31 protein-coding genes (2 of these 31 running past the window's edge) are annotated in these 57671 nt (G+C 63.2%); 7 read left to right on the top strand and 24 right to left on the bottom strand.

The window, feature by feature from the left end:
- On the bottom strand, positions 1-1083 hold the beginning of the coding sequence (locus ACUIAG_RS08895; protein ID WP_445339720.1) for an FtsK/SpoIIIE domain-containing protein. Its footprint begins 2013 nt before the window's first position; the window shows 1083 of its 3096 coding nt (coding positions 1-1083); its start codon is at positions 1081-1083; its stop codon lies beyond the left edge, outside the window.
- Between the two features lie 438 nt (positions 1084-1521).
- On the opposite strand from ACUIAG_RS08895, the gene ACUIAG_RS08890 reads away from it, so the two are divergent.
- The gene (locus tag ACUIAG_RS08890; protein WP_445339719.1) at positions 1522-1719 is read left to right on the top strand and encodes a hypothetical protein; all 198 of its coding nucleotides are present in this window, start codon (positions 1522-1524) and stop codon (positions 1717-1719) included.
- An 843-nt stretch (positions 1720-2562) separates the two neighbouring features.
- Here ACUIAG_RS08890 and ACUIAG_RS08885 read toward each other — a convergent pair.
- The 10 genes from ACUIAG_RS08885 to ACUIAG_RS08840 all read right to left on the bottom strand — a co-directional run bounded on the left by ACUIAG_RS08885 (position 2563) and on the right by ACUIAG_RS08840 (position 23931).
- The gene (locus ACUIAG_RS08885) at positions 2563-7956 is read right to left on the bottom strand and encodes an Ig-like domain-containing protein (RefSeq protein WP_445339718.1); all 5394 of its coding nucleotides are present in this window, start codon (positions 7954-7956) and stop codon (positions 2563-2565) included.
- Positions 7892-8335 carry a hypothetical protein gene (locus tag ACUIAG_RS08880; RefSeq protein WP_313837411.1) on the bottom strand — a complete coding sequence of 148 codons (444 nt, stop codon included), beginning with the start codon at positions 8333-8335 and terminating at the stop codon, positions 7892-7894. Before ACUIAG_RS08880 ends, ACUIAG_RS08885 begins: the two co-directional genes overlap by 65 nt.
- A complete protein-coding gene (locus tag ACUIAG_RS08875) occupies positions 8332-10065 on the bottom strand; it encodes a serine/threonine protein kinase (RefSeq protein WP_445339717.1) in 1734 nt (577 codons plus the stop codon). The genes ACUIAG_RS08880 and ACUIAG_RS08875 overlap by 4 nt, the downstream gene beginning before the upstream one ends.
- A 462-nt stretch (positions 10066-10527) precedes the next feature.
- Positions 10528-10821, bottom strand: coding sequence for a WXG100 family type VII secretion target (locus tag ACUIAG_RS08870; RefSeq protein ID WP_313837415.1), 294 nt, complete (start codon positions 10819-10821; stop codon positions 10528-10530).
- Positions 10822-11543: 722 nt separating this feature from the next.
- A complete protein-coding gene (dapA, locus tag ACUIAG_RS08865; RefSeq protein ID WP_445339716.1) occupies positions 11544-12449 on the bottom strand; it encodes a 4-hydroxy-tetrahydrodipicolinate synthase in 906 nt (301 codons plus the stop codon).
- 40 nt (positions 12450-12489) lie between these two features.
- Positions 12490-13227, bottom strand: a complete 738-nt coding sequence (gene dapB / locus ACUIAG_RS08860; RefSeq protein ID WP_445339715.1) for a 4-hydroxy-tetrahydrodipicolinate reductase — start codon at positions 13225-13227, stop codon at positions 12490-12492.
- 26 nt (positions 13228-13253) lie between these two features.
- Complete coding sequence (locus ACUIAG_RS08855; RefSeq protein WP_445339714.1) at positions 13254-14564, bottom strand: MFS transporter; 1311 nt, start codon at positions 14562-14564, stop codon at positions 13254-13256.
- Positions 14551-15291 carry a GNAT family N-acetyltransferase gene (locus ACUIAG_RS08850; protein ID WP_445339713.1) on the bottom strand — a complete coding sequence of 247 codons (741 nt, stop codon included), beginning with the start codon at positions 15289-15291 and terminating at the stop codon, positions 14551-14553. Before ACUIAG_RS08850 ends, ACUIAG_RS08855 begins: the two co-directional genes overlap by 14 nt.
- Before the next feature lie 127 nt (positions 15292-15418).
- Complete coding sequence (locus ACUIAG_RS08845; RefSeq protein ID WP_445339712.1) at positions 15419-19498, bottom strand: UvrD-helicase domain-containing protein; 4080 nt, start codon at positions 19496-19498, stop codon at positions 15419-15421.
- Complete coding sequence (locus ACUIAG_RS08840) at positions 19456-23931, bottom strand: PD-(D/E)XK nuclease family protein (protein WP_445339711.1); 4476 nt, start codon at positions 23929-23931, stop codon at positions 19456-19458. The genes ACUIAG_RS08845 and ACUIAG_RS08840 overlap by 43 nt, the downstream gene beginning before the upstream one ends.
- A 154-nt stretch (positions 23932-24085) precedes the next feature.
- On the opposite strand from ACUIAG_RS08840, the gene ACUIAG_RS08835 reads away from it, so the two are divergent.
- From ACUIAG_RS08835 to ACUIAG_RS08815, 5 genes are all read left to right on the top strand, one after another.
- Complete coding sequence (locus tag ACUIAG_RS08835) at positions 24086-25639, top strand: serine/threonine protein kinase (RefSeq protein WP_445339710.1); 1554 nt, start codon at positions 24086-24088, stop codon at positions 25637-25639.
- Between the two features lie 165 nt (positions 25640-25804).
- A complete protein-coding gene (locus ACUIAG_RS08830; protein ID WP_445339709.1) occupies positions 25805-31246 on the top strand; it encodes an Ig-like domain-containing protein in 5442 nt (1813 codons plus the stop codon).
- Complete coding sequence (locus tag ACUIAG_RS08825; protein ID WP_445339708.1) at positions 31239-32771, top strand: AAA family ATPase; 1533 nt, start codon at positions 31239-31241, stop codon at positions 32769-32771. The genes ACUIAG_RS08830 and ACUIAG_RS08825 overlap by 8 nt, the downstream gene beginning before the upstream one ends.
- 3 nt (positions 32772-32774) lie before the next feature.
- Entirely contained in the window at positions 32775-34022 is a 1248-nt protein-coding gene (locus ACUIAG_RS08820; protein ID WP_445339707.1) for a DUF58 domain-containing protein, read from the top strand.
- Positions 34019-36430, top strand: coding sequence for a DUF3488 and transglutaminase-like domain-containing protein (locus tag ACUIAG_RS08815; protein WP_445339706.1), 2412 nt, complete (start codon positions 34019-34021; stop codon positions 36428-36430). The genes ACUIAG_RS08820 and ACUIAG_RS08815 overlap by 4 nt, the downstream gene beginning before the upstream one ends.
- Before the next feature lie 172 nt (positions 36431-36602).
- Here ACUIAG_RS08815 and ACUIAG_RS08810 read toward each other — a convergent pair whose 3' ends face one another.
- From ACUIAG_RS08810 to ACUIAG_RS08795, 4 genes are all read right to left on the bottom strand, one after another.
- Positions 36603-40763 carry a DNA-directed RNA polymerase subunit beta' gene (locus ACUIAG_RS08810; RefSeq protein ID WP_445339705.1) on the bottom strand — a complete coding sequence of 1387 codons (4161 nt, stop codon included), beginning with the start codon at positions 40761-40763 and terminating at the stop codon, positions 36603-36605.
- An 88-nt stretch (positions 40764-40851) separates the two neighbouring features.
- Positions 40852-44418 carry a DNA-directed RNA polymerase subunit beta gene (gene rpoB / locus ACUIAG_RS08805; protein ID WP_198201057.1) on the bottom strand — a complete coding sequence of 1189 codons (3567 nt, stop codon included), beginning with the start codon at positions 44416-44418 and terminating at the stop codon, positions 40852-40854.
- Between the two features lie 194 nt (positions 44419-44612).
- Positions 44613-45278, bottom strand: a complete 666-nt coding sequence (locus ACUIAG_RS08800) for a hypothetical protein (RefSeq protein WP_445339704.1) — start codon at positions 45276-45278, stop codon at positions 44613-44615.
- 30 nt (positions 45279-45308) lie between these two features.
- On the bottom strand, positions 45309-46301 hold the full coding sequence (locus ACUIAG_RS08795) for an A/G-specific adenine glycosylase (RefSeq protein WP_445340403.1): 993 nt from the start codon (positions 46299-46301) through the stop codon (positions 45309-45311).
- A gap of 111 nt (positions 46302-46412) precedes the next feature.
- Here ACUIAG_RS08795 and ACUIAG_RS08790 point away from each other — a divergent pair, with 111 nt between their 5' ends.
- Entirely contained in the window at positions 46413-47066 is a 654-nt protein-coding gene (locus ACUIAG_RS08790; RefSeq protein WP_081709278.1) for a tRNA (cytidine(34)-2'-O)-methyltransferase, read from the top strand.
- A 15-nt stretch (positions 47067-47081) separates the two neighbouring features.
- On the opposite strand, the gene ACUIAG_RS08785 is transcribed toward ACUIAG_RS08790, so the two are convergent.
- The 9 genes from ACUIAG_RS08785 to ACUIAG_RS08745 all read right to left on the bottom strand — a co-directional run.
- Entirely contained in the window at positions 47082-48446 is a 1365-nt protein-coding gene (locus ACUIAG_RS08785; protein ID WP_101432004.1) for a PFL family protein, read from the bottom strand.
- Between the two features lie 10 nt (positions 48447-48456).
- Positions 48457-48729 carry an ACT domain-containing protein gene (locus ACUIAG_RS08780; RefSeq protein ID WP_445339703.1) on the bottom strand — a complete coding sequence of 91 codons (273 nt, stop codon included), beginning with the start codon at positions 48727-48729 and terminating at the stop codon, positions 48457-48459.
- Positions 48730-48844: 115 nt separating this feature from the next.
- Positions 48845-50107 carry a galactokinase gene (galK, locus tag ACUIAG_RS08775; protein ID WP_445339702.1) on the bottom strand — a complete coding sequence of 421 codons (1263 nt, stop codon included), beginning with the start codon at positions 50105-50107 and terminating at the stop codon, positions 48845-48847.
- On the bottom strand, positions 50104-51387 hold the full coding sequence (galT, locus tag ACUIAG_RS08770) for a galactose-1-phosphate uridylyltransferase (protein ID WP_445339701.1): 1284 nt from the start codon (positions 51385-51387) through the stop codon (positions 50104-50106). Before galT ends, galK begins: the two co-directional genes overlap by 4 nt.
- An 82-nt stretch (positions 51388-51469) precedes the next feature.
- Complete coding sequence (locus ACUIAG_RS08765) at positions 51470-52327, bottom strand: DeoR/GlpR family DNA-binding transcription regulator (RefSeq protein ID WP_306221788.1); 858 nt, start codon at positions 52325-52327, stop codon at positions 51470-51472.
- Positions 52328-52546: 219 nt separating this feature from the next.
- Entirely contained in the window at positions 52547-53290 is a 744-nt protein-coding gene (locus tag ACUIAG_RS08760; RefSeq protein ID WP_445339700.1) for a polyprenol monophosphomannose synthase, read from the bottom strand.
- Positions 53291-53298: 8 nt separating this feature from the next.
- Entirely contained in the window at positions 53299-54669 is a 1371-nt protein-coding gene (locus tag ACUIAG_RS08755; protein WP_445340402.1) for an NADH:flavin oxidoreductase/NADH oxidase, read from the bottom strand.
- 136 nt (positions 54670-54805) lie between these two features.
- On the bottom strand, positions 54806-57073 hold the full coding sequence (locus ACUIAG_RS08750) for a transglycosylase domain-containing protein (protein WP_445339699.1): 2268 nt from the start codon (positions 57071-57073) through the stop codon (positions 54806-54808).
- Between the two features lie 41 nt (positions 57074-57114).
- Positions 57115-57671 carry the 3' portion of a Crp/Fnr family transcriptional regulator gene (locus ACUIAG_RS08745; protein WP_101431997.1) on the bottom strand. It continues 163 nt past the right edge of the window, so only the last 557 of its 720 coding nucleotides appear in the window; its start codon lies off the right edge, out of view; it ends in the stop codon at positions 57115-57117.

Genomic DNA, 57671 nt, shown 5'->3' with positions numbered 1-57671 from the left:
CTGGCTCTCGCTGTCGTCCGTCATGCGCAGGGCTATACGAAGGTTGGTGTTGGCCCTGATTTCCGGCGAGACCACACCTCCTGGACGCTGAGTCGCCAGCAGAAGGTGGATGCCCAATGACCTGCCCCTTTGCGCAATGTTCACCAGGCCGGTGACAAAGTCGGGAAGCTCCCTGGCCAGGGAAGCGAACTCGTCGATAATGATCAGCAGACGGGGAATCTCCGTCAGATCAGGGCGGAGCTCCCGGAAGTCCATGTAATCGTCAAGGTCCTTGGCACCGGCAAGCGCCAGAAGATGTTCGCGGTAGTTCAGTTCCGCGCCAAGCGAGACCAGAGCCCTGGTAACCAAATGGTTGTCCAGATCCGTGACCATTCCGACCGTGTGGGGGAGCTTGACGCAGTCCTTGAACGCCGCACCACCCTTGTAATCGACGAGCACGAAGTTCAGCGATTCCGGCCTATTCGCCACGGCCAGCGAAGCCACCAGGGACTGGAGCAGCTCCGACTTGCCCGAGCCGGTTGTACCGGCTATCAACCCATGGGGCCCGTCCTTGGCGATGTCAAGGCCGAAGGGGCCGTCGACCGATTCACCGATCGTGCAGAAGGTCGAGCGGGGTTGCAGGGCCCATCGGGCTTCGATCTCTTCAGGAGTCGGCGTCAGCTTCAGCAGGTCCAGGAGTCTGCTCTGCGAGGGAATGGCTGACTGGCTCTCATCAGGGCTGCCGTCCTCCAAAGGCGCGAGGGACAGCGAAAGGGCATCAAGCCATTGCTGTGTGACCAGGTCGGGCATGATGTCATTGACATCATCAGAGACATTGCTGCGGATCTTCAGCTGGCCAGCCTCCCCTGTCACCACGGTCTGGCATTCCTCAGGCAGGAGCCTCTCATCGATCTCCACGCACAGCATGTACATGCCGACAAGGGGCCCTTCCTTGAGGAGTCTGATGGTGCCAGGCATGGATCTGAGCACATGTGCATGCTCCATCACCACAACCACCGATGGCCCAGCCCACTTCTGCATGGACTGGGAATGCATCAGCTCCTTGCGATCGTCCAGCATGGCGATGAGTTCCGAAATCCTCATCGCTATGTCTTCGATGCCGGTAGCCAATGTGCGTACTGCATTCTGCCCTTGCTGCGGAACCAGCTGCGGGAGCCATTGGGCGAAGGACCAATCAATCTGCGCTGGTATGGGAGCAGGCCGACCCCCTTCTTGTTGCTTTCTGGACCTGGGCGAAAGCAGATATATCGACAAGTCCCGGTCTGAGTGCAGAGCTGCCATTTGAGCGACAATCCACTGCACTGTCGGGAAGATGACTGCTTGCTCACCTGTGCACCCCAGGCAGCCGGCGGCCGGCAAATTCACAACGACAGGGAAATGATGGAGCTGCCATGTCTTGACACGCTCGAATTCAAGGTTATCGGGCATTTCCATGGATACATGCGACTTGACATCTCCCGTGCCTATGCGCAATCCAAGCCATGAGTCGTCCGTGGCCCTTCTGTTCCATAGCTGTGCACTATGACTGGCGCAAAGATCAAGCAAGGCTGTAGGATCAGGATATTCGGCCCGAACATCACTGACTTCCTCTTCAAGCGCATGCTTGGCCTGCTCCTTGATGCGGTCCCGGCTCTGCTCGTAACGTTTGACCTGCGCCTTGTATTTCTTCCTCATGCCGTTATTGCCGGAGAAATACGAAGCTATCATCATCACCGGTGACATGATGCCAAAAGCCAGATAAGAATAATTCTTCAGAATGACCGCCATGCCCACGGACATGGCAAATGGTAACAAGGTCGACAAAATCGGTATAGGGGCCTTGTCAGGACGGGTCGGGGAGCCGGGAAGCGTATATCGTCTGTTTCGTACTTCATTCCTGATCTTCGGCGGCCGGGTATACAGCCAGTGCCCCGGGCTGTCTTCCTTATCGACTGGCACGGAATCCGGATGCCCCTTGGTCACGCTGATGATACATTCGGGAAGCACAAGCTCCTGTCCATAGTCCAGCTCGGTCGGTTCTATCAGCTCATGCCCGTCCAGCCAGACATCGGAGTGCAATTGCCGCTTGGGCTTTCGCAGGAAGCCGGCTTTCACCACTGCACCTTCGCGTATGTTTGGCACCACCGTCAAATGGCCATCCGGATGAACGTCAAGAAGAAAATCAGCGCTGATCGACACTTTTTCAGGATCCATCAGGGAACTTATCCTCAAGATACCTGGAAGTACGTCATATATAGCACCTGCATTGAACCCACTGAGAAAGCGCAGCTGAACCGCTGCTGGGTCATCAACCGAGCGAACCCGCGGGTCGATAATCGTCGCCCCCTCACACAGCAAGGAAATCCATGATCCTTCATGCAGACCTACCTGGTCAATACTCAGACGCGGGTCCACCCGGCGCCCGTCGATACCGACATCGACCTTCCTGCCTGTTGCTCCCTCTGTGAATCCGGCCAGAGAGGGAAGCAGGTCAGCCAACGACGAGTCTCCCGGCACATCAAAGTAGGCCGTAAACCGAGACTGCGACTGAGCATCATGAATATTGACAAGGCCTTTCATGGCTCACAGCTCCTGCCTGCCAAATGGATTGCGCCTATAGGCCATTGCCGCATGGTGCCTGACAATCAGAGCCGCAAGGACGATGGCCGCCAGTGCCATAAGGATTCCGAGGCAGATGACCAGCACAAAAAGCAACCCGTTCTCACGTATGTATTGCCACCAGTCCGAAGCGACGACCACATCCTGATAGGTAATCAAGGATGTGTTGCCCGCCGCATCTTCGGTCCTGACTGTCACCGTGTGCCTATGAGCATCCGCCGGCAGATTAATGGACTGCGCGCCTCTGAGGAGCTCATCGCCAGACCACCGCCCCTGTGTCCTGCCATCCACATCAATCCGGGCGGAGTGTACTTTCATGTTATCCTTGGCATCTATGCCCACACCATGCCGTTGCCCGTAGTACACTCTGTTGGAGGCAATGCCCAGAGCTGAGACTGTTGGAGCTTGCGAATCCACTGCGAAGTTCACCGAGGCATCCCCCTTGCGCTTCGCATCCTTGTGCTGCATGGTATTCTCTGACAGATTCCCTGCTCGATCAGTGGATGTGAGCATCAGGCGGTAGTAGCCGTCGCCCTTAAATAACCTGGCAGGAATTTCATAGGTTCGTTTGCTCCATCCGCTGTCGCTATCGTCGACAATCCGATAATCGGATCCGGGAACAGCATGGATGCTTCCGTCCTTGGCCAACCTGATGGCTGACTTACCCAAATCAATGCCGCTGACATTCAGCTCGGTGACTTCGATAGGCACCGCCTTCTTCAAATATGCACCCCTGACCGAGGACGTTCCCGCTGAAAACAGGTAGGTCGAGCCGAACCTGTTAACCGAGAAGGTCTTGCTCACAGATGTGGAATTACCGGCCATGTCTTCGCTTGTTGCAGTCAGCGTGTACACATCGTCGTTTGCTACCTTGCGCTTGAAATCAGGAATATCGACCGTTCGGGTGTTATCTTCCTCATGCTCGTTCGGGTCCAAGTCTGCGGATTTGACCTTGCCCCGCCTGTCCCCGACAAGCGCATAGGTCGTTCGGCTCTGATCCATATTCGTGTCAGCGACCTGTATTCGTGGCGCCACCGTGCCCGCATAGGCTGTCTTGTCCTCCACTTTTTCGATATGAAGATCGGGCTTGGTCATATCGATGACGAATTCCGGCTCCTTCACCGCCTCCGCAGTGTTTCCGGCCAGATCAGTGGCATTGGCCTCGAGCGTGTAATGGTACTCACCCTTGAACGATACCTGCTGGACCAGGGTGTACTCCTTGGGGTCTCCTGCATACGACCATCCATCACCCGAAGATGCCGGAACCTCATGGCCGGCGTCGTCCTTGGCCGATGTTGTTACCGTCGATTCCCCCCTGCTGAAATTACGCTCCACCAACTCGATGGTGGCCACCCGGGGGGCCTTATAGTACATGCCATTTTTAGAGTCATTGTTGTCGAATTTCAGAGAGAGCACCGGCCTGGTTGTATCGATGACGAATTCGTCATGGAATGCAACCGCTTGGTGCTCGCCCGGGTCGGTCAACGAGGCATCGACGGTCCAATCTCCATCGCTCTCACAGACCAGCTTTGCCAGATAAGTGTGCTTATCGCCGCTTGGGTTGGAAAAATCCTTGGCGGCAAGCCGGGCCTTGCGACCATCAACACTTGATTCGACGATGATGCGCCCGCCGTCCTTCGCACTTATGAAATCAAAGTTCGACTCGTCAACAACAACGGTGGCCACCCTATTGGCCTTGTAATACTTGCCGTTTCTGACATCATTGTTGTCATAGGTCACAGTGATCTTCGGACCGGCAAGATCGAGGGCAGCCCCCGTATATCCCTGGGTATCGTTGACTATGTCGCTTCGATCGCCGCCATATGAATTCAGCGCATGAGTCGATGAGGGGTTGCCGGCTAAATCCTTGACGGCTATCGATGTGGTATCAAACCTGAGACGCTGACTGTCGGCGTTCATGTCGAAAGCAATGACCTCATCAGATTCGAATCGCAAGGTGGATTCAGGGGTCTGCGCATCCTTAGGGGCCAGCCAGGGGTCATACCCAAGCATAGGAGTCGCCTCATCCCCCTGGTAGTCCGTAAAGGACGCACTCTTCTCATCCACACCGGAAACCTCGTCTTTAACACCGTCCAGGGACACATGCAGGGGCGATGTAGGGAATATCCATTGCCAATGATGGGGGGTGGTCGCCGATAAGTGAAGACTGCCCAGCTGGGGACCTGTATAGTCAATGACGAATTTACGCTGGGCGGTAGCGAACCGGCTGCTGTCGCACTGCAGGCCGGCATAGGAAAGCGTCAACTCATAAACCCCCTCATGGGGACTCTTCTGGTTGGCGGAAGAACGGGGAACCCGATATCCTCGGAACACCCAGGTGTCCGGACTCGCTGAGTCAGGAACCCAGGCATCAGGTTCGAACGACACTGCAGGGAATGCTGTCGGAGCGGCCGGGCTGACGGAGCCATGGAAGAAATTCTTATTGCTCTCGTCGCCGACAGACTGATATAGTGGGAACCACCTGTCTTTCACTTTGAAGTCGACAAGCGCTTCGCCTCTGAAGTAGTATGCAGGATTTGTAGAAGCGGGATTGGACTCGGCCTGTCTAAGTATTATCTCGGCCGTCCTCTGATTCTGAGGGTTGTCGATCACCAGGGCATCGTAGGCTTCATTGAAACCTCCGGCATCAGGATACTTGTTGACCAACTTGTCAAGGCTGATTTTCAGCACATTCCGCGCCCGGTCACCATCACCGCTATTGACCGGATGCTCTGCCCAATCAGCAACAGTCAGCACGATTTTCGACAGATCGTATAAACCTTCGTCTTTCAAATCGATCTTGACCCAGCCGGATTCATCCACCGGTACGGTCATGTTCCTTGCAGCAGAATCGCCTATGGCATTGCCCTGCAAATCGGTTGGAGCAGGCATGGAAATCTGGATCGTGCCATGACAGGTGCCCGCAGCGCAATCCCCGGCAATACCTGATGCTCCCTCCTGGGAGGCTCCCGGGACTTCATCAGCACCCCTCTGCTCCTTTGGCAGGAGATCCTGAACCCTGAACCGGATATGATTTTCACCCGGACTGGTCACAATGGTCTTATGGGAACCCTTGACAGGGAATCTACGGATTATCTTCAATCCGTCACCACGCGGACCCTCAAATCCATCTGCCACAGGAGCGCTGGTATCTATACCAAACTGAGTCCTTGAGGAAGTGAACCAAGCAGGCATAATATCCGCATTGAGCACAAAGGTGTATTTACCGTTGGTCGGATAGGACCCGCTGGCTCCATTGATCTGCTCGACACTGTCGGCACAGGCCAGACTCCACGTCCAGTTTTCGTCGCGATCCTCGGTTATGTTGGGTTCCTCCACCTTGCAGGCCGTCTTGGCCTCGTTGGGCCCATTTGGCATATCATCGCGCCAATACTTCAATACGCCGACATTTCTGCGGGGATCACTGGCCAGCTTACGGAAGTAGTAGGCCAAATACTGGTCTTTGGTCTGCACGGCCAAGCGGACATCTGAATTGAAATAATACCTGTCCAGTCCACTGCCAGAGGGGGCAGGAGGCACAGCGCCTGGCTTCTGGGGGGCGTCGGAGGAACGACTCGCAACCGCAATCCTGGGCTCCCCGAGTGTTTCATAGCTGACATCAATCAGAAGTTTTCCAATCATTGCATCCGTGTTAGGAGCCTGGGAGCGATCCGTCTGTCCGCTTTTAAGTGGGAAGAAGTCATCTTCATTGCCAGCTTTATCAACGACTTTGGCCTTTATGACGCTGAAATCGTAATATCCGGAGGATCGGAAATCCACATCATAGTATTCGCCCTGTTCGTCAGAACCTGTGGAGATGGAGTAATCACAGCCGCCATCTTCCCGAACACCAGTGTCAGCAGAGCACTGCTTCAATGGAACCGGAGTCCGGGAATTACCTTGACTGTCGACACCGTCATAACGGCTCCCTTCCAGTATGAGCCTTGCCAAGCCGGAAGCAGAGGAATCACTGCGACCATCATTCCTGATTCGCGGCGGGTAGACTTGGTTGCCACTCGGATCGACGATTGGTCTTGATGGAAGAATATCCTTGGCCCTCAGCCTGATGACGCGATCCCTGAAGGCCATGACTCCGTCGGAAACGGGGAAATCAACATCTCCAGGGTGTGATTCAAGACCGTGGGACAAATAGCTGGCTGAGGTCAGCATAGGCTTTTCAGTGTCATAAATGAATGAAAGGTAGTTGTGATCCTGCCCGGTATCCGTTGGATGCAGATAGCGGGCGAGCTCCTCTTGGGGGCGGGCCTCATAACGGGCATTGGAATTGTATGGCAGCCTGTTCATATCAGCTACACATGATTGATTGAGCACCTTCCAGACCCCTGAGTGATCCCCATGGCCCTTGTCGATTTTGGCATCTCTTTGCGAGTATGAGGTGTGGCGCCCACAAGAGAAGCTAGCAGGAGGAAGATGATTGGGGTCATCGGCCTGGTTATGCTGAGGAATCCGACTTATGGTCATGGGAGCAAAATCGGCATTGGAATTGGCCCTTTTGTAGTTGTTGAAGGCAATGTTGACTATACGGTCCAGCCACGGGTCGCGTGACGAAAGAGATACTGTGTCAACTTTGCTGAAATAGCCAGAAAGCGGGTCGGCCGTCGGAGCTCCGGATACCCATAGTCTGAGGCTTCTGTCAGATGTTGAATCCACAATTATAGAATCGGGGTGTTGAGCAAAATCGATATCCTTACCTTCGCTATCGACGGCAGCCATATCTATAGAACTGAGCGTTTCTGAAAAGTCTCCACTGAGGCTCTCGGCCTTCCCGCCTTCATTGTCCGAGGTTAATGTATAGCTGAATTTCAGCCGACACTCGTCCAACGAATATTCCTGACCTTCGTGGGAGCTACCTCCGCCATCGGTGTATCTAAGCGTGTAGGTCCGGGTGGGCTGTTGTCCGGGATCGTCGCTTTGCAGGACTGGACATGGTCCGCTGCCGGAGAGGCCGATGCCTTCGATTGCCAGCGAGCCATCTTTTGAGGATTGCCAATCGACACCGTCCGCCGAACGCGGAGTAATGGTCAAGGTAACAGAACGCGGCCCTGCGGCAATCCATGTTTTTCCGTCTGTAAGGTCATCTTCGGACTTCATCTGCCGATAAGTCATCGACACGGTTATGCGGTCCTTGGCACTCTTCTTCTCTGCCGCAAAGGCACGGGTGGGGAGCAATAGCTGCCATACGAGCAAGGTGAGACAGAACAGAACTAAAAAACTCATAATGCAGCAAAAGACCTTTATCGCCTTAGTTCTTTTTGCGGACTCCACCATGGTTTCAAAACCTTTCTGCAAGCGTGGTTTGGGCCTCATCATCGCGAGCGCTGGTTTCAGCATGCCCATGGCCGATCAGAGAGGTCTGCTGCTCATCATCATCAACCTCTGATGATTGAGCGCTCACTTGCCCGGATTCCGATGAAGCATCGGTCGAATGCACCACGAATTCGACCGGACGCTCGCGGGAGGAGGCGAAATCCTGACTGTTCCCAACTCCTGGGTTGAAACTCAGATCGCCAGTCTGCAGTTGTGAGCCGGCCATTGCCCATGTGCCTGCCCTGGCTGTGCGCATCTGTTCAATTTCAGTAGCCGCGCTGCGGCCAGTAAGGACATCCCGCACCTGGCGTATATGCAGGACCCTATAGAGCACAATCGCGGCAACCACCAGAACCAGGGCAACCGCCAGAAATACCAGAGCCAGCATTCTCCAGGACCAGGTGCTCATTGCTTATCCCCCTTGATATCCACAAAGGCGTTGTCTATATCGGCATGCACCCGTTTTGAGGATTCATTGGCCTCGTTTTTTCTCTCATCAAGCAACGCAGTCGTAGGGGTTACCGAGGCGGCCAAGGAGATAGACCGATCCGCCAAGGCGTTCATCTGATCCTTGCCGATGCCATCCGCCCTGAACTTCCTTGGAAAGATCTGCAAGGCGTCCAGCGTCAGATTGGCGGCTTCCAATCGAATAACATCATTGCTTTCGTGGCGGGAAGCATCCAGCAATTGTTGCAAACGCCTTGCATACGGCTTGTATTTGCCGGCATCCGATCCCTCATTGATGAGTGGAACGATTTGCGTGTTGAAATCTGCCATGCCTGCGTAGATATCCGCGAGTTCAGCCTTCTTGTAGTCCTTGCTCTTAGCTGCCTCGTGCATCCAAGGAGAGGCCGCTCTGATGCGTTCCATCCTCATTGATTCCTGATCCGTCATAGCGGAACCTGAGGCTGTTTTGGCTTCTTCAGGCACCTTGAAGTAGTACCAATACAGCTTTCCTGTTTCATAACACAATCTCGACCAGTCCTCGGAATGTTTACGCAGAGAATTGCTGTGCTCTGTGATTACAGCATTGAAAGTGCGCTCCTCTTGTGAGTCGAATGCACCGTCTGCCGTATACAAACTGATCAACCCTATATACGGGTCGACAGAATCCGGTTTGATGGAGGCAGCATGGACAAAGTCGTTTTCGGCCCTAGCACTGACCGTTGTCTGAGCGGCTTGGTTCATCCAATAACTGAAGTCGCCATTGCGCGTTCTATACACCATGCCCAGCGAACATGCCGAAAGACCAAAACAGACCGCTGAAGCAATTATGACAGCGATGAACGCGCGCCATTTCTTGGTGAGCGCTTGACGATGAACCTCATCAACCTCTTTGTAATGTCTCAATGCATAAGCCATCTGAGCACTGTTTTGGAATCTTGCCCCAGGGTTTGTCTGAGTCGCGACAGATATGATCTCTTCAAGGCCAGCAGACAGGGAGGGAACAATGTCCTGGATAGGTTTGAATGATCCGGAACGCGGGTGCACACCTGTCAGCAGGTTGTATAGTGTCGCACCCAAAGCATAAATATCGGTACGCTGATCCACGCGACCTGTTTCGCTGAATTGCTCGGGAGCACCATAACCTTGCGTGCCCAACTGCCTGTCATCCCCGATCAGTGAGGACCGGTCGTCATCAGCTCCCATTTCAATGGCAATGCCAAAATCTATTAGTTTGATGGCTCCATTTGGGGTTACCATCACGTTCGATGGCTTCATATCCCGGTAAATGACCGGAGGCTTCCGGCTGTGCAGGTAGTTAAGTGCATCGCATAGCTGGATGCCCCAATCAACTACGCGGTCTTCAGGCTGCGGCCCCTCGTTTTTAAGGATATCCGCGAGCGTCCGGCCCTCCACATAGTCCATGACGACATACAGCGTGCCATGCTCATCGATCAGATCTACAATCCGAGGAATAGCCGGATGGTCCAAGCGCTTGATCATATTGGCTTCAACGGTGATGCTCTTGATAATCATGTCCCGCTTCACGGGATCGGTTACCCGTCTGATCTCCTTAACAGCCCATTGCTTGTTCAATGATGTATCCAGTGCAAGATAGACGGTGGACATTCCGCCCCTGCCTATCTGCGTCAAGATACGATATCTCCCGCCGATTACCGTATTCTCAGCAGCCACATCTCTCTCCAGCCATTGTGCATGTTTCGAGTCATCAATCGACTTCGTAAAAGAAACTGCATTGTTTAGGAATCAGATACGATCCCAATCCCGGCATTAATACGGAATCAAGCCCACACTCAATCCTTAACAATGTTTCTGATTCCTGCGGAGGACGCGTGCACGCGAGCACCTCAGTCTTGCAATCCAGGCTCGCTTATAACGATGACAAATACACATCCGACAGGCTGATTCTCGTAGCACAGCAACGAGCCATTGGAGAGAGACAGTTGCGGTTCCTTCTGATCATGACTGGCCAGAAAGAGCCGCAATAAGCCTAGACAACTCCATAAACTTCGATCGCGTGTCTTAAAGACAAGATAGCCAAAGTGTACCTATACACGTCTTGAGCAACAACTATGCCCCACCTGTCATCACACCCGTAGGCATCAAAGGCGCGTATTCCCCTCGCAGACAGAAGACCTATTGCAAAGAACTGGCTAGCTGGCTATCCAGATCAGTCAGTGACTGCTTGGTCTTGTTCAGGAAGTCCTCCATGCCGTCCAGACCATCGACGGTCTGGGTGGCTCCTTTGGTGAATTCCTCATAAGACTGCTGGAAAGCGCCGGAGGCACGGTCCGTGACGAATCCGCTTGCGACGAGGGCATCAATCTTGCTCTTCAGGGCGTTCAATTCGGAGACGAGAGTATCGTGCCCACTCTTCAAATCGTTGACAGCGCCGTCCAAATCACCATAAGTAACCGATACATTTGCCATAGCATTCCCTCCTATGCACGAATCAGCTGATACATACCTCCAAAAACAATCAGCTTCCTCAACCAACAAGAAAAGTTTAACACGGACCGGGCATTTCACCTAATCAAGGAGGCTGTATAATCCACAAAATTGCGAATAGGTTATTGTTTTTTATGACACGACCACCTTCCGGAGCCCCACCAATATCAATACCATATCTGCGGGCTATCGCCATGTCCGCATTTTACGCAGAGGGGCCACATCGTCCGTGTACCTGTACGAGCAGGAGGCCTCTTCACGCCCGGTGGCGCCAAGGCAAGCACCTACGCCATGATGCCCATGAACTCTTCTTGAGGGAGAAGCAGGCCCTCGATCTGGGGGTGGGGTGAGGATGGCGAGCGCCCTCTACAGTGCATACACCAAGGGCATCATCCACCGCGATGTCAACAGGAGAGAGCCCGGGAGACAAATCGAGGCAGGATCTCTGTATGGTCACCCTCCAACCCATCCGCCCTGCCACCGACAGTTCATCCTCAATGACAGCCAAGCCGGGCACGTCTGGAATCCGCGGAAATCAGCGTAGATGATCAGAATCCAGTGGCGGACCCTGGATGTCAGGGAGACCAGGGCCACAAACCAGCGGGAGGATTAAGCCAACAACCAGCGACGGTTTGCCCCCACCCGCTGCACCCAGTGTACATAGCTGGAGAAGGGGCAATAGCGCCATTGCTCTCAGGAGTAATTCAGATCAGTCCGGCAGCCTTCATGCACTTTCGGGCAAGAGCCACCTGATCCTCATCAGGACCCAGATTGGGCAGCCTCATGGCGGTCTGATCCAGTCTTCCGGCCGCCTTCAGAGCAGCCTTGGCCATGACGGCCTGCTGACCCTGGCCATTCAGAGCCTGGACCAGCGGATCCAGACGTGCAGCCAAATTCCTTGCGCCATCCAGGTCACCGGCATCGAATTCATCGGCCAGGCGCTTCATAGGCCCGGAGGCTACATGGGCGATCACAGAAATGATGCCGACCGCGCCCATGGCCAGGAAGGGCAGATAGAGGCCATCGTCACCTGAATACCAGGTCAGGCCGGTCTCCTGGCGCTTGCGGGGCATGGATGCCAGATCGCCCGTGGCATCCTTGACGGCTGTTACCCCGTCCAGCTCGGCCAGCCGCCGGTAGGTGTCCAGCTCGACGTGCAGTCCGGTCCGTCCAGGCACATCGTAGAGAATAATCGGTCGCTGAGCCGACTGGCAGACCGAACGGAAGTGGGCCACCACCCCATCCTGGGAGGGCCGCGAATAGTAGGGCATGACCACCAGCAGGGCATCGGCCCCGGCCTCCTGGGTCATCTCCACCATCCGTACCGTGTGCGCGGTGTCGTTGGATCCCGCTCCGGAGATGACAGGCACTTCGACGGCATCCTTGACGACCCTGACCAGGTTGACCTTCTCCTCCATGTGGGTGACGGGAGACTCACCTGTTGTGCCGTTGACCAGGATGCCGTCGGCCCCATCAGCCACCAGGGTCCGGGCCAGATTGGCGGCAGCCTCGTAATCAACGGATCCGTCTTTATTCATAGGCGTGATCATGGCGGGGATCACCCGGCCAAATGGGGCAGGAGGAAGCAGATGGGCACCGGTCTCAGTCATGTCTTCACGCTACTTGCAGAAGGGGACGCTCTTGCGGATATCAGAACAGATAGTGATCCAGGCCCACGGTCAGTCCGGGAATGCTCCCGGCACGGCGCACGGCCAGGAGGACTCCGGGCATGAAGGAGACACGCTCGAAGCTGTCTGCGCGGATGGTCAGCTGCTCGCCGGGGTTGCCCATGAGGATCTCCTCGTGCGCGTTCAGGCCCCGCAGCCGGACGGCGTGGACATGGACACCGTCAACCACCCGGCCCCTGGAAGCATCAGCCTGCTGGGTCGCGTCGGGCATGGGACCCATGCCAGCCTGGCGACGGGCTTCGGCGATGGCGGCAGCGGTTCCCAGAGCCGTGCCGGAAGGCGCGTCGACCTTGTCAGGATGGTGCATCTCGACCACCTCGGCCGACTCGAAGTAGCGGGCCGCCATGGCTGCGAACCGGTCGGCAAGCACTGCGGAGATGGCGAAGTTGGGGGCGATGAAGACGCTGAGCCCGGCATGCCCGTCCAGGGCCTGCCTGACCTGGTCCAGGCGCTCCTTGGTCCAGCCGGTGGTGCCGATGACGGCGTGGACCCCCTGCCCTATCAGGGTCAGGGTGTTGCCCAGGACGGCATCGGGGCTGGTGAAGTCGACCGCCACATCCGTATTGCTCGGATTGATGGACGACGGATCGTCATCCGGCCCCAGCAGCAGGGCCGTCTGCATATCCTGCGCGCCCTTCAGAGCACGCACCACCTCGGTTCCCATGCGTCCGCCTGCGCCCAACACCGATACGCGGATCATCGGCTGCCTCCTTCTTCACTGTTCATTCACTGTGCATTTTCGGTCTTTTCCACGACCATACCCCTCCTGCGGCTCCTGGCCCAGCCCAGCAGCGCCAAGGGGACAGCGCAGCAGGTTACCACCGCCGGAATGGTCATGCCGCCGTGAGGCCCGAACTGATCCAGGGCGACTCCGGCCAGAGTTGATCCCAGGGAGGTGCCGATGGATCCGCCTGTGGACAGCCAGGAGAGCCCCTCGGTCAGGGCCCGGGCATCCACGTTCTCGCGCACGATCAGGTTGCCGGTGGCGAAGATGGGCGAGACGCACAGGCCGGTCAGCACCTCGGCCAGACCCAGTAGGACCAGGTTGTCCATGACCAGGCGGAAGACCACGTAGCCCAGGGTCAGCAGCACCAGGAAGGTCGTCAGATAGCGCCAGCGGGATCCTTTGAGCTTGACCGAGCCGAAGATCAGCGCCCCGCACAGGGAACCCAGGGCGAACAGGGCCAGCTGCAGGCCCACAGCACCCTCGCGACCCATGGACTTGGTCAGGGCGGTCACCGAGACGTCCACCGCCGAAAAGCTCATATTGAAAACGACGAAGATCACGACCAACAGGAGGATGCCCGGGTAGACCAGAGCCGAGCGCGATCCCTGTTGGCCGTCAGTGTCACTCGGCAGCACGTCCCCGTGAGCATCAACCGGGGAATGATCCGCCGCAGACTGATCGACGGTCTCCATGCGAACGACGGCCGGCGGCTCGGTGGAGCGCATGGCGAAGAAGGTCAGTCCGCCGACCAGCAGGGCCAGAGCGGGCAGGTAGAGCTGGGAAACCGGGCTGACCGAGGTGGCCAGGTAGGCGGAGAGGATGGGTCCCAGGATGAAGACGCACTCGTCCAAGCCTGACTCCAGGGCATAGGCGGTGTTGAGCAGATTGGTCTTGTCGTCGCGCAGCACCCAGGCCCAGCGGGTGCGCACCAGGGCTCCGAAGGCGAACTGGGTCAGGCCCATCAGAGCCGCCAGCACGAAGAGCACTCCCAAGGGAACCCGGCGCATGGCCCCCACCGCAAATCCCAGTATGGCCAGAGCCTGCACGATCAGGGCGGTCACTCCAACCCGACGCTGGCCGAACCGGTCGAACAGACGGGCGTAGAAGGGGGTGACCAGGGCCGCGCAGAGCGTGTAGACGGCGCTCATCAGCCCGGCCGAGGTCCAGTTGTCATAGATGTTGTTCAAGGCCAGTACGATGCCCAGACCCATCATGCCCAGGGGCAGGCGGGCCAGGACGGCCGACAGGCAGAAACCGGCGGCGCCCGGGTAGGTGAACAGGCGCAGGAAGGGGGATTTAGCGGCCGCCATGATCACCGTCCTTGCCCAGCTGGTCGCTCACGCGGGCGCCGTAGATGAAGATGTCGTCAATACCCTCGAAGAACTGCGGATCGTCGGAGGGGTCGCGACCGGCGAAGGCCGCATGGTCCCGGCCCTTGAGCTCGGCCAGCCGCTCCATGCCCTGATGGTCGTAGAAGCCCACGTCGCAGGAGGAGTCCGTGTGCAGGTAGAAGCGCTCAATGCCCGCCTGGTCCAGATGCTCCAGGGTGTCACGCCACAGGGCGCCGCCCACGCCTCGTCCCCGGGCACGGCTGGAGACCAGGAAGAGCCTCAGCTCAGCCTGGGGCGGGACCGCCAGGCCGCACTGCTCCTCCAGCCTGACCTCGGTCAGCTGCCACTGGCGGGCCCGGTCCAGGGTCTGGGCGCCCAAGGTTGTGGCAGACAGCTGTTGGTCCACTCGCTCCAGCTCCTCTTGGGCCTGGGGGAAGCACAGTTCGCCACGCCCCTCAGCCAGCAGGGTCACCCCCAGAAAGTCCTGTCCACCGACGGCTATCCGGGCCCTGGTGGCACCCACCAGATAGTGCAGGATGAAGTGGGCGGCGCTCAGCCGGGACACAGTCCCCTCGGGATCCTCCTGCACCTTCCAAGTAGCGTCGAAAGTCCCCACCAGGTCGGGCATATCCGCCCAGACCATGGGTCTGATCTCCACGCTCCCCCTCCTGCGGGAGGCCTGGTCGCGATTACTGGACGTAGTCATCTGTCTCATTGCTCCATTCGGGCGTGCCCGGCCCAACGACGGCACTTGGCCGTCTGCCGATCGCCTGCTGTTCATGATTGCTGATGCGCGGCACCCATCGCCTTATCCGGCGGGGTCTGCCGCAGACTCAGTCCTCGTCCGACTGCTCGGGTATGCCCTCGGCCAGGGAAGCGAGAATTTCTTCTTCGGTCCTGGCACGGGCCCTGATGAGTCGATCCTGGGGCCGGTCTTCGCTTACATAGTAAAGGCAGGCATCGATGGTCGACAGGCCGATACCCTCCAAGCGTGACAGGAGCAGCCTGTAGAAGTCCAGCTGGACCAGACGGCGGTTGGTCGACTCCTCTCCGCGCGGCCGGGCTCCGGTCTTCCAGTCCACGATGGTGTAGCGCCGATCCGTGCGTTCAGGATCCAGTCCGCCGGCAAAGACCGCATCCAGCTTGCCCTTGACGATAGAGCCAGCCAACACCGCCACGATGGGCCGTTCCACCCAGACAGGGGTGCGCTTGGCCCAGTCGGACTCAGCCAGCCGCTGCTCCCAGGTCAGCAGACGGGCCTGCACGGGATCGGCCTGGGGATCCAGAGACCCCTGCTCCTGGTCAAGCTCGGCCAGCATACGGGCCCGCTCGGTCATGGCCCCAGGACCCAGCGGACCATTGAGCAGATTCGGCGCTTCCGCCTGATCGGGCAGGTCCACCAGTCCTTGAGGGTCGGAAATTTCGGGCAGGATGAAGCGCCTGGCCCAGTCGTGGAAGCGGGTGCCCGCCTCAGCCTGCGGGGAAGCCACCTGAGGTATGGGTCTGACCAGCCCCTGCCAGTAATCCCTCTCCATCCTGGGATCGCCCCCTGCCGAACCGGCCTGGATGGCAGTGACGCTGCGAGCCCCATGCCCCAGGATCCGTCGACCGGTGCGCCGCAGCAGATCCAGGTCCGTGAGCAGCTGGTCATCGGCGACACCCAGACGACCCGTGCTGACCTGCAGGACGCGGACCGCATTGGCGTAGAGCCCGTCATCGCCCTCCTCATCAACTGCGGGGTCGCCGGGTTGCCCGGCGCGCACCCAGGCGGCCGAGCGATCCAGGGCTTGGCGTGTACGCGCATTCAGCATCGGAGGCCAGAGCGCCTGGTCACGCTGGCCGTCGCGGGCAGCGACCTGGTCCACCTCTTCCAGGGCACGGTCGACGATGGCCTGGCGATAGGACTGGGCGTGCTCACCGACAAAGAGCCCCAAGGGCGGCGTTGGCTGGCCCTCCTGAGCATCCTCTGCCTGCTCCAGCTTGACCGCATCGGGCTCTTCCTGGAAAAGCTCCGCCAGCTCGGTCCAGAAGTTGGAGGCCTTATCCGGGTCTGGAGCTGGCGTGTTCAGGGCCGCAGACTCCGCCTGGGAATCCTGGCTGAAGGTCAGCAGCAGGTCATGCCGGGCCCTGGTCGCCGCCACATAGATCAGCCGCCGCTCGTCGTCCAGCAACCGACGGCCGTACTGCTCGCGCTGGGAGGGGGCCATGGCATCGGCATGGACCGGGCGGGCCTGGTCATCCAGCCCGCTCTCCCGAGACAGGCCCATGGCCTCCTCCTCCAGGCCCGCAAGGTCCAGCCGACCCAGCAGGTCTTCAGGGTCAGCTCCCAGGGGGGCGTCGTGAGGAAAGCGGGGCAGAATCATGGCATCAGCCCGCACCGGCACCGGCACGGACTCGGGATCGACCAGCCAGGTACGGGCCGTGCAGTTGTACTGGTAGACCGGGCCATCCGGGGATTGGACCACCGGCTGATCCGAGGCGGGCTTGACCGTGAGCCGGTCGCCCTGGCTGCTGGGGAAGGCTCCACGCTTGAGCCCGACCACCGCCACAGCATCCCACTCCAGTCCCTTGGCCTGGTGGACGGTCATCAGGGTCACGTCGGCCTGCCGGTCGTCCCCATCAGCGGGCATTTCGGGGCTCTGGTCCAGGGAGGACAGCCAGGAGACGAACCCGCGCAGGCTGGGCCCCAGGCCCTGGGGCAGCTCGGACAGGTAGACATCAACCTGGTCCAGCAGAGCCTGGATGCCCATCTTGGCCTGGCTGGGCTCCAGAGGATGTTCAGGATTGGCCAGGGAGCGGGCCAGCACCAGGTCCACGTCCAGATCCAGAGCACGGACAGCGGCGATGACCACCTGACGCAGGGGGGCTGAGGACTCGGCCTGGACCTGGCAGATGACCCGGGCGGCCTCGGTGGCCAGGGCCCGCCCTCTGGCAGAGAGCCCGGAACTCTTCAAGAGGTCTGGCAGGTCGTCGCGCAGGAGCAAATCCACCAGGAAAACGTCGTTGGGAACCTGGTCACGGTAACGGTGCAGATCCTCGCGACGGCGGCGCGGATCAGGGTCGGACTCGACCAGGCCGGCCCTAACCAGGGCCCGGTACTGGCTGTCCTCATTGACCTTGGCGGCCAGGGAGGCCAGAGCGCTCAGGTCGGCCGCGTCCATGCCGAACCGGGCCGAGGCAAGCAGACGCATCAGGGAATCGCTGTCGGTGTGGTCGCAGATCAGGGAGAGCAGGGCTCTAAGGTCCATGACCTCGGGCCGGTCGAAGAGGGAGGAGTACCCGACGACCTGGCAGCTCAGCCCTGCAGCCTCCAGGGCCTGGCGGTACCTGGGCAGGGCGGCCTTGGAACGGAAGAGAACAGCCACGTGCGGTGCGTCGCCTCGGTTGCCATAGAGTTCGCGCGCCCTGAGGGCGAACCTGACCACGCCATCAATCTCCTGACCGCCGGTGCTGTAGCCCAAGAGGCCCACGGTACCCGGGTCGGCGTCCTCACGTGGGCGGAGCCTGGCCACGTCCACCTCGCGCAGTTCAGCTTCGGACCGGCTCTCCTGGCCCCGATGGCGCAGGGGGACGGTCAGCTGGTTGGCGGCCTTGAGCACCCAGCTGGAGTTGCGGAAGGTGCGCGACAGGGTCAGCGGGTCCTGGTCCTGCGAGCGCCCAAAGGCGGTCACGCCAGACAGAGGGCCGCCGCCGGAGGCGGGCCGATCGGCCAGCATGCCGAACTGGGCCTGGAAGGTGCGGAAGGCCCCGGGACTGGCCCCGCGCCAGGCATAGATGGACTGGAAGGGGTCGCCCACGGCGGTCACGGCCGACATGCCGGGAGCCTGTTCCTCCCTCCCCCGGCCCTCCTGCCGATTCTGCGGATGGAAGATGGCCGCCAGCAGCAGGGCCTGGGTGGTGGAGGTGTCCTGGTATTCGTCCAGAAAAACGTGGCTGTAGCGGCGCCGCAGCTGGGCGCTGATGGAGGGGAAGCGCTCGACCAGCTGGAAGGCGGCCAGGGTGAAATCGCCGAACTCGGCCATGTTGGCCTGCCGCTTGGCCCTCTGGTAGTCCTGGACCAGGGTCAGCAGCTTCTCGCGTGTCAGAACCGCCCGTCGCATGGCATCCACCCGGTAGAGGCGAATGCTCTGCCGCTTGTCTTGGAAGGCCTTGATTTTGCCTTGATAGTGCTCGTCGGTCTCCTTCTTGCTGCGCTTGGGCGGCGTCCCGCTGGGTTTGGTCTCGGCGGCCGGCACGGGCTGGTCGCCGATGAGCTGGTCCGCTCGATCCACAAAGGCGCGGTCCCAGGCGCGGATCCGCTCCACCGCCTGATCGAAATCAGGACAGTCGCTGCTGATCATGGAGGTGGTCACCGCCCCGGTCAGGGCCAGGACCCGGTTGACGGTGGTCGAGAAGGTCGCAGAGCCCAGGTCGTCGGAGTCGCCCTCCTGCGCCGAGGAACCAGCGGGAAAGATCAGATCCAGATGGTCGGCGACCACCTGGGAGGCCAGCTGGTAGGCCCCTGCTGAACTCAGGGGACGCGTGTCCTGGTCCATGCCCACCAACAGGCCATACTGGCGCACGATGGACTGGAAGAAGGCATCATAGGTGGACACGGTCGGCTTGAGGAAGTTGCGTTCGGGATCCACGGTCGAGGCGCCTCTACCCTGGTCGCGTCGGATGACCGCAGCCCCCACCCTGGACTGGAGTTCGGATGCGGCCTTGCGGGTGAAGGTCAGCCCCAGGATCTGCTCGGAGGGCACTCCCCGGCGGATCAGGGCGATGATCCGGCTGGTCATGGTCATGGTCTTGCCCGAGCCGGCGCCGGCCACCACCAGAAGATCCTCATTGACATCCGCATCGACGATGGCGGACTGTTCGGCAGTCTGCTTCATTCCTGATCCTCCAGTAGGTTGGGCGCCACCAGTTGCCATGCCTGGCATTCCTGGCCATTGCCGGCCCGATGGCAACGGGCCGGGTCGAAGACCGCATCATCCAGGCCAGCCGCCAGTTTGACCCCGGCAGCGAAGAAGACCCTGGCTATCATGGTCAGCCCCCATACAGCCTGGGAGGAGACCCTGGCGGCTCGGACCATGGCCCACAGGTCCGCATCCACCCCGGGCGGCACCTGATCAGGCAGGTCCGCAGGCTCGGCCTTGGACTTGAGCGGGGAGGGCATGCCGGTTCTGGGCTGAGCGACAGTGACCAGCCTGTCACCCTCGAACAGGGGCGGCTGATAGGCCATCTCCTCCCGGCGCAGGCCCGTTTGCGCATCCTTGGGCGGGGCTTGCAGCTGCAGGAGCAAGGACTGGCTCAGCCTCATACTTTCGGTCCTCTCCAGGTCGGGGGCCTGCGACAGGCTCCAGGCCGCCCCAACCTCCGGGCTGCTGCCGGGCGTGGGCGGGAAGGCCAGTCCCAGCTGATAGCAGACCAGCTGCAGGTCGTTGAAGAGCTGCCCCTGGGTATAGGGGACCCTGCCGGTCTTGTAGTCCACCAGCCGCAGACGGATGCCCTCGGGCAGGGACCTGACCTCCAGGCGGTCGATGCGGCCGGTCAGCCTGACCGTCGTCCTGGCATCCAGGGCTGCTGGGAAGCCGTCGACCAGGCCTGACATCAGGGCGAAGAGCCCGTCGGCATCCAGAGGCCTGTCAGGGAAGGTGGCTTTCCAAAGAGGGACCAGGTCCTCTACGGACAGGCTGACGTCGAAGGAACGCTCGCTCTGGACCCCCAGCAGGTCGCCGACCGGGACCGGGCTCTTGCCCTCCAGGCCGTATTCGGAATCCGAGGAGCGGACGAAATAAGAGGCCAGGTTGTCCAGGATGGACCCCACCCTGCTGCTGCGACCGCGCTGGTCATAGAGTTCGTCAGGATCCCGCAGGCGCTGTTCCTGGGGAGCCAGATCCTGGTAGATGTCCAGAAGCGCATCCCGCACCTGCTGCTGGCGGGCATCCAGATCGCCCTGGCCAGGGCGATCCAGACCCTGGGCCGTGCCCTCGCTGGCCACCTTGTGAATCAGGGAGCCGAACTCCGTAGGCACCCTGGATGGGGAAGGGCCGGAGAACTGATCGCCCAGGGCCCACTCCAGCGGACAGTTCCAGATGGCATCGACCGCTGAGGGCGAAAGGAGAACCACCTGGCGGTCGGACCGGCGTTCATGGCGATGGTCACGGTCGTGGGTCCGATCCGGTCGCTCAGCCTGCCCGGCGGCAACAGGTGCGGGTCGAGAAGCACGGTCCCTTTCAGCAACCGATGCGACGCCTGAGGCGGCGGCCTGTGCAGTATGAACTTCTTCCTCCGAGGCCGGCTCAGCAGCGCCATCCTGGCCATAGTCATAGAGGAAAGGCCAATGCCGGGGATCGGCAGAATCCTGGCCCTGATCGGCCAGCAGCCGCAAGGTCTGCACGGCATCGTCCACGCGGTACCGGTCAATCCGGCCCTCCGGAAGCAGCGCCTGGACAGCCAGGATGGACCGGGCGGCCGCCGTCAGGCCCCTAGCAGACACCTCCAGCCCTCCGTAGCGCTCACTGCCGCCTGAACCAGCGCCGACCATGCTGAACTCGGCCTGGCTCATATCTGCAGTGCGCGGATAACGTTCAGGCAGATAGCCGTAGAGGAAGTCCGAAGGAACCAGGTCATCGTTCCAGACCGCGCTGATGCGCACCTGGGTCCGGGCCCGAGTCAGCGCCTCCAGGAAGCCCTTCTTCTCGGCATAGAGGATGGAGCGCAGGGCAGGATCATGGCTGAGCGTGTCCGCCAGGGGGTCGCCGATGCGGTCGTGCAGAACCAGGTCGGCCAGCTCCTCGGCTCCGAACATGGTGTCGCGGGGAATCAGATTGGGCCAGACCCCGTCCTGGACGGCGGGCAGCCAGACCAAGGGCCAGTCAGTGGCCAGGGCGGCGGCGCCGGCGGGTGTGGTCAGGGTGACGGCGTGCTCGATGGGCCCGATCCGCGCCAGTGAGTCGGCCTCGATCTGCATGGTGCGCACCTGGTCCATGAAGGCCTCGACCGTGGGGAAACGACGGGAGCCGGCCGCGTATTGGAAGAGCCGCATGAGCGCGTCCAGACGGTCATTGGCCTCCTCACCCTCCTGGGTGGCCATCAGGGCCCGCCGCTGCCAGTCGTCGGCCAGGTCCAGGCTCCGCCAGGCCTCCCAGAGCACGTATTGGGGCTGACGGTCCTCCAGGGCGCTGATGCGTGTGGCCGTCAGGCGCAGAACCTGCAGGGCCTTGTCCAGGACCTGAACGTCAGGATCCTCACGGCGACCTCCTGCGATGGCGGTCATGGCCTCCAGAATGATCCCTGAGGATCGGTCATCCGGGTCCAGAACCAGCAGGGTCTCCAGGGCCTGAACAGACAAAATAGCTGGCCGTTGAACATCCTGGTCGCCCAGATCCACCGGCTGGTCGGGGGCCGAGGAAGTGGAGAAGGGGCCGGACCCGCCCCCTGGCTCGACGTAATCGTGCCTGGTCAACAGGGAATCGTCGACGCTGATGCCGGATGAACGGTCCCGCTGGGCACGCCGCTCGGCCAGATCCTTGGCCCAGGCCTGCCAGGCCTGTCCCAGGAGGGGCAGGTCGTCCAAGGAGCCTGATGAGTCCGGATCGCTCCCCTGCTGGCCGGACAAGGGGGCCAATGCGGCCATGGTCTCCATGATGGACTCCAGGCGTTCCATCCTGACGGGACGCTCTTGACGAGCGGCGGTGGCGGGAACCCGGAAGAGCGGGCCAGCCATCAGGGTGCGCAGGCGCGAACGGATCCAGGCTGCCACCTGGGCGGGATCGTCCGGGGCGCTTCCGGCGGTGCCAGGGTCCAGCACCGATTGGGCCAGCTCGACCAGGGCGAAGAGCCCCTGGATGGCGGGCTCCTGGCTGAGCGGACGGGTCACCGAGGAGAAGCGCACCGGCACGCCCTGAACGCGCAGCTTGCGGCCCAGGTTGCGCAGGGTCATGTTGTCGTGGGCGATGACGGCCATGTCGTTCCAGTCACGATCGTTGGCCAGAAACTCATGCTTGATCTGCCAAACCAGGTCATCGTCCTCCTGGTCGGGGGTGTGGAAGAGCCTGGTCTGCACGCTGCCGTCGCAGATAAGGCTGTCGCCGGCGGCCAGGGGCGCCACCGGGCCGGCTCCGGGCCAGGCGGGCAGCTTGCCGGGTCTGTCGGGCAGAGGGGTGTCGCTCTCCTCAACCCCGGCGATGCCCAGGCTGACCCTGGCAGCCACCAGATCGGCGTAGGAGCCCTGGACGCTTTCGGCGTGCTCTGCGGCCGCTTCAGGAACCACCATCCTCCGGGGTTTCAGGGTCACGGTGGCAGCGCCCAGACAGGCGAAGTCCTGGGCCAGAAGAGGGGCGGCGGCGCCGGGCATGGGCTTGGACAGGGCCTTTAGGCGAGTGGCCAGAAACTCAGGATAGGAGCCGCGGAAGGACTGGACCGACTGGTCGGGATTGCCCACCAGAAGGAGTCGGCAGCCAGCCTGGTTCAAGCCCTGCAACAGGCCCATCCCGGCCAGGGTGATGTCCTGCCAGTCGTCCACGACCAGCAGGTCAGGCAGGTCGTCATCAGCCAGCCCGCCTAGGCTGCGGGAGGCTTCGACCATAAGCATGGAGGGATCCAGACGGAATTCGTCCGGGTAGCTCTCGGTAATGCTCTGGCGATATTCATCTTCCAGGGCGAAAGCCAGCCGCCACTGCAAGCCCAGCCGGTCGCGACGGTCAGGGTCCATGGGCTGTACGGCCAAGGCATCCAGAAGCTGGTCCCGGTCACCCCTGTCCAGGCCTAATTCCGTCATGCGGGCGAACATGTCCCGCAGCTGGGCGATGAACCTGTCGGCGACCCCTACGACCCGTCCTTGACCGTCGCCAACCAGGACGGCCGACCAGCCTGCCCCGTTGCGGAAGTAGCGTTCCAGGAGTCGGCAGACCGCACAGTCATCCCCGGCCTGCACATGCTCCAGGTGGACGGTCATGACCTGCCTGAGCAGGGCATCCTCCTCAGCGCCGTTGAGCAGTCTGGGCAGGAGCGGATCGTGGCCCCCCTGGGCCAGCCGGGACCGTGTCAGCAGACGGAAGGCCAGGGCCTGCAGGGTGCCCACAGGCCGGGTGCGGTCGGACCTGCCCCGCTCAAGAATGACCTGGCGGCTGACCTGGTCGGCCGCGGTCCTACCTGATACGGCCATGCTGGCACCGTCGCCGAACTGCTCCATGCCAGCCAGCAGGGCCCGGGTGGCCAGCCTGGTCTTGCCGCTGCGGGGGGGACCAGCCACCACCAGGGCCCGGGTGGGCCGACCCTCCTCGTTCCGGAGCCGATCGCCGATAAGGGCGCGGACCGGTTCCATGGCCTCTTGCGGATCCACCGGTGGCTGCTTGCTCATAGCTACAAGAATAGGGGTCGGCATGGTCCATCTGCAGGCCCGGAACCCACTGGTCCTGAACCGTCCGCAGGAGGCTCAAAGGAAGCCTGATCGGGAGCGGCGTGCTGTTATCGTGGATTACAGTTCTCAGGCAGTCCCCAGGAGGTGATGTCCCTTGCAGCAGAATGGTTCCCAGGCCCGGCGCCCGGGTGCGGTTCCAGCCATGGACCAGGCGCCGACGCTGCCCGGGCTGCGGCTCCTGCGACCCCTGGACCTGGGAGGCACCGCCGCCGTCTACCTGTACGAGCAGGAGGGGCTCAACCGACCTGTGGCGGTCAAGGCGGCCCTCCAAGGCAGCATGGACCAGCAGACCCATCAGCTCTTTCTGCGCGAGGCCAAGACCCTGGCCAAGCTCTCCACCCATCCCTGCATCCTGAGCATCCACCAGGCCCTGGTCAGCGATGACGGACGGGATTGCCTGGTGCTCGAATACGCTCCGGGCGGCAGCTGCAAGACCATCATGCTCAAGGGGGGCATGGACCAGGAAGGCGTGCTGGACCTGGGAGTGCGCATGGCTTCGGCCCTCTGCTGCGCCCATGAACGCGGGATCCTGCACCGGGACGTCAAACCCAGCAACTTTCTGATCACCGACCAGGGCCTGCCCGTCCTGGCCGACTTCGGCATCTCCTCGGGCATCTATGGAGGCGAACGGGCCGGTGGGCTTTCCATACCCTGGGCGGCCCCGGAGGTCCTGGCCAACCGCTCGGGAGGGTCCGAGGCCAGCGACATCTACTCCCTGGGCGCCTCGCTCTTCGGCATGCTGGCCGGCCGCTCCCCCTACGAATACGCCTACCGGGCCCGGGATGAGGATCACCTGGCACAGCTGATCCTGACAGCGGAAACCCCGGTTCTGCACATGGGTGAGGCCTCCCCTATGCTGGCTGCGGTTCTGGAGAAGGCCATGGCCCATGACCGGGACGACCGCTACTACTCGGCGCTGGAGTTCGGCCGCGCCCTGCAGGAGGTCCAGCAGCAGCTCTACGGCCATGCGACGCCCTTCATCGGCGAGGGAATCGCCCCCTATCCGCAGGGAGATGCACGCTCGCACGCCCATACCGGTGCCATGGCAGGCCGGACAAAAAGCAAGGAGTCCGTTCACTCCTGGACCGGGACTGGGGTCAGCTCAAAATCGTGCCTGCAACAAGACAGGGAGGCCGTCACTGACCATGAAGGCAGCCAGGTTAGGCGGTTTCCCGGCCGCCGCCGTGTGATTCTTCTGGCTCTGATCCTCGCTGCCGTCCTGGCCGTTGCCCTGGTCTGGGCCTTGGTTGTCGGCCTGCCGAACGGATCCGAGCGAGGTTCACAGCCGGCTGCAGGTTCCTCCCAGGTCCAATCCCAGCAGGCACAGTCCCCGGACCCGACGGATTCGAGCGACCCTCATGACCTGCAGGAGGGCTCAGTTCCCTCGCCCACCCAGGGTCAGGGCCGCTACCAGGGCACCACGGCAGTTTTCGCTTGGGCCAATCCCGACCCCAAACCTGGAGACAGCTATGTTTGGCATCCCCTGGACCAGAGCGGCACCGAAGATCGTGGCCGCAGCGTACAGACCCGACAGCCGACCGCCCGCATCGACGATCCGCAGGGGGGCCAGACCTGCATCAGCGTCACCCTGGTGCGGGCCGACCGGAGCATGTCCCAGGAACCGACCATCATCTGCGCCGTTCAGTGAACCCTCGGTGGATGAATTTTCACATTCGACCACCCCGACTTTCACAGACCGCCAAGACCCTGCAAACCAGCTAAAATCAGTCCTCAGAGAGAGCATTGACGGCGGTCCGGGACGAGTTAAGAAGCCAAGCCTGTGTGGCAGGACAGGAAAGGAACCCAGGGGATTATGGACTTGCAGGGACGATTCCTGCGGATGCGCCGGGCCGGGCTGCGCCTGCGGCATGCTCTGGCCGTCCGCGCCAGGAACCCTGCCGCCATCCTGGCCGTCACGCTGACGGCGCTGGTCCTGCTCGTCCTGGGCGTCTTATTCGTGCATGGGGTGGACCGCCGTGCAGTTCAGGTGGATGACGGCAGCATCTGGATCACCTCCCAGAACGAGCGCAAGGTAGCCCGGTTCAAGCCCGACATCGGAGAGGCGGACGTGGCCCTGTCGACGGGCACCGACCGCTTCGACCTGGCCCAGAGCGGATACGCGGTCATCCTGGGCCGGGAGGGAGGCATGGCTCCCATAGCGGCCTCCACCGCCACCCTGGGGGACACCACCCGGTCGGATGCCAGGGTTCAACGGATGGTCAACGGGCCCACTCTGGCCCTCTTCCAAGCACGGACCGGCAGAATCTGGGTGGGCAGGGCCGCTTCGCCGGGAGATCTGGACCCTCAGCGCCGAGATCCTGTGCTGACCCTAGGCTCCGGGGCCGCCGTCACTGTGGATGCCTCCGGGGCCGTCTACGCCTACCGGCCCTCGGACGGGGTCGTGTCAAGGATCGACGGACCGGACTCCCGGGCCCACCGTGAGCTGGACTCTCTGACGGACCACACTCCCGTCCGGGCCACTGCATTCAGCGTCATCAACGGAAGACCCGTCCTCTTGGCAGGCGACCGGCTCTACTGGCCCAAGGGATCCATCCGGATACCGCACCGGGGAGAACTGCAGCTCCAGTCCACTCCAGTGGATATGGACCGCCAGGGACCCTGGGTGGGCCTGACCGATCAGGAAAGCGTCCACCTGGTCGATCTGGATCACCCCCGGAATCAGGTTGAGACTCTAGGCACCGGCGGCAGCGGCCAACCCGCCCAGCCGGTATCCTCGGGCGGATGCCTTTGGACGGCCTGGGCCTCCTCGGGGAACAATTTCCTGCGGCTGTGCGCAACAGGGACAGCCGTACCGCGGGTCCGGTCACCGCAGCCGCGCCCCTCCACCCTGGAGGCCATCAGTCCCACCTCGGATCTGGTCTTCCGGGCCAACCACCGGAGGGTCATCCTCAACGACGTGCTGACTGGCGATGTCTGGAATCCTCGATCCTCCACCAAGGTGATTCGGCCGCAGTGGCAGACCATGGAGGTCAAGCACGCGGACAGGACCGATCAGCGTCAGGAATCGGCCGACAATCGCCAGCGGTTCGCGGCCACCTGTCGATCAGGATCCCAACCCATCCAGGCCGAGGACGACAGTCTGGGCATCCGGGCCGGTTCCAGAGCCCTGCTGGACCCCCTGCGCAACGATCGCCAGACGGACTGCTCGGTTCTGCGAATCGAGGATGCGCGCAGCTCGCAAGGCAACCTTCGCCTGACTCCGGTCATGAACGGCCGCTTCCTGCAGGTGGATGCCAGCGACGCACCTGTGGGACGGGCCCGAATCAACTACTCCATCACCGACGGACGCGGCCAGGTCTCCTCGGCTGGCATCGACCTCAGCATCGCCCCTGCCAAGATGGACCGAGGCGACCAGGCACCGGTCCAGAACGACACCCCTCCCGAATACGAAGTGGAGCAGGGCGCCACTACCACTGTCAACGCCCTGGCCGGCTTCGAGGATCCTGATGGGGATCCGCTGACCCTGGCCGGCGCCGAGTCCGTCAATTCGGATCGGATATCCCTGTCCACCAGGGCTGACGGACAGCTGACCATGAGCGCCGGGTCGGCCACCTCCGGTCGGCTGGCTGTCAAAGTCACTGTTTCGGACGGAGTCATGAGCGGTCAGGGACTGATCTACTTCACCGTCAAACCCGTCAATACCCTGGCACCACTGGTCGATCCGGTCATTCGCCAGGCCACTGCCGGCCGAGAGGCCACCGTGGACCTGAGCAGGAGCGTACACGCCAATGCCGCTCAGCCGCTCCGCCTGGTCCGGGTCGACAAACCCGATGGAATCCAGGTGGAGGTCAACGCCGAAAGCCTTTCCTTCACCGCCACCGCCGCCAACCCGGGCACCTATTATGTGCCCTATCGGGTGGCCCAGGGTGACCGGGAGACCCAGGGGCTGGTCAGGCTGGAGGTAGAACACGGCCAAGGCGGATCCGCGCTGCCGGTTCCTGTCAACGACGTAGCCCTGCTGGGGGCCGACCAGACCGCCATCGTCGATCCGCTTGACAACGACCTGGATCCCATGGGCGGAGTGCTGGCCCTGACCGATGTGCGCGTGGATCCGGACTCCGGCATCAAGGTCGGCATCGTGGACCACCGCCGGGTCTACCTGTCTGCCAGAAAAATCCCCACACGGCCGCTGAGCATCGCCTACACAGTTGCCAACGCCGATGGTACGGCTCAGGGGACCATCGTTCTGCAGCCCCCCTCCCTGAGCAGGGCGGCCTCGGCGCCTAAGGCCCCGAATCTGACGGTTGGGGTCCGCTCATCGGGCCTGGTCACGGTTTCGGTCATGGACAAGGTCGCTCACGCTGACGGGACCAGCGTCACCCTGGACCAGCAGCTGACTACGGATCAGCGGACCTTTGCAGGCTTGGCCTTCGTATCCGGGGACACGGTCAGATATCAGGCCAGCGAGCGCACCGGGGACTTCCCGGCCGCCTATACGGTCAGGGACGATCTGGGCAACGCGGCCTCGGGCACCATCACCTTCCGGGTGCATGCCTCCGACCCGGCCAGCAAACCCGCGCCTACACCCAAGGATTTGCGGGCCCAGGTGGCTGCCGGGACCAAGGTGCGCATCCCCGTCCCATTGACCGGCATCGACCAGGATGGAGACTGCGACACCCTGTCCGGCTTGGGCAACCAGGCGCCCAGGCTGGGCAGGATCGTCAAAGCCGGGGCCGACTACCTGATCTATGAGGCCTATCCCGACTCGCACGGCACCGACGAGTTCACCTACGCCGTGGAGGACTGGGTGGGGCAGCGTGCCCAGGCGCGCGTACGCATCGGGGTCTTCCCTGACTCGTCGGTGACCGGGGTCTTCGCCCGGGACGACAAGGTCAGGCTGCGGCCTGGGACCGTGGCCGATGTGCCGGTTCTGCTCAACGACATCTCCGGGGATGATGACTCCTTGAGTCTGGACCCCCACCTGGAGCGCCAGGGCCTGGACCAGGCCAGCGTGGAAAACGGCATGATCCGGCTGACCGCCCCCTCACAGCCGGGCACCTCCTACCTGGTCTACCGGGCACGCAACCGGGCGGGACTGAGCGACCAGGCCACCCTGACCGTGGTCTCGGATCCTCAAGCCCCCATCCAGCCGCCCATAGCCCAGGATTACCAGGTGGCTCCCGAGGACACGGTGGACAAGCGCAGCGTGGAGGTCAATCTGGACGACTCCATCAGCAATCCATCCGGCACCCTCGATGACCTGCGCCTTGGGATTCATCCTGGAGCCAGGGCCCACGCCAGGACCGCAGGCGAAGCCGGCTCCACCAAGCTGGTCATCGATCTGACCAACCAGGCCAGGGCTGTGCCCTACACCGTCACCAACACCCGGTACAAGATCACCTCAATGGCCTTTGTGAAGGTCCCCGCCTATGGGGTATTCCCCCCTGTCCTGAGGCCTCGGGCTCCGGCCCTCAAAGTGCGGGCTGGCCAGAGCATCACCATCGACATCGCCGATCAGGTCAGGGTGGGTGCAGGCAAGACCGCACGGATCACCTCCCGGCAGTCCGTTTCGGCCACCAAGTCCGACGGATCCGACCCCTATGTGGACGAGCACACCCTGAGATTCACCGCCGCCAAGGACTATGCCGGTCCAGCCTCACTGACCTTTGCCGTCCGTGACGGGGATCCGGGCGGTCAGGCCATCGTCAACGAGTCGGTGCTGACCCTGCCCATCACCGTGGTGGGCGGCAGAGCAGCCCCGCCGGTCCTCTCGGCACCGGTCATCGATCTGGTGGCCGGGGAGCCGGCACAGACCATATCCCTGCCTGCCATGACCCGTTGGCCCCAGGGAAGCGACCCGGCAGACAGCACCTTCTCCTCCGGGGATCCCCAGGGGCCGATCCATGCCAGGCTGAGCCCTCGGGGCCAACTGAACGTGTCCGCTGACAAGACCGCAACGCCTGGCACCAAGGCAACCCTGCCGGTGACCATTACCAGTTCATCCGGCGATGTACATACGGCCCTGGCCTTCCGTATCGTCGCCACCACCCGGCCCCTGGCTTCGGTTCCCTCACGCCAGGTGGGGCTCAAAGCCGGGCAGAGCCTGGAGCTGAACCTGTTCGACGGCGCCCTCAACCCCTTCCCCGACACTCCGCTGCGCTTGGTCGGCCTGGTCAGCGATGACGCCTCACGACTGACAGCCAGCAACCTGGGCGACGGGCGGATCGCCATCAAGGCCGATCGTGACATCGGCGCCTCCACCAACACCATTCTGGCCACGGTCGAGGATGGCAGCCGGGATCCGGGACGCCGGGTGAGCGCCACCATCACCGTGGGCATCATCGACCGCCCGCAGGCCCCCAGAATGCTGGCGGGCGCCGCCCAGGCCGGCGACGGAACGGTTCGCCTGGCCTGGGAGCCGGGCGCAGCCAACGGCAGTCCAGTGGACGAGTACCGGGTCTCCTACACCTCATCGGCAGGCTCGGGACAACGCTCCTGCGGCAATGCCGTCACCTGCCGGGTCGACGGGCTGGCCAACGGCCATGACTACTCCTTCACTGTCCAAGCACACAACCAGGTGGGCTGGTCCCCTGCCTCCTCGCCGGCGGCAGCCAGACCGGACGCGCTTCCCGGAGGCGTGCAGGCGCTGACCGTGGACGGGGGCAGCAAGGAAACTCTGACCGTCACCTGGCGCCCGCCAGAGAATCATGGCTCGCCCATCCAGGGCTATACGGTCCACGGCGAGGGTTCCGGCTGCGGTTCGCCACGATGGCGCGCGGCCACCGCCACCAAGGCGGTCTTCGATGTCAGCCATGACGAGGCAGGAGCCACCTGCACGGTGAGCGTGACTCCGGCCAATATGGCCGGATCCGGACCTGTGGCCTCAGCCTCTGGAGCCACCTGGTCGCATCCGGATTCCCCTGCATTCCAGACTCTGGAGTACCAGGGCAAGGACCAGGTCAAGCTGGTCCTTGCCCCCGGGGGCGAACACGGCCGGTCCTGCGCAGACATCCAGGTGAGCATCGATGGCCTCGACTCCGACAAGGCCTCCTGGACCCTGCCCTGCAACCAGCCGGAGGTCAGTGAAGTCATCACCCTGCCTGCTGGATCCGCCAAGCCAGGTGACACGCTGACCTTCCGGGCAGTCGCTCGCATCCGCGGGATGGGGTCCGAAGGCCATTCGCCTGCCGCCACCAAGGAGCTGACCCTGCCCAAGGAGACCGACAAGCCAAGAGACAAGACCCTTACCCGTCAGAGGTCCCCTCAGCAGACAAGGATGAATGACCATGGATGAACGAAACGCACAGGAACCCATCCAGCAGGACGGCACCATCCCGGATGACGCGACCAGGAGAAGTACCCCCAAAGCCGTCCGCGAGGAGGGCAGCGAGAGCCGACGGATCCCTGCCGACCGACTGGATGTACTCAAGCGGCAGCGCCAAGCCCTCATGGCCGGTCTGGGCCAGCAGGAATCCACTCCTGCGGTGAGCGATGACCGGACCCGGCCCGGTCGCATCCCTGTGTCTGCCAGACAAAGAACAAGCCGGGAGTCCGGAGCGGAATCCAGCCCATCTGACCGCACCATGATTGAAGACGGGACCATCCCCGGCCGCCAGCCGGTCCGTGACCTGTTCGCCCGGCCCTCATCAGCTCCTGCAAGGCCTGACCTTGTCGATGTCACTGATCAGTCCCGTCACCCCCAGCTGGAGAAGGCCTCGGCCCCCACGCACGCAGTCAGGACCGACGAACCCGGGGAGATGGAAGAGACAGAACGGGACAGGCGGTCTTCCACCGAAGCAGCGGATCGGGCAGCAGGCACCAGGCAGCAGAGGCGATCAGTCCAGACCGCAGGCAGCAGCCAGGCCGCCGTGGATGTGCCGACCTTCGCCAGCCTCTTCCGCTCCATCGTGGACAACGTCGGCCAGGCGGTGCTGGGCAAGGAGGAGACCATCGCCCTGTGCGTCACTGCCCTGATCGCGGGAGGCCATGTGCTCCTGGAAGACAATCCAGGCACCGGCAAGACCCAGCTGTCACGCGCCCTGGCTGCCTCCATCGCCGTGGACTGCAAGCGAATCCAGTTCACCCCCGACCTGCTGCCCTCTGATCTGCTGGGCGTGACCTTCTATGACCAGTCTCAAGGACGATTCTCCTTCCGGCCCGGGCCGGTCTTCGCCTCCCTGGTTCTGGCCGACGAGATCAACAGGGCCTCCCCCAAGACCCAATCGGCCCTGCTGGAGGTCATGGAGGAAGGCCAGGTGACCGTGGATGGCCGTACCTACCGCCTCCCCCGGCCATTCATGGTTATGGCCACCCAGAATCCCATCGAGCAGCTGGGCACCTATGCCCTGCCCGAGGCGCAGATGGACCGCTTTCTGATCCGCACCTCGCTTGGGGCGCCTGGGCACGATGCCAGCATGCGCATCCTTCAAGAGGCCGACATCCGCGACCGGGCAGGCCTGGTGGAACCGGTGGTCGACGCCGCCCAGGTGGAGGCCATGGCCGCCTGCGCCTCCAAGGTCTTCTGCGATTCCTCCATCATGGAATACGTCATCCACATCATCGAAGCCACACGGCACAGCCCCGCCATCCGGGTCGGCTCCTCCATCAGAGGCGGGCTGGCTCTGGTCCGTTGCGCCAGGATCCGGGCCTGTGCACAGGGCCGCGACTACGTGATCCCCGATGATGTCAAGGACCTGGTCGACCCCATCCTGGCCCACCGGCTGGTCCTGACCGCCCAGAGCAGGCTGGCGGACATGGATGAACACCAGGCGCTGGCCGAAGCCCTGGCCAAGGTCCCCGTCCCCACAGGAGAGCAGTGAGCCATGACCGCCTTCGCCAGCCGACCTGCCCCGAAAGCAAGACCGGCATCCTCGACGGGATCTAGACAGAGCCTGCGATCCCGGGCCGCCGGCCTATGGCAGTCGATCACCGCCCTGGGCCGGGCCATGGCTCTGGCCGCACTCCTGTGCGCTTTGGCCTTCGTCCCTACAGGCTGGCGTGAACTGCTGGCGGGCGCTCTGCTGGGCGCGGGCATGCTGCTGTTTGGGCTGCTGACGAGCCTGGGCAACCTGTCCTGCAACGCTGAAACGAGTCTGAACCAAGGCCATCTGGAGGTGGGTGGCCAGGCCGAGCTGGTCCTGGTTCTGACCAACCCAGGCAGCCGTTCCACCCGTCGCGGCCGAATCGGTCTGGCTCTAGACCAAGGAACGGTCATTGCGCCCCTGCCAGCCCTGTCCCCCGGCCAGAGTCACCAGATCCGCTTGAAGCTGGAAGCCAGGTCCCGTGGCGTGATTGACCTGGGCCCGGTGACCATGGAGGCCGGCGATCCGCTGGGGCTCATCCGTCGCCGCCGAATTCTGACCGGCGCCCGAAAACTCTATATCCATCCCCGCACGGTGGCCCTGCAGCCCCTCGAAGCCGGACTGGAACGCGACCTGGAGGGGAATCCTGGTTCTGGCATTGTCGACGACGATCTGGAATTTCATGCCCTGCGCCCCCACGTTCCGGGCGATGACATAAAACGGGTCCACTGGTTGTCCACTGCCCGGGCCGGCACCCTGATGGTCCGCCAGTACGAGCCCACCCTGCGCACCAGGACCGAACTGATCCTGGACGGCCAGGCCGCCTCCTACCGGAACGCGGATGAGTTCGAACTGGCGGTCGAAATCTATGCTTCCCTGGGCTGCCGATGCCTGCTTGACGGCCGTCGGCTGCAAGCGTTGGCTCCGGAACCGGACGATCCTGATGCCCATGGAACCACCCTGCCTACGGAGGATCCCCGAAGCTTTCTGGATGCCTGCAGCGCCATCCGCCCCCGTCAGGACAGCTACGACAAGCCCGACCTGGCCGAGGCTCCCGAGCGGACCAGTCTGACCATTTTGGTGACCGGTTCGCTGGGCGACCGCCAACCCTCAGCCCTGATGGACGGATCGGCCCAAAGCGCATCCCCGGTCATGCTGCTCGCTGCTGACTTGGGCGCCCATCCAAGCCTGCAGACGCAGCCGGGGTTGGTCAACGCTGTTTTGGGCAACAGGAAGGACCTTCCCATCCTCTTGGAGACCCAGCCATGAGCACATCAGCATCGTGGATGGACCAAGCCCAGAGGGAGCCTATCCGCCTGATCGACCGGGCTGGTCTGCAGTCCACTGTCGACCCGACCAGGCGCCGCTCCCCCATGATTCTGGTCGCCGCATTGGCTCCACTCGATCTGCTGGCCGGACTGCAGCTGCTGCCGGTCTATGGCAGCCTGCCCTTCTGGCTGACAGTGGGAGCCGCAGCATGTCTGGCCGGACTGTTGATCGCCATGCTCCCCCGCCGTGGCATTGCCACAGCCCTCCTGCAGCCTCTGCTGCTGATCGCAGCCCAGTTCCTGCTGGGCCCCATCCTCGCTCTGAACGGGACCACCCTGGCCCATGTCCTGCCCACCTGGGCAACCCTGGCACAAGGTTGGTCCGCCACCTTCGGCGCTTTCAAGACCCTGGCAGCCATCGATCCCCCACTCGGCCAGGAAGCAGGCGGACTGATGGCTCTGTGGACGCTGATGCTCTGGACCTGCTATCTGGCCGTGCTGCTGGCCCGCCATGGCCTGGGTCGCAACCTGGGACGGCCCGCGCACCCCGTGGCCGTCCTGACAGCCACGCTGCCCATCCTGGCCGCCATGGCTGTGTCAGCAGCCCTAGGCACCAGCAGGGGCCTCTACCCGGCATTGACGGGTGGCATCCTCTGGCTGCTCCTGCTGATCTGGTGCGCCAGCGGGCTGGGGCTGATCCGTCTGCAAGGGCTCGCATCCACTCTTCTGGCCTTGGCATTGACAGCTGGACTGATTTTCTCCGCTGGACTGCTGCCCGCCCCGACCCGGCTGGTCATTCGTGACCACTATCAGCCGCCCATGGACCCCTACCAGTTCACCAGCCCCTTGAGCGACTACCGGGCGTACATCAAACGCCACCGCGACGATACCCTGGTCACGGTCCGCAACCTGCCCGCTGGCACCCCGGTCCGTATGGCCGTCATGGACCGTTATGACGGCAAGGTCTGGAATCTGTCCGACTCCTCGGGCGCAGGAGCAGCCGACTACCGGCGCATCGGCGCCAAGATCCGCACGGAAAGGCAGCAGGAGCAGGCCCAAGACAGCGGACAGGCCGGACAGCCTTTTACCGCGACCTTCCTGATCCGGGAGGGGTTCGACCATGCCTGGTTGCCCTCCGCCGGACAAGTCGACGGCATCGATACGGATCAGGGCCTGCAACGCAAGGACCTCTACTTCAACAAGGCCACAGACACCGCACTGACCGATCAGCCCCTGCAGAAGGGGACCAGCTATTCGGTGCACGGCGTGGCCGAAGGCCGACCTGCAACCCGTCGTATAGCTGACAGCGATCCGGGAGATGCGCAGGTGCCTACCCTGGCGGATGCACCTGAGAGCCTGCCCAAGGCGGCTGCTTCCATGACCTCCATGCAGGTGCGCGGCGGCGCCAGGGCCCTGGCCATTGAGGAACGGCTGTACCGGGAGGGATGGTTCTCCCACGGTCTGGCAGGAGACTACCCGTCGCCCTCCGGCCATGGCGACTATCGGATCAATCAGCTCCTGCAAGGCCAGGCCATGGTGGGCGACAGCGAGCAATACGCCTCAGCCATGGCCCTCCTGGCCCGGCAGATGGGTCTGCCATCCCGGGTGGTCTTGGGATTCCTGCCCAAGAACCGTGACGGCTCCATCAGCCAGGCACGGACGAAGACCCAAGCGGACGGGAGCACCAGAATCGACTTCACCGGACGCGATGCCCAGGCCTGGGTGGAGGTCAGTCTGAAAGGACTGGGGTGGGTCCCCTTCTACCCCACGCCACCGGAGACCAAGATCCCGGACAAGTCCTTGGACTCCACGCCACCCAATCCGCGCACCCTGGTCCGCCAGCCGCCGCCCCCGCTGTTCGATCCTCCCCGCGACGACCGGGCCACCCAGGGTCGAACTACCGTCGGCGGACAGGAAGCATCGCGACAATCTTCACCCTCCTTCTGGAAACGGTACGGACCTTTGATAGCCAGAGTGACGCTCTGGACCATGCCGCTCTGGCTGCCGGCTCTCCTGGTTCTGGCCCTGCTGGCTGTCAAGGCTTGGCTACGCCGACGGGCCCGGTCGACCGGCGACCCGAAGACACGCATCCGCGCCGGCTGGCGACAGATCGGCAACCTGGGCAGACAGACCGGCCTGCCCCTGGAGGGCACCCGTAGCGAGCAGGCAGCTCTGATCGCCCAGACCCTGCTGGCTGACCCCCCAGGGTCCTCGTCGACTGGTCTGCGCCGGGATCTGGATCGACTGCGCAACATGGCCGATCAGGCCTCGTTCGACCGGCACCCTTCAGACGAGCAGGAGGCCGTAGACTGCTGGCAGCTGGTGGACAAGCTGCGATCCGCCATCCTGGCATCCCTGCCACGAACCCGACGCTGGCGGACCCTGCTTTCACCTAGGCACCTGCGCTGACCTATCTGCCACTATCTGCCGGCAACCTAGACCGCGAGAAAAACAAGATGAGGGCCCGTGCGATCATAGCGATCGCACGGGCCCTCATCCTTTATCACATATCCGGCAGCCGAATCCGCCAGGCCGGGTCATCCGGCCCAAGCGGATCTGCGGCTATCGGTTGTTCAGACTCTCACTGGTTGGAGTGCTGGTCCTCCGAGGAGGAGAAGGTGGCCGAACCAGGCTGCTGGGACGGCTTCTGATCGGAGTCACTGCCATCGGCGGCATCCGAAGATCCGGCGCCCGCGGCAGCCGTCTGATCGCCGGCCTCAGCTGACGGATCCTGCACGTTGGGAGTGTCCAGATGGCTCTGGCCGCCCTGGTCGTTGAGGAAGTCGTCAGGGTTGAAGTCGTCGCCCAGCTTCAGATCCCCGAAGTCGATGTTGGAGAAGTCCACATCGTTCAGGTCGGCGTCGCTCAGATCCACGTCGCCGCCACCCAGGCCGAAGTTGGGGTAGATGGTGTCGCGGATGGCCTTGTCGGGCTCCACAGTGGCGTTGCGGTACCTGGCCAGGCCGGTGCCGGCAGGGATCAGCTTGCCGATGATCACGTTCTCCTTGAGGCCCTTGAGGTCGTCGACCTTCTGGTTCAGAGCGGCCTCGGTGAGCACGCGGGTCGTCTCCTGGAAGGAGGCGGCCGACAGCCAGGAGTCGGTGGCCAGGGAGGCCTTGGTGATGCCCATGAGCTCGGGGCGTCCAGCAGCCGGCTTGCCTCCGGCCTTGACGGCCTTCATGTTGGCAGCCTTGAACTTGGCCTGGTCAACCAGCTCGCCGGGCAGCAGATCGGTGTCGCCCGAGTCGATGACCGTGACGCGGCGGAGCATCTGGTGGACGATGACCTCGATGTGCTTGTCGTGGATGTCCACGCCCTGGGAGCGGTAGACCGTGTGCACCTCGTTGACGATGTTCACCTGGGCGGCGCGCGGGCCGAGGATGCGCAGGATCTTCTTGGGATCCACGGAGCCCTCGATCAGCTGGGTGCCGGCCTCGACGTGCTGTCCGTCCTTGACCATCATGGGCGCACGGCGGGTGACCGGGTAGGTCAGCGCCTCCACGGAGGTGTCATCGGGGGTCAGGGTCACCTGACGGCCGCGATCAGTGTCCTCCACCTTGACGGTGCCGGGGAACTCCGCGATGGGAGCCTCGCCCTTGGGGGTACGGGCCTCGAAGAGCTCGGTGACACGGGGAAGACCCTGGGTGATGTCGGAGGCCGAAGCCACGCCGCCGGAGTGGAAGGAACGCAGCGTCAGCTGGGTGCCGGGCTCGCCGATGGACTGGGCAGCCACAATGCCCACAGCCTCGCCCACATCCACCAGCTTGTTGGTGGCCAGGGACCAGCCGTAGCACTTGGCGCACACCCCGCGGGTGGACTCGCAGGTCAGGACCGAACGGGCCTTGACCTCCTCCACGCCGTGGGCGACCATGTCGCGAAGGACATCCATGGACAGGGCATCGCCGCGCTTGTAGAGCACGGTCTTGCCGTCCTTGGGGTCGATCACGTCGGCGGCCAGGAGCCTGGAGTAGGGTCCGCCGTCGGCGGCCTTGACCAGAACCAGGTTGCCCTGCTCGTCGCGCTCGGCCACCTTCATGGTCAGACCGCGCATGGTGCCGCAGTCCTCCTCGCGCACGATCACGTCCTGGGAGACGTCGACCAGACGACGGGTCAGGTAGCCCGACTCGGCGGTGCGCAGTGCGGTGTCGGCCAGACCCTTGCGGGCGCCGTGCTGGGAGATGAAGTACTCCAGCACCGACAGGCCGTCGTGGTAGTTGGACTTGACGGGTCGAGGGATGATCTCGCCCTTGGGGTTGGCCACCAGGCCTCGCATGCCGGCGATCTGGCGGATCTGCATCCAGTTGCCTCGTGCCCCGGACTGGACCATGATGTTCACGTTGTTGTCCGGAGTGAAGTGCTCCTGCATGGCGTCAGCCACCTTGTCGGTGCACTCGGTCCACAGGTTGATCAGCTCCTGACGGCGCTCCTCGTCGGTCAGCAGACCCATGTCGTACTGGGAGTTGACCTTGGCGGCCTGCCCCTGGTACTCATTGACGATCTTTTCGCGCTCGGGCGGCACCACGATGTCGGAGAAGGCCATGGTCACGCCGGACCACTGGGCCCGGGTGAAGCCCAGATCCTTCAGGGCATCCAGGGTGGCCGCGACCTGGGCGGTCGAGTACCGGGTGGCGATGTCGTCCACGATGCCGGACAGCTTGCCCTTGGGCACCTGCTCGTTGATGAAGGGGTAGTCCACAGGCAGCGTCCGGTTGAACAGGACCCGCCCGTAGTTGGTGGCGAAGAGCCTGGATCCGTCCTTGAAGACCTCCTCCTTGACCACGTCGGGGCTGCCGGGCTCGGGGTCGATGACCTTGAGGTCGCCGGGCTCCCAATCCTTGGGCATGACGAAGTCGGCGGGGACCCGCAGCAGGATCTTGGCCTGCATGTCGATCTCACCCAGGTCCAGGGCCATCCGGGCCTCGGCCAGGCTGGAGAAGATCCGGCCCTGTCCCTTGGCACCGTCAACCACAGTGGTCAGGTAGTACAGACCCAGAATCATATCCTGGGAGGGCATGGTGACCGTGTGGCCGTCGGCGGGCTTGAGGATGTTGTCGGAGGCCAGCATGAGCGAACGGGCCTCAGCCTGGGCCTCTGCCGACAGGGGCAGATGGACCGCCATCTGGTCGCCGTCGAAGTCGGCGTTGAAGGCCGCGCAGGCCAGCGGGGGCAGGTGGATGGCCTTGCCCTCGACCAGGATCGGCTCAAAGGCCTGGATGCCCAGACGGTGCAGCGTTGGCGCACGGTTGAGCAGGACGGGATGCTCGGAGATGACCTCCTCCAGCACGCCCCAGACCTCGGGGTCGCCGCGGTCGACCAGCCGCTTGGCGCTCTTCATGTTCTGCGCGTAGTTGAGGTCCACCAGCCGCTTGATGACGAAGGGCTTGAAGAGCTCCAGGGCCATGGGCTTGGGCAGGCCGCACTGGTGCATGCGCAGGGAGGGCCCGACCACGATCACGGAACGGCCCGAGTAGTCCACGCGCTTGCCCAGCAGGTTCTGACGGAAGCGGCCCTGCTTGCCCTTGAGCATGTCTGCCAGGGACTTCAGGGGGCGGTTGGAGGCTCCGGTGACGGGACGGCCACGGCGGCCGTTGTCGAAGAGGGAGTCCACAGCCTCCTGGAGCATGCGCTTCTCGTTGTTGAGCATGATCTCGGGGGCGCCCAGCTCGATCAGGCGCTTGAGCCTGTTGTTGCGGTTGATGACGCGCCGGTAGAGGTCGTTGAGGTCGGAGGTGGCGAAGCGTCCGCCGTCCAGCTGCACCATGGGGCGCAGGTCGGGCGGAATGACCGGGACGACGTCCAGGACCATGGCCTCGGGCTTGTTGCCGGTGTTCAGGAAGGCGGAAACCACCTTGAGCCGCTTCAGGGCACGGGCCTTGCGCTGGCCGGAGCCAGTGTCGATCTCGTGGCGGAGCTCCTTGGCGGCACCCTCCAGGTCGAAGTCCTGCAGGCGCTTCTTGATGGCCTCGGCGCCCATGCAGCCCTCGAAGTAGTCGCCGTAGCGGTCCTGCATCTCCCGCCACAGATCCACGTCGCCCTCCATGTCGCCGGGCTTCAGGGTCTTGAAGCGGTCGAAGACGGCGGTGACTCTCTGGATCTGGTCGTCGTAGCGCTTGCGGATGGCGGTCATGTCCCGCTCGGCCCCGTTGCGCAGACGGGCCTTCATAGAGCCCTTGACCTCGTCGGTCTTCTCCAGCTCGGCCAGGTCCTCCTCCAGCTTCTTGGCGCGCTTGTCGATCTCCAGGTCGCGCTTCTTCCCCAGCTGGGTGATCTCGTTGTCGAACTCGTCCTGCAGGTCGGGCAGATCCTTGTGGCGCTTGTCCTCATCCACCTTGGTGACCATGTAGGCCGCGAAGTAGATGACCTTCTCCAGGTCCTTGGGCGCAATATCCAGCAGGTAGCCCAGCCGGGAGGGCACGCCCTTGAAGAACCAGATGTGGGTGACGGGGGCGGCCAGCTCGATGTGGCCCATACGCTCGCGGCGGACGCGGGAGCGGGTGACCTCCACGCCGCAGCGCTCGCAGACGATCCCCTTGAAGCGCACGCGCTTGTACTTGCCGCAGGCGCACTCCCAGTCGCGGGTGGGTCCGAAGATCTGCTCGCCGAACAGGCCGTCCTTCTCGGGCTTCAAGGTACGGTAGTTGATGGTCTCGGGCTTCTTGACCTCGCCATAGCTCCAGCCGCGGATGTCGTCGGCCGTGGCCAGTCCGATTCTCAGTTTGTCAAATGCATTGACGTCCAGCACTCTATGTCCTGTCTCTGATCTTGTAACTGCTCTGAAGTTTGCCTTTTAGCGGGATGCCCGCAGTGCGGGCATCCCTGTGACTGGTGGTTCAGCGGTACTCCGGCTCGGGAGCTGACTGGTCGGCCTTGGCGGCGGCGTCCGGGCGGGCGCCGATGTTGAAGCCCAGGTCGTCGGAGGCGGCGTTGGGGTCGTCGTCCTCGTCCTTCATCTCGATCACGTTGCCTTCGGCGTTGAGCACCTCCACGTTCAAGGAGAGCGACTGCATCTCCTTGAGCAGCACCTTGAAGGATTCGGGAATGCCGGCCGCCGGCAGGTTCTCCCCGCGCACGATGGCTCCATAGGCCCGCACACGGCCGTCCACGTCGTCGGACTTGGTGGTCATCATCTCGTGCAGGGTGTAGGCGGCACCGTAGGCCTCCAGGGCCCAGACCTCCATCTCGCCGAAGCGCTGGCCGCCGAACTGGGCCTTGCCGCCCAGGGGCTGCTGGGTGATCATGGAGTAGGGGCCGGTGGACCGGGCGTGGATCTTGTCGTCGACCAGGTGGTGGAGCTTGAGCATGTACATGTAGCCCACGGAGATCGGCTTGGTGAAGGGTTCGCCGGTGCGGCCGTCGTAGAGCACGGCCTTGCCGTCGTCGCCCACCAGGCGCTCGCCGTCACGGTTGGGCAGGGTGGTCTTGAGCAGGCCGTTCAGGGCATCCTGCCGTACGCCGTCGAAGACCGGTGTGGCCACGGCTGTGCCGGGCTCGGCCTTCTCGGCACCTGCCGGAATGTGCTTCTTCCACTCGGCCTCCAGGTTGGGATCCAGGCTGATGTCCCAGCCGGAGTGGGCGATCCACCCCAGGTGGAGCTCCAGGACCTGGCCCAGGTTCATACGCGAGGGCACGCCCAAGGGGTTGAGCATGATGTCGATGGGGGTGCCATCGGCCATGAAGGGCATATCCTCCTCGGGCAGGATCCTCGAGATGACGCCCTTGTTGCCGTGGCGGCCGGAGAGCTTGTCGCCCTGGGTGATCTTGCGGTGCTGGGCGATGTAGACCCTGATCATCCGGTTGACGCCGTTGGGCAGCTCGTCGCCGTCCTCCTCGGCATCCTCGCGGGTGACCTCCTTGACCTCGATGACCGTGCCGGTCTCGCCGTGGGGCACCCTGAGGCTGGTGTCGCGCACCTCGCGGCTCTTCTCGCCGAAGATGGCCCGCAGGAGCCGCTCCTCGGGGGTCAGCTCGGTCTCGCCCTTGGGGGTGACCTTGCCGACAAGGATGTCTCCGGCCTCGACCTCGGCACCGATGCGGATGATGCCGCGCTCGTCCAGGTTGGCCACTGCGTCCTCGCCCACGTTGGGCAGGTCGCGGGTGATCTCCTCGGCGCCCAGCTTGGTCTCGCGGGCGTCGGTCTCGTACTCCTCGATATGGATGGAGCTCAGGGTGTCGTCCTGGACCAGACGCTGGGAGATGATGACGGCGTCCTCGTAGTTGTAGCCGTTCCAAGGCATGAAGGCCACCAGGAGATTCTTGCCCAGGGCCATCTCGCCCTTCTGGGTGGCGGGGCCATCGGCCAGGACCGTGCCGGCCTCGACCCGCTCCCCATCCTTGATCAGGGGAACCTGGTTGTAGCAGGTGGTCTGGTTGGACCGCTGGAACTTGGCCAGCTTGTAGGAGGACTGGGTGCCGTCGTCATTCATGACGCGGATCATGTCGGCGGAGACGTAGGTGACCACGCCCGGCTTCTCGGCCAGGATGACATCGCCCGAGTCGATGGCGGAGCGCCACTCGGAGCCGGTACCGACCAGAGGCCGCTCGGACTTGACCAGGGGGACGGCCTGACGCTGCATGTTGGTGCCCATCAGCGCTCGGTGGCCCTCGTCGTGCTCCAGGAAGGGGATCAGGGAGGCGCCCACCGAAACCATCTGCCGGGGGGAGACATCCATCAGGTCCACCTGGGAGACGGGCACATCCTTGGCCTCGGCCTCGGCGTCACGCACCAGGGCCTCGTCCTCGACGAAGTGTCCGGTCTCGTCGATCTCCTGGTTGGCCTGGGCGATGGTGTGCTCGGACTCCTGGTCGGCGGTCATGTAGACCACGTCGTCGGTCACCTGGCCATCGATGACCTTGCGGTAGGGGGTCTCGATGAAGCCGAAGGGGTTGACCCGGGCGAAGGTGGCCAGGGAGCCGATCAGACCGATGTTGGGGCCTTCAGGGGACTCGATGGGGCACATGCGTCCGTAGTGGGAGGGGTGCACATCGCGCACCTCCATGGAGGCACGGTCACGGGAGAGGCCGCCGGGGCCCAGGGCCGAAAGACGACGCTTGTTGGTCACGCCGGCCAGCGGGTTATTCTGATCCATGAACTGGCTCAGCTGGGAGGTTCCGAAGAACTCCTTGATGGTGGCGTTGACCGGGCGGATGTTGATCAGGGACTGCGGGGTGATGGCCTCGGCATCCTGGGTCGTCATCCTTTCGCGGACCACGCGCTCCATACGGCTCAGGCCGGTGCGCAGCTGGTTCTGGATCAGCTCGCCCACCTGGCGGATGCGGCGGTTGCCGAAGTGGTCGATGTCGTCCACGTCCACCCGCAGCTCGATGTCCTGGCCGTCGCGGCGGCCGGGGAAGGTCTGCCCGCCGGCATGCAGGGTCACCAGGTACTTCAGTGTGGCGATGATGTCCTCGGGGTGGAGGCTGCGGTCGTTGAAGTCGGTCTCAAGACCGAGCTTGCGGTTGATCTTGTAGCGGCCGACCCGGGCCAGGTCGTAGCGCTTGGTGTTGAAGTAGAAGGAGTCCAGCAGGTTGCGGCCGGCCTCGGGCGAGGCGGTGTCCGCGGGCCGGATCTTGCGGTAGAGGTCGGTCAGGGCCTCGTCCTGGGTCTCGATGGTCTCCTTCTCCAGGGCGTCCAGCACCAGCGGGTAGCCCTTGAAGGCCTTGCGGATCTGCGGCTTGGTCATGCCGATGGCCATGAGGAAGACGATGGCGGACTGCTTGCGCTTGCGGTCCACGCGCACGCCCAGCACATCGCGCTTGTCGATCTCGAACTCCAGCCAGGCGCCCCGGCTGGGGATGATCTTGGCTCCGAAGATCTCCTTGTCGGAGTTGCGGTCCTGGGTGCGGTCGAAGTAGACGCCAGGAGAGCGGACCAGCTGGGAGACGATGACGCGCTCCGAGCCGCCGATGATGAAAGTGCCGTGGGGGGTCTGCAGCGGGAAGTCGCCCATGAAGACGGTCTGCGACTTGATCTCGCCGGTGTCCCCGTTCTCGAACTCGGCATTCACATACAGAGGAGCCGAGTAGGTGTAGTCCTTCTCCTTGCACTCCTGGACCGTGTGCCTGGGCTCCTCGAAGTAAGGATCCGAGAAGGTCAGGCTCATGGTCTGAGCGAAGTTCTCGATGGGTGAGATCTCTTGGAAGACCTCATCCAGGCCCGAGACGGGGGCCACGGTATGGGTCCCGTTGACCTGGTCCTCCTCGACCCGCTTCTTCCAGCGGTCGTTGCCGACCAGCCAGTCGAAGCTGTCGGTCTGCACACCCAGGAGGTAGGGCACCTCGATGGGTTCGCGGATGGATCCGAAGTTGACACGGTCGGTGGCCTTGTGCAGTTTGATGTCGTGTTCGTCAGCGCGTGCCTGCGTAGTGGTGGTACTTCTTACAGCTTTATTGGCAGCCAAAATGGACGTTCCTTATCGCTCGCCGTACTCGATCATTCCTGTTACCCCAGGGAGATGCCGAATGGCCGCCATATGCCTATTCGCGGGCATCTCCTCGATGATGCATGCCCGCTATATGACACACCTCATGCAAAGCATCAAGAGTACCAGCTAAGAGCCTCGGATGCAATCGGCGTGTCGTCTTTGGAAAGCTGCTATTGGACCATGACCGGCACGGGCTGGGAAGCCACCCGGGGATTGGCCTTGAGGACCAGCTTGGCCTGGTAGGAGCCGGCATTGACTCGAGGCAGCTGATCATCGGGCAGGCAGCTATCCTGGCTGCTGTCGGCATTCCAGGTGATGGTCTGCACGTCCTTGTCGCCGGTGGCCATGAGCAGAGTGCGCGCCCCAACCGGGCAGGCATCGGAACGCCAGATGGTCTCCTGGCCGCTGGTGATGATCAGCACCCGTCCGCCGTCGGAGCCGTCCACCAGACAGGACCCCGTTCCCTTGTGGCGAATGGTCGCCGTAAAGTCGATGGATCCGCCGACCCCAGTGCTGGGATCGGGCGCGGCCAGCTCCAGAGCCAGGTCCCCCTTGCCGCAGTCAGGAGCTCCAGAAGAACGCTTTTTGCCGGAGTCCTTCTTCTGATCCTTCTTCTGCTTGTCCTTGTCCTTGGATTTGGTCTTTGGAGTCTGCTGCTGGGCGCTGGTCGAGGCTCCCTGGGCCCCGCTGCCTCCACGCAGTGCTCGGATGCCGGCCCCCACGCCCCAGACCAGACCAGCGCAGACCAGCAGGAAGAGCACCGCCAGCAGGGCGGCCGCAATCCTCCGGCGACGGTACATCCGCCGCTTCTTCTCGCTCATGCGTCGCTTGGCCATACTTCTCCAGTCTAATCGCCAGGGCGGCCTTCACTGCGGCAGACTCAGGAGGCCATCTGGGCCGATCTCCAGAAGGCCGTCCTCGTCCAGGGAGGCGATGCACCGATCAAGTCGGATTTCGTCGTCGCACAGGGGTTTCAGGTCCTTCCTGGAGACGGGCGCGCCCGAAGCCTGCCGCAGTGCCTGGAGGATGGATCCGCGAATCTGCCGGTCGGTGCCTGCGAAGCGCTGCCGGGGCCTGGTCCTGCCTGAACCCAGACCGGGCAGCCCAGCCTTGAGGAAACGGCAGTGGCCGGCTAGAGGGCAGATGTCGCAGGCCGGCTTGCGGGCCACGCAAACCGTGGCGCCCAGCTCCATGACGGCCTGGTTCCATCGGGCCGAGGGCGGCTCCCGCCAGGCTGCCGACCGGATCTGCGGGTCAGCCGTTTCCAAGCGGTCGTCACCGTTCACGCGATGATCAGAAGCTTCTGGATCTTCGTCCTCAGGCAGGACCTGCCAGGCCAGCTGGCGCTCTTCTCGGCTGGCAGCGCCCCCTTTGGATTCACGCCCAAGAAAAACCCTGGAGAGCACCCTGCGGATATTGGTATCAATGACGGCGATCCTCTCGCCGTAGGCAAAGCTCATGACAGCGCTGGCCGTATAGTCGCCGATGCCGGGCAGGGCCACCAGCTGGTCGTAATCCCGGGGCAGCCGGTCTGCATACTGGCCGGCCACCTGCCGCGCGCACTCCTGCAGGCGCAGGGCTCGGCGCGGGTAGCCCAGACGGCCCCAGGCCGTAATGACCTCGGCCTTGGGGGCGGCGGCCAGTGAGGCCGCATCCGGCCAGACTCTCATCCAGGCCGTCCAGTAGGGCACCACCCGGCTCATCTGGGTCTGCTGGCTCATGATCTCTGAAACCAAGACCCCCCAGGGCGTGGTTCGTCCAAAGCGCCAGGGCAGGTCGCGGGCATAACGGCTCCACCAGTCGAACAGCCGCAGGCGGATGGGCTCAGTCTCCGCCAAGGCCGTTTCCGTCTTCTCCATGGTCACACCGCCCTTCGCCACTCGATCCTGCCTCATTCAACCGCCGTATTCTGCCCGACGGTGCCGACCGTCACTGCCTGGCCTGTCGTTTGGCGACGGTAGGTTGGCCTCATGAACAGGCAGGAGCAGGAGCGGTCCGGCGACCCGTCGAAAGCCGTCGAAAGCATGTATGAGTATGGATACCGCAAATCGAACTATGGTCCCGACGAGCTGGTCACCGACGCCCACGGCAACCCCATATCGGTAGTGGACGCCATGATGAAGGCCGATCAGGCCAGCCGGGTGAAGACCTCCACGCCCCACCTGTGCTACTACTCGCCGCGGATCCCCGGCAACACCGGCTCGGCCATCCGCCTGTGCGCCGTGACCGGGACCATCCTGCATCTGATAGAGCCCTTGGGCTTCAACCTCAAGGACACCAAGCTGCGCCGGGCCGGCCTGGACTACCATGACATGGCCCACGTGGTCCTGCACCCGGACTTCGACGACCTGGTCCGCTCCATGCCCGACAGCCGGATCATCGCTTTCACCGCCCACGCCGACAAGCTCTACACCGAGGTCAGCTACCGGCCGGATGACATCCTCCTGTTCGGCCCCGAACCGGGCGACATCCCCGACCCCATGGAGATCATGGCCGGCCCTCATGTAGCCGAGCAGGTTAGGCTGCCCATGCGGCCCAGCCTGCGCAGCCTGAACCTGACCAACTGCGCCTCCATCGCCATCTACGAGGCCTGGCGGCAGCTGGGATTCCAAGGCGGCCGCTGAACTCCGCGAGCGCACTCAGTTCTTGAAGCTGTGAATGGGCGCCGGGATGTGTCCGCCCCGATTGACGAAGTCGGCGCAGGAACGGGTATTGACGGGCACGACCGGCCCGCCGCCCATAAGCCCGCCGAACTCGGCCCACTCGCCCACCTGCTTGCCGATGACAGGAATGACCCTGACTGCGGTGGTCTTCTGATTGATCATGCCGATAGCCGCCTCGTCGGCGATCAGACCGGAGATGGACTCCGCAGAAGTGTCCCCTGGGATGGGGATCATGTCCAGCCCCACCGAACAGACGCAGGTCATGGCCTCAAGCTTCTCCAGGGTCAGGCTCCCCTCTTGCGCAGCCTGGATCATAGCGGCGTCCTCGGACACGGGGATGAAGGCCCCGGACAGCCCGCCCACCGAGCTGGAAGCCATGATGCCGCCCTTCTTGACCTGATCGTTGAGGATGGCCAGGGCCGCAGTGGTCCCGGGGGCGCCCACCTGCTCCAGGCCCATGGTCTGCAGGACCTCCCCCACTGAGTCTCCGACAGCCGGGGTGGGCGCCAGGGACAGGTCGATGATGCCGAAGGGCACCTCCAGGCGACGGCTGGCCTCCTGGGCCACCAGCTGACCCACCCGGGTGATCTTGAAGGCCGTCCGCTTGATGGTCTCGCACAGCTGCCCGAAGTCCGCTCCCTTGGCCGATTCCAAGGCGGTCTTGACCACGCCGGGTCCGGAGACCCCCACGTTGATGACGGCCGACCCCTGGCTGACCCCATGGAAACCACCGGCCATGAAGGGGTTGTCGTCCGGAGCATTGCAGAAGACCACCAGCTTGGTGCAGCCAGAGCTGTCCGAGTCGGCGGTGCTCTCAGCAGTGGCCTTGACGACCCGTCCCATGAGGGCGACGGCATCCATATCGATGCCCGTTCTGGTGGAGCCCACGTTGACGCTGGCGCAGACGCGTTCAGTCTGGCTCAGCGCCCTGGGCAGGGACTTGATCAGCAGCCGCTCAGCCGGGGTCATGCCCTTGCCTACCAGGGCCGAGTAGCCGCCGATCAGGTTGACCCCGACCTCCTGGGCCGAGCGGTCCAGGGCCTTGGCCACGGCCACATAGTCCTCCACGCTGTGGCATGCTCCGGCGGCCACTAGGGAGATGGGGGTGACGGTGATGCGCTTGTTGACGATGGGAATGCCGTACTCACGGGCGATGGCATCGCCTGTGGACACCAGGTCGCCTGCCAGGGAGACGATCCGGCGATGAATGTTCCGGCAGAGCATGTCCACATCCTGGCTGGCGCAGTCCAGCAGGCTGATGCCCATGGTGATGGTGCGCACGTCCAGGCGCTCCCGGTCGATCATGTCGTTGGTCTCAAGGACCTCGTCGCGTGTGATCATGGCCGCCTCCTCAGACCCGGTGCATCCTGGTGAAGATTTCCTCGCGCTGGCAGCGGATGGAGACTCCGATGTCCTCACCCAAGGAATCCATCCGCTGGCTCAGCGCGTCGAAATCATCCCGGCAGGAGGTGCAGTCCACGATCATCATCATGGTGAAGAAGCCATCCAGAATGGTCTGCGAAATGTCCAGCACATTGACACCCTGCTGGGAGAGGTCTGTGCAGACCTTGCCGATGATGCCGATGGCATCCTTGCCCACCACTGTGATGATCGCCTTGTCCATGGCCGTCCTCCTCATCCACCTCGCCCTTGACCGGCCCCTCTGAAAACCGGGACCCCGCTCCCCCAGCTTAGAGGAGCGCCGGGAGAAGCGGGGTCGCAAAGGTCTGCAGTCCGATTCAGGCTTCGCGCACGGCCGCCGATGAGGGCAGGGCGATCAGGGCTCTGGGAGCATTGAATCCCTTGGAGGCGAATCGTTCGGCGACGTCGCGGGCAAGATCGGAGCCCTTGCCGGCGTCAGCCAGAGCGATGATCGATCCCCCGAACCCGCCGCCGGTCATCCGGGCCCCGTAGGCCCCGCCCTGGCGTGCTGCGTCAACGGCCTCATCCAGCTCCGGGCAGGTGACCTCGTAGTCGTCCCTCAGGGAGTCATGGGAGGCGTTGAACAGGCGGCCGGCCAGGACGTAATCGCCCCTGCCGAAGGCCTCGATAAAACGGTCCACCCGTCCTATCTCGCTGATCACGTGACGGACCCGCCGGCGCATGGTCTCATCCGGCAGCCGCTCCAGGAGGGCAGCCAGGGCGGATGGAGGATCAGCGGCACCATTGACCCGGTCCGCCGCCTGGCGCAGGTTGGCCACTCCCAGCAGTTGCGCAGCCTGCTCACAGGTAGCCCGTCGCTGATCGTATTGGCCGTCGTTGAGCTGGTGCTGGGCCTTGGTGTCGACCACCAGCAGCTCCAGGCCCGCAGACTGCAAATCAAAAGGAACCTGGCGCACGTTGCTCATGGCATCCAATTCTGGCCGGCAGTCCAGCCGCAGGGCGCAGCCGGATCGACAGCGCATGGAGGCGCTCTGATCCATGCCGCCGGTGGAAGCGCCAGCCATATCGTTCTCAGCAGTGATGGCGGCCTGGATCAGCCTGACCCGGCCAGCCTCGTCGCCTCCCAACCCCAAGACGAACAGGTCATCCAGGGCCAGGGCCACGGCACAGGTCATGGCCGCCGAGGAGCTCAACCCTGACCCCACGGGCACACAGGAGGCCAGGGCCAGGTCGAATCCTTGGACCTGAGGGAAGCCATCCCGCTGCAGGGCCCAGGCCACGCCGACCGGATAAGCCGCCCATCCGCTCACCCCTCGAGCCTGAAGCCCATCCAGGTCAGCCTGGACCGGATGCTCGGGATCCATGGTGGAGACCAGGCGAACCCGGCTGTCCGTCCTGGGGCTGGCGGCCACATATGTACGGTGAGGCAGGGCGATGGGCAGGCAGAGCCCGGCGTTGTAATCCGTGTGTTCGCCGATCAGGTTGACCCGGCCGGGGGCGCTCCAGACGCCCTGAGGATCCTCCCCATAGACCTTTTGGAAGAGCTCCCGGGCCTTGGTAGCGCCTTGGCCGTCGGCGCCCTGGGTCCAGGCCTGCATGAATTCCACTGTCGTCGTCATTGATTCTCTCCATTCTCCAGATCCAGGGGTCCCAGCTGGCGGAAACGGTCGGCGATCCGCTCGGGGGTGGTGTCCGACACCCAGGCAGCCATGCCTGACTCGGATCCGGCAAGATACTTGATTTTGTCCACGGCTCGACGGAAGGAGAAGAACTGCAGGTTGAGCCGGTAGTCCTCCCGCCGCGGATCGTGCAGCGGTGCCTGGTGCCAGGCGGCGATGTAGGGCAGATCCATCCCCCTGCCGTCGCCCTTGTCGAAGAAGGCGTTGCCCCTTTTGAGCAGGGTGGAATACATGACGGCCAGGTCCCAGCGCTCCTGGTCGTTGAGCTGATCCAGGCTCAGGATCCCGTCACGGATGGGGGCCACGTGGACCTCCAGGGGCCAGCGGGCGGCGGCAGGCACATAGGCCACCCAGGTGGCGTTGCGGAAGACCACCCGCCGTCCGGAGTCCAGCTCGGCCTTGAGGATGTCCGCCAGGAGGTTGCCGCCGGTGCGCTCCCGGTAGTCGGCGCACTGCCTCAACTCCTGCTCCAGCCGGGGGGCTATGAAGGGGTAGCAGTAAATCTGTCCGTGAGGGTGGGCCAGGGAGACGCCGATCTCCTGGCCGTGGTTCTCGAAGGGGAAGATCTGTTCGATGCCCTCCATGGTCGAGATCTCAGCAGTCCGGAAGGCCCAGGCCTCCACCACCGTCCGCAGACGGGAAACCGGCAGATCGGCAGGCAACGCGTGCTCGTCAGGGTCGAAGCAGACCACCTCGCAGTGCCCATTGGCCTCGCGCACCGGCCAGAGGGGGTTGCCGTCCACCAGGGAGAGCTGGTTGGCCGCCTGTGTACTGGGCACCTGCATCATGGAGGGGAAGCGGTTCTCGAAGACCGCCACGTTGTAGTCCACATCGGGGATCTCCCCATCCTGGTAGGGGTCCCCGGGCTTTCTGGCGGCCAGGGGGTTGCCCTTGGCGGTGGCCTGCGGTCCGGCGGTGATGGGCCGGTTCATCCGGGCCGTGGCCATGGGGATCCAGTCGCCGGTCAAAGGATCCCGGCGCATCTGCGGCGGCTGGAAGGGCACCGTCCTGCCCTCCTGATCCTGATGGGGGGCGAACCGGTCGGTCAGCGGACGGGGATCGTCCAGACGCCTGGTCCTGCGGCCGGAGACGTACTCGGGATCGTCGTCCAGGTAGAAGAACCGTCGCCCGTCGGCCAGCCTGGTGGGGGTGATGCGGATATGCCCCCTGGCGTAGTCGCCGGGAACATACCGTTGGGGGACATACTGCTCTGACTTCATGCTGCTCCTTCATCGTCCGTGATGATTGACAATCCATGGCAACCAGCTATGGCAACCCGCATACCCCTGTGCGACCTACCGCTCATTGAACCTGGTCCCCAGACCCGTCGGAGGCTCCGTCCTGAGACTGGCCTTCCTCGGGGTTGACCGGCACCAGCACCAGCCGTTTGACCAGGGACCGGGTGGCTTCTGCCGACTCCTGGTCCAGCTGGTCGTCGGTGATGACGGTGTCCACCTGGTCGAAGGAGGCGAACAGGGACAGGGAGGTGCAGCTCCACTTGGTGTGATCGGTCAGGATGATGGTCCGGTCGGCGATGTCCATGAGCGCCATATCGGTGGCTGCCTCCAGGGAGTTGGGCATCAGGAAGCCGCGGGGTATGGAGACCGAGTGGGTCCCCAAAAAGACCGTGTTGACCCGCAGGGAGGCGATGACCTTGTCCGCGATGGGGCCTACCAGGGAGTTGGACCGGGTGATGACGCCGCCGGTGACGATGACCTCGACGTCCTTGCTCTCCATGGCCTGAACCAGTTCGGCCACGGGGATGGAATTGGTCAGCAGGGTCACGCCGGCGCACTGACGGCTCTCCAGGAGGTGCTGGGCGAAGACATAGGCCGTGGTCCCGCCGCCGATGGCGATGACATCGCCCGGGGAGACATAGTCGATGGCGTGACGGGCGATGGTGTCCTTGAGGCCCATGTCCATCTGCGACTTGACCGAGAAGAGCGGCTCAGCCAGAAGCGAGCTGGTGGTGACGGCCCCTCCGTGGACCCTCTTGAGCAGGCCCTTGTCTGCAAGATCGGCAATGTCCCGACGGATGGTCATGGCGGAGACGCCCAGCTCCTTGGAGAGGGCGGTGATACGGACTGCGCCACGAGTACGCAACCGGTTCAATATCAGGTGTTGGCGTTGTGACGATATCATTCGAACATTATCGCACACATTCGCCCAAATTGGCAAGCCGGCCATTGGACTGCGGTCGCCGTCCAAAAGCAGGGGCGAAAAATCGACATTTCTTCGATGCCTGGACCATTCTTCCATATGCCAGAGGCCTGCCGCGGCTATTGCAGAAATCTGTCAACCAAGGCGAAATCCGTCTTCAAGACGCCAACAAGGGTCTGCAGGGTCGCTTAAGAAAACGAACACGACTGTGATTCAATGTCAGTTTCGATGGGTCAACCGTTCAAGTCCCCACAGGGTCACCTGGACCATGGCCTCCAGAACAATCCCGGCATCCATCTTCGAACTGCCACGGACCCGCTCCACGAAGACAATAGGCACTTCTACGACGCTCAGGCCCATGGCCTGGACTCGACGCAGCATGTCCACCTGAAAGACGTAGCCGCTGGAGCGAACCCTTCCCAGATCGATCCGCCTCAGCACGTCCGCTCGATAGACCCGCAGGCCGGCGGTCATGTCCCGCACGGAGGACCCCAGGGCGGTGCGAGCATACCAGGATCCCACACGCGAGATCAGGTCCCGATACCAGGGCCAATGTTGAGTGCGGCCTCCGCGCACCCGGCGCGAGCCGATGACCAGACCCGGATGCGCCTTACCTCGGGCCACCGCCAGCATCCTGGCCAGATCCTGGGGCCGATGGGAGCCATCCATGTCCATCTCGCAGATCAGGTCATAGCCATGCCCCAAAGACCAGCGGAAACCCTGCACGTAGGCTGGGCCCAACCCGCGGCGGTCATGCCGATGGATGACGTGCACGCGAGGGTTGCGCTTGGCCATATCCTCGGCCTTGGCGCCGGTGCCGTCCGGCGAGTTGTCGTCGACGACCAGGACATCGACCTCGGGACAGCAGGCCAAGAGCTGAGGAAGGATCACCCCGATATTGTCGGCTTCCTGATAGGTGGGCATGACCACAATGGTCCCTGCTCCGCCACGAACAGCGTCCATGGCCGCTCTCAGCGTGCGATGCCGTAGGCCCCGCGCCGGTAAGGCTCAGGGTAGGGGGCCTGCTGAGCGGACAGCCCCAGTTTGTAGGCGGCCCTGAGCGGCCAGTAGGGGTCGCGCAGGCTGGCTCGACCGATCTCGGCCGCATCGGCCAGACCCTTGCGTACGATCCGGTCAGCCTGCCTGGGCTTGGTGATCAGCCCCACCGCTGTGGTGGGAATCAGCACCTGGCTGCGCACCTGGTAGGAGAAGGGCACCTGGTAGTTGGGAGCGGCCGGGATCTTCACGCCTGGCACCAGCCCCCCGGTGGAAACGTCAATCAGGTCCACCCCGTGCAGCTTGAGCACCTTGGCAGTGCGGATGGTCTCATCCAGACCCCAACCGCCAGTGGCCCAGTCGGTGGCGGACATGCGCACCAACAGGGGCATGCCCGAGGGAATGACCTCGCGCACGGCATCGGTCACCTGGATCAGCAGGCGCATTCTGCCGGACAGGTCACCCCCGTACTCGTCGCTGCGGCGGTTGATCAGGGGATCCAGGAATTGGGAGAGCAGGTAGCCGTGGGCGGCATGCAGCTCCACGCCCAGGAAGCCGGCTTGAACGGCTCGCACGGCAGCGGAACGGAAGTCAGCCACAATGGAGGCTATCTGCGCCCGTGAGAGCTGGACCGGAACCGCCATCCTCCCGAAGGCGATGGGGCTGGGGCCCACGGGTTGCCAGCCTCCTTCGGCCACGGGCACGGTGGCGTTGATATAGCCCATGGAGGAGCACCCGGAGGAGCCCTTGCGCCCCGAATGGTTGAGCTGGACGATGGGGACGGCTCCAGCGGCCTTGACATCCCGGACGATGCCCTGCCAGGCCCTGGTCTGCTCGTCATCCCACAGCCCCACGTCGCAGGGAGAGATCCGCCCCTGGGGGTTTACGGCCGTGGCCTCCCCGATGACGACTCCGAAGCCGCCCAGGGCCCTGGACACATAGTGCTGATAGTGGAAGTTGGTAGGAACCCCGTCATGCCGCAGGGACGAATAAGTGTCCATGGGCGGCATCCAGATCCTATTGCGGATGTGCTGGTCGCGCAGTTCCATGGGCTGGAAGAGCGCAGGCAGGGCCTTCTCCCGTCTTCTTCCCGATTTTGGTTTCCTGGCCTTTTTGACTCTTTTCGCCTTCTTGGCCTTCTTGTCCTTTTTGGACGATTTGATCCCCTTGGCAGCCTTGCCAGTCTTCTTCTTGCCGTCGGCGGCATCCGACTCAAAGGACCAGATCGGCTTGGACACATCCAACCTGCCAGAGCCGCTCACCGGCCCCGGCATGGCCTGATCCTCGTTAACCCGGCCGTCGGCCCGAGGGGCCTTGTCATCCAGCTCTGAATATTCCTGGACCATCTGTTCCTGCCTCTCCCGGCGGACGGCCGTACCCCTCGTGGTCCCGCCCGTCGACGAATCCCTGATGGTCTCCATTGTAGGCACAGCCTCGCTCGGATCCCAGCCGGGATTCGACAAGCAGTCATCCAGCCAGGTACTAGTCGGCCGCGGGCACTGTTTGAGCCTCTTCCGAGGTCAACTCCCCGATCTCTGGCTCCTGCGCTTCTACGCCACGGGTCATCTGACGCTGCTGCATCGGAGCCGGCTGCTGAGGCTGAGGCTGGACCCCGCCAGTGAAGCGTGCATCGGGATTGCCGTAGGAGTTGTCCGGTTGAATGTTGGCAGCGGCCAGGTAGGTGTTCATGAACTCCTTCCATGCCGGGGTGGCGATGTACATGCCGTACCAGGTACCCATGGACCGTCCGTTGATGGACTTGCCGTTGAAGGAGACCTGGCCCTCGGCATTGCCCACAGTGACGAAGGACGCCACCTGGGGCACGAATCCGCCGGTCAGCATGTACTTGTCCTCATGGGTGCCCGTCTTGGCGAAGGTCTTGCGACCCCCGTCCAGCTGGGTCACGGCCGCCTCGCCTCCGGGCTGGACCACGCCCTGGTTGAGGGCATAGGCGGTGGTCTCGGCGATGCCCGGGTCGATGGCCTGATGGCAGTTGGCCTTGGGCACCTTGATGGAACGCTTGTTCTTATCGATCACCTTGGTCATGGCTATAGGGCTGCAGGCCACGCCCTTGGCCGCGATGGTGGCGTAGACGTTGGCCATGGTCAGCGGGGAGGCCTGGACCGATCCGATGGTCATGGGCGGCTGGAAGCTGTTGTCTGAGTGGATGTCCATCTGGTCCTTGGGCGAATTGTGGTAGCCCATGTCCTTGGCTGTATCCGCTATGCTGCACAGACCAATCTGCTGGGCCATGGAGGCCTGGGTGGTGTTGTGCGAGCGGATCAGGCCCTGCAGGGGGCTCTCCGGCGACGTGGTGCCGCCGCCCGAGTTCTCAACGTGCCAGCTGCCAGTGCCGAATCCATAGGAGGTACCGTCAGCCGTCTTGCAGGCGAAGGCGGTCTGCGGATAGCTGGTAGAGGTGCGCAGGGGCTGATTGATGGACTTGCCGGCCTTCATCCAGGCCACCAGATTGATGGGTTTCCAGGTGGAGCCCACGGGGAAGCCCCAGCCGCCGCCGTCCTGCTGGTCCACTGCATAGTTGATGGCCGTGCGGGTGCCGCCGCCGGAGTTCTGGGTGGCGTCGTAAATGCGGTTGATGCCGAAGCCCAAGACCTCGCCGGTGCCCGGGCGAATGGCCGCCATAGTGACCTCGAAGCCGGTCGGATCATCCACGGGGATGGTGTCCCGGGCCGCCTTCATGGCTGCGGCGTTGGCGTTGACGTCCATGGTGGTGTAGATGTCCAGGCCGCCCTCCTTGAGGAGTTTGTTGCGATCCTCTTGGCTCTTGCCGAACTCCTTGGAGTTGAGGATCTGCTTGGTCACGTAGTCACAGAAGAAGGCCGCATCCCCGGCCGCCTGGCAGCCGGCGTCCGCAGACTGCACATGCAGCATCTGATCCAGCGGCTTGGCCTTGTTCTCCTCATACTGGCGCTGGCTGATGTAGTTTTCCTGCCTCATCAGATCCAGGACGATGTTCCGCTGCTCCTGAGCGGCCTTGATATTGACGGTGGGATCGAAGCGTGCGGGGTTCTTGGTCACGGCGGCGATGGTGGCCGACTCGCCCGGATCCAGCTCCTTGGCCGACTTGCTGAAGTAGCGCCTGGCTGCCGACTCAACCCCGTAGACGTTGGTTCCGAACTGGGCAATATTCAAGTACCCTTGAAGGATCTCTGCCTTGGAGTACTTCTTCTCCATCTGCACCGCTATCAGCATCTCCCGCATCTTGCGGGCTATGGTCTCCTCCTGGGCATGGTACTCGGCGATGGGGTCGTTGTTTTCCTCGGCCTGGTTCATGAGCACGTTTTTGACGTACTGCTGGGTCAGGGAAGAACCGCCCTGGGTGTCGCCCTGCTTGATGTAGGTCTGGATGAAGGCCCTGAGCACGCCCTGGGTATCCACGCCTGCATGCTCGAAGAAACGACGGTCCTCACGGGCCACCACGGCCTTCTGCATGTAGTCAGAGACGTCCTTGATGGGCACCACGATCCGGTTTTGCGCATAGAAGGTGGCGATGACGGTATGCCCGTCGGAGGCGTAAAGGCGGGACTGCTGGGGCAGATCGTTGACGTTGAAGTCGATGTTCTCCGTCTTCAGGGCAGGCATCAGATTCCTGGAGACGGCGTTGATGCCGAAGACTGCGGGGAACAGGAAACCAGAGACGACCACGCCACCTGCGACGCAGAAGATGAGGTAAGCCAGCAGCAGCGTGAAGAAGCGCCTGACCGACATGGATTTCTTTTGTTCGGGCATGGTCTCCATCCTAGGCCGTTGGCTCTACCGGGCAGCGGCGTTCACATGCGTGAGCGTCGAATCAGAGGCCCGGGCTGGAAAATGATGATGGTGCGGCCCTTGCGAGAGATCCATCCCCGGTTGGAGAAGTCCATCAGGGCCTTGTTGACGGTCTCCCGTGAGGCACCGACCAGCTGGGCCAGCTCCTCCTGGGTCAGATCGTAGGGGACCATCAGCCCCTGCTCGAAGGGTTCGCCGAAGCGTGTGGCCAGATCCAGCAGGGTCTTGGCCAGACGGGCCGGCACATCCAGGAAGACCAGGTCGGAGATGCGCTCGTTGTCGGTCCGCAGGCGGTGGGCCAGCACCTGAAGCATGTCCACAGCCACCTTGGGATGCTGGTTGAGCCAGTCGAAGAGAGCATCGTGATCCAAGGCAGCCACCTTGGTCTTGTTGACCATGACCACGGCCGAGGCGGTACGCGGCCCGCCGGAGGGGTCAAAAACGGGAATCTCGCCCAAGATCTCCCCGCGCCCATGGATGCTGAGCAGCTGGATGCGGCGGTCGGGCGACTGGCGAACCAGCTTGACCCTGCCCTCCTCCAGCAGATACATCCGGTGGT

It is taken from the genome of Bifidobacterium sp. ESL0825 (genome assembly GCF_052606465.1).
This window is presented reverse-complemented; position numbering and strand designations above follow the sequence as displayed.

Coding starts and splice junctions, on each gene's coding strand:
- ACUIAG_RS08855 (WP_445339714.1), bottom strand. CDS start 14,564: ATGGCGGCCGCTAAATCCCCCTTCCTGCGCCTGTTCACCTACCCGGGC.
- ACUIAG_RS08785 (WP_101432004.1), bottom strand. CDS start 48,446: ATGATCACACGCGACGAGGTCCTTGAGACCAACGACATGATCGACCGG.
- ACUIAG_RS08760 (WP_445339700.1), bottom strand. CDS start 53,290: ATGGACGCTGTTCGTGGCGGAGCAGGGACCATTGTGGTCATGCCCACC.
- ACUIAG_RS08790 (WP_081709278.1), top strand. CDS start 46,413: ATGAACAGGCAGGAGCAGGAGCGGTCCGGCGACCCGTCGAAAGCCGTC.
- ACUIAG_RS08750 (WP_445339699.1), bottom strand. CDS start 57,073: ATGCCCGAACAAAAGAAATCCATGTCGGTCAGGCGCTTCTTCACGCTG.
- ACUIAG_RS08880 (WP_313837411.1), bottom strand. CDS start 8,335: ATGAGCACCTGGTCCTGGAGAATGCTGGCTCTGGTATTTCTGGCGGTT.
- dapA (WP_445339716.1), bottom strand. CDS start 12,449: ATGACTGAGACCGGTGCCCATCTGCTTCCTCCTGCCCCATTTGGCCGG.
- ACUIAG_RS08830 (WP_445339709.1), top strand. CDS start 25,805: ATGGACTTGCAGGGACGATTCCTGCGGATGCGCCGGGCCGGGCTGCGC.
- ACUIAG_RS08755 (WP_445340402.1), bottom strand. CDS start 54,669: ATGGTCCAGGAATATTCAGAGCTGGATGACAAGGCCCCTCGGGCCGAC.
- dapB (WP_445339715.1), bottom strand. CDS start 13,227: ATGATCCGCGTATCGGTGTTGGGCGCAGGCGGACGCATGGGAACCGAG.
- galT (WP_445339701.1), bottom strand. CDS start 51,387: ATGAAGTCAGAGCAGTATGTCCCCCAACGGTATGTTCCCGGCGACTAC.
- galK (WP_445339702.1), bottom strand. CDS start 50,107: ATGACGACGACAGTGGAATTCATGCAGGCCTGGACCCAGGGCGCCGAC.
- ACUIAG_RS08820 (WP_445339707.1), top strand. CDS start 32,775: ATGACCGCCTTCGCCAGCCGACCTGCCCCGAAAGCAAGACCGGCATCC.
- ACUIAG_RS08795 (WP_445340403.1), bottom strand. CDS start 46,301: ATGGAGAAGACGGAAACGGCCTTGGCGGAGACTGAGCCCATCCGCCTG.
- ACUIAG_RS08850 (WP_445339713.1), bottom strand. CDS start 15,291: ATGACTACGTCCAGTAATCGCGACCAGGCCTCCCGCAGGAGGGGGAGC.
- ACUIAG_RS08800 (WP_445339704.1), bottom strand. CDS start 45,278: ATGGCCAAGCGACGCATGAGCGAGAAGAAGCGGCGGATGTACCGTCGC.
- ACUIAG_RS08825 (WP_445339708.1), top strand. CDS start 31,239: ATGGATGAACGAAACGCACAGGAACCCATCCAGCAGGACGGCACCATC.
- ACUIAG_RS08890 (WP_445339719.1), top strand. CDS start 1,522: ATGACTGGCGCAAAGATCAAGCAAGGCTGTAGGATCAGGATATTCGGC.
- ACUIAG_RS08870 (WP_313837415.1), bottom strand. CDS start 10,821: ATGGCAAATGTATCGGTTACTTATGGTGATTTGGACGGCGCTGTCAAC.
- ACUIAG_RS08845 (WP_445339712.1), bottom strand. CDS start 19,498: ATGGCAACTGGTGGCGCCCAACCTACTGGAGGATCAGGAATGAAGCAG.
- ACUIAG_RS08815 (WP_445339706.1), top strand. CDS start 34,019: ATGAGCACATCAGCATCGTGGATGGACCAAGCCCAGAGGGAGCCTATC.
- ACUIAG_RS08885 (WP_445339718.1), bottom strand. CDS start 7,956: ATGGGCATGCTGAAACCAGCGCTCGCGATGATGAGGCCCAAACCACGC.
- ACUIAG_RS08840 (WP_445339711.1), bottom strand. CDS start 23,931: ATGAGCAAGCAGCCACCGGTGGATCCGCAAGAGGCCATGGAACCGGTC.
- ACUIAG_RS08780 (WP_445339703.1), bottom strand. CDS start 48,729: ATGGACAAGGCGATCATCACAGTGGTGGGCAAGGATGCCATCGGCATC.